The sequence below is a fragment of the Cellulomonas sp. EB106-03-03-XG116 genome (assembly GCF_058792015.1).
The window spans coordinates 40,757-96,982 of the sequence record NZ_JBYTEP010000004.1 but is presented as its reverse complement, the minus strand read 5'-3'; the positions used below and the strand labels follow the sequence as shown (position 1 = coordinate 96,982).

Sequence of the window (56,226 nt, the reverse complement as noted above, 5' to 3'; positions counted from 1 at the left end):
GTCCTCGGGGCCGGTGACGAACGCGGCGACGTTCCCCATCAGTCGGCTCGACCGGTGCGCGAACGCGGTCGCGTCCGCGGGCACCCTTCCGATCGCGCCGCCGAGCGCGCGGAGCTGGACGACGCGCATGCCGTCGAGCTGCCCGAGCCGCTCGACGACCGCCTCCGCCAGCGGCAGGTCGACGTGGTCGAGCAGCAGGGTCCGCGCCACGGCGGTCGGGTGGTACTCGGGGTCGGCCGGCGGGAACAGCTCGGGGTAGGCGACCGGCCGGACCAGGTCCGCGACCGGCTCGGCCAGCGCCCGGATCGGCGCCAGCGCGGCGTCCGCGGCCTCCGGCGGGCCGGACCAGCAGACCAGCGCCATGACGACGAGCGCGCCGTGGTGCTCGGCCGGGACGAACGGCAGCGGCGGGCAGGGCATCACGTTGACGATCGCGGTGAGCTCGTCCGGCCCCGCCTGCAACGCGCCGAGGAACCCCGCGACCACCGGCGCGGACGCGGGCAGCAGCAGCATCCCGCCGGTCACGCCGTCTAGCGGGTGCAGCCGGAACCGGAACCGGGTGACGACGCCGAGGTTGCCGCCGCCCCCGCGCAGCGCCCAGAACAGGTCGGGGTGCTGCTCCGCGTCCGCGCGCACCACCCGGCCGTCGGCGAGCACGACGTCCGCGGCGAGCAGGTTGTCGACCGTGAGCCCGTGCGCCCGGGACAGGAACCCGATCCCGCCGCCCAGCGTGATGCCCGAGACCCCGACCGACCCGGTGTCGCCGAACCCGACCGCGAGCCCGTGCGCCGCCGTCGCGGCCGTCGTCTCGCCGGCGGTCGCGCCCGCCTCGACCCACGCGGTGCGGTCCTCGGGGTCGACGGCGACCGCCCGCATGTCGCGGAGGTCGATCACGACGCCGTCGTCCACGGTGCCGTGGCCCGCGCCGCTGTGCCCGCCGCTGCGGACGGCGAGCGGCAGCCCCGCGTCCCGGGCGAACGCGACCGCGGCGGCCACGTCGGCGTCGTCCAGCGGTCGGACGATCACGGCCGGACGGGGGTCGGCGCCGCCGAGGACGACCACCCGGAGGGCGTCGTACTCGGGGTCGTCCGGCTGCACGACGCGGCCCGAGAACCGGGTCCGGAGGTCGTCGAGGTCCTGGGTGCTCACCGATGCGGTCATGCGGGCGCTCCTTCGCGCGGCGGCTGGTGCGGCGGCGGGGACGCCTCCCAGCGTTCTCCCGGTCGTGGGGCCGCAGCAAGGGGTTTGCGGACGCAGATCGGGGCCGGGGTCTGCCGCGCGGGGGAGGGCGTGCGTACGCTGGCGCGATGGACCTGCGGTTCCGGGGCGAGATCATCCACTGGCGGGGTCCCTCGCCCTACCACTACGTCGCCGTGCCCGAGCCGGAGGCGGGCGAGCTCCGCGCCGCGTCGTCGCTGGTCTCGTACGGCTGGGGTGTGATCCCGGTGGCGGTGACGCTCGGGCGGACCCGGTGGGAGACGTCGCTGTTCCCGAAGGACGGCGGGTACCTGGTGCCGATCAAGGACGCGGTACGGCGGGCCGAGGGCGTCGACCTGGGGGATGAGGTGGACCTGCGCGTCTCCGTCGCGGTGCGCTGACGCCCAGGTACCCGGTACCCGGTGCGCCCCGGCACCGGGCGGACCCGCCACGCGACCGCCGACGCGCACGACGACCCACCGCGGTTCTAGGCTCGGTCCGAGCGCCGCGGCTCCGGCCGGGCCTCGTCGTCACCGCCGACCCGAGGGACCAGCATGAAGACGTTCACCCTGCCCGGAACCGACATCGTCGCGCCGAACGTGATCCTCGGCCTGATGCGCATCCAGCAGAAGTCCGACGACGAGGTCCGCGAGCTCGTCCGCACCGCGCGGGACGCGGGGATCGCGTTCGTCGACCACGCCGCCGTCTACGGCGACGAGAAGCACGGCTGCGAGGCGCGGTTCGCCGAGGCGCTCGACCTGACGCCCTCCCAGCGCGACGAGTTCGTCATCCAGACCAAGGCCGGGATCATCAAGGACGGCCCGTACTTCGACTTCTCGTACGAGGAGATCGTGTCCTCGGTCGAGGGATCGCTGCGCGCGCTGCGCACCGACCACGTCGACATCCTGCTGCTGCACCGCCCGGACGCCCTGGTCGAGCCGGACGAGGTCGCGCGGGCCTTCGACGAGCTCTCCGCGGCCGGCAAGGTGCGCGCGTTCGGCGTCTCCAACCACACGCCGCAGCAGATCGAGCTGCTGAAGAAGTCGGTGCAGCAGCCGCTCGTGGTCAACCAGCTGCAGCTGAGCATCACGCACGCGCCGCTGATCGCGCAGGGCGTGGCCGCGAACATGGCGGCGCTCGACCAGTCGATCTCGCGGGACAACGGCCTGCTGGACTACTGCCGGCTGCACGACATCACCGTGCAGGCGTGGTCGCCGTTCCAGAAGGGGTTCTTCGACGGGGTGTTCCTGGAGGACCGGGAGACCTACGGCGAGCTGAACGCGGCGATCGACCGGCTCGCCGAGAAGTACGGCGTGACGCCGACCGGCATCGCGGTCGCCTGGATCACCCGGCACCCGGCGCAGATGCAGGTCGTGCTCGGGACGACGACGCCGTCCCGGGTGACCGAGTCGGCGGCGGGGTCCGAGGTGCCGCTGACGCGGGCCGAGTGGTACGAGCTGTACCGCGCGGCGGGGCACACGGTGCCGTGATCCACAGACCTCGAAGGTGGGGTGCCGCATGCATCCCGTCGTGAATACCATGGCGGGATGAGCACGCAGATCGCCGTGAGGCTGCCCGACGAGATGGTCCAGGTCGTCGACGCCCTCGTCGCATCCGGGCGGGTGCGGAGTCGCGCGTCGATCGTCGAACGCGCGCTGGCCCGGGAGATCCGGCGCCTGGAGACCGAGCGCGACGTCGCGATCCTGCGCGGCGACCCGGCGCCGGACGACCTGGCCCCACTCGCGGCGTGGGCGGCGCGTCAGCCGCTGGACCTCGACTGATGCGGGCGATCCATCTCGCGGCGCTGGACAAGACGCGGCCCGTCCTCGTGCTCACCCGCGAGCCCGTGCGCCCGTTCCTGCGCCACGTGACCGTGGCTCCGATCACCTCCCGGGTGCGTGGCCTCACGACCGAGGTGCCCGTGGGTCCGGAGAACGGCCTCGATCAGGCGTGCGTGGTGTCCTGCGACAACGTCACGACCATCCCCGTCGAGCTGCTCGGTCGGGAGGTCGGCGCCCTGCTCACCACCCAGGAGCACCTGCTCACCCGGGCTCTGGCGGGCGCGTTCGACCTCCAGCCGGACTGAAGGGCTCGCGTGTCGGCGGGGTGCGGCAGCATCGGGGCATGACCTTCGACTTCGAGGCCCCGCTCTGGCTGTGGGAGGCCCGGCGCGCCGAGCGCTGGACCTTCGTCAGCGTGCCGGAGGACGCGTCCGACGAGATCCTCGAGCGGGCCGGCGCGTTCGCGCGCGGGTTCGGGTCGCTGCGCGTCGAGGTCACCGTCGGCGGCACGACCTGGCGGACGTCGATCTTCCCGGACGGCGGGAAGCGGGCGTACTCGCTGCCGATCAAGAAGGCGGTGCGGTCCGCGGAGGGTCTGGAGGTGGGCGGGCCCGTGCGGGTCCGGCTGCGGGTGCTGGACGTCTGACCGCGCGGGCCCGACCCGGAGGCGTCAGGCCGCGAGGTCCACCACGCGCGCCGGCACCGGCTCGACCGCCACGGCCGGCACCTCGGCGACCTGGGCCGCCGCCCGCTCTGCCGCCTCGCGCTGGCGCTGCCGGCGCGCCTTCAGCACGACGGAGACGGCGTGCGCGCCGACGACGGCCCACACGGCGTTGGTGACCACCGACGGCCACACCCCGCTGCTCGCGGCGACCAGGCCCATGAAGAGCCCCGACACGACGTTGGCGAGCTGGTAGCGCCCCGACGTGGGCGCCCACTTCCCGCGGGTGACGAGGACGTAGGCGACGAGGCACGTGACCGCGCCGACCCAGCCGAGCGCGGTGACGAGAGCGGACACGGGCGTACTCCTGGCAAGGCAGAGGGGTGGGTGGAGGGCCGGCCGCGCGGGGTCCCGCGGTTCGCCGGCAGCAGAATCATGCGGCCAGATCGGGTTCAGCACAATCGAATGATGTTGCGACAGGGGTGCAGCAGAACTGAATTAGGATGAAACGGTGCCGACCGACCCCCGCCGCCTCGCCGTCCTGCTCGCCGTGCACCGCGCCGGCGGGGTGCTCGCCGCCGCCGACCTGCTGCACGTGACGCCCTCCGCGGTGTCTCAGCAGATCGCCCGGCTGGAGTCGGAGGAGGGGGTCGCGGTGCTCGACCGCAACCCCCGCGGCGCGACCCTGACAGCCGCCGGCCGGATCCTCGCGGAGGCCGCGGAGCGCATCGAGTCGGAGCTCGTCGAGGCGCGCAAGTCGCTCGCGGAGCTCGGCGGAGAGCTGTCCGGCCGCGTGACCGTCGCGGCGTTCCAGACCGCCATCCGCGCGGTCATCGCCCCGGCGTTCGCCGTCGTCGCCGAGCACCACCCCGGCATCGAGCTGCTCATCGAGGAGCGCGAGCAGGGCGAGTCGATGCGCCGGCTCCGCGAGGGCGACGCGGACATCGTGCTGCTGGAGCGGGACGAGGACGCGGACACGCACGTGCCGCGCGGGCAGCGTGACGTGGTGCTGCTGGAGGAGCCGTGGCGGCTGGTGCTGCCCGGGTCGGTCGCGACGCCCACGCAGCTGTCCGACCTCACGGGCGTGACCTGGCTGGCGGCCGAGCCCCACACCGCCGCGGCGCGGGCGATGGGCCGGGTCACGGCGGCCCTGGGCCCCGTGACCTCGCGGCACCTCTACTACGACTTCGACGTCGCGCTCGCCCTCGTCGCGGCAGGGCAGGGGGTGGCCCTCCTGCCGGCGCTCGCGCTGCAGGGCGAGCTCCCGGACGGCGTGACGGTGGCGACGGTGCCGGGGCTCGGGTCGCGGCGGCTGGTCGCCCGGCACCGCGCGACGCGGCGCGAGCCGGGCCCTGCGGTGGTGGCGGTGATCGACGAGCTGCTGGCCGTGGCATCCGGCATCGACCCGGTGTGACGCCCGCCGGGCGCCCGGCCGACCCCGCCCCTAGGCTCCGGCGCATGGACTGCGACGTCGTGGTGGTCGGGGCCGGACTGGCCGGGCTGACCTGCGCACGGGCCCTGCACGCGCGCGGGCTGGACGTGCGGGTGCTGGAGGCGGGTCCGGCCGTGGGCGGGCGGGTGCGCAGCGAGCAGGTCGACGGGTTCACCCTCGACCGCGGGTTCCAGGTGATCAACCCGGCCTACCCGGCGCTGCGGGACGCGGTCGACGTCGACGCGCTCCGGCTCCAGCCGTTCCTGCCCGGTGTCGCCGTGCGGCGCGACGACGGGCTGGCGGTGCTGGCGGACCCGCGGCGCGCGCCGGCCCGGCTGCGCGAGACGCTCGGCAGCGGCTACGTCCGGGTCGGGGAGCTCGCGGCCCTCGCGCGCTGGGCGGCCCCGGCGCTCGGACCGGTGCGCGCGCTGGAGGCCGGGCCGGACGCCACGCTCGCGGAGTCGCTGACCGCGGCCGGGGTCGACGGGCGGCTGCGGCACGAGGTGCTGGAGCCGTTCCTCGCGGGAGTGCTGGCCGACGAGTCCGGCGCGACGTCGGCGACCTTCGCCCGGCTGGTGGTGCGGTCGATGCTGCGGGGGACGCCCGGGCTGCCGGTCGGGGGCGCGGGTGCGCTGCCCGCGCTGCTCGCGGAGGGCCTGCCGCACGTGGCGACCGGGGCGCGGGTCGCGGCGGTCGAGCGGGTCGACGGCGGTCGGGCGGTGCGGGTCGAGGGCAGCCGGGTACGGGCGCGGGCGGTGGTCGTCGCGGCGGACCCGGTGACGGCGGCCGGCCTCGCCGGGGTCGAGGCGCCGCCGATGCGCGGCCTCACGACGACCTGGTGGGCGGCCGAGGGGATCCCGCGGGTCGACGCGGTCGTGGTCGACGGGCGGCGGCGCGGGCCGGTGGTGGACGCGGCGCTGATCTCCGCGGCCGCCCCGTCGTACGCGCCGGCGGGCGCGCAGCTGGTGCAGGCGACCTCGGTGCTGCCGTCGGGCCCGTGGGACGCCGCGGCCCGCCCCGACCCGGCCGAGGTGCGGCGCCAGGCGGGGGAGATGCTCGGCGCCGACCCGCGGGGCTGGCGCGAGCTCGCGACCCACGAGATCGCGCACGCGCTCCCCGCGGCGACGCCGCCGCTCCGGGTGCGGCAGCCGGTCGACCTGGGCGACGGGCTGTACGTCTGCGGCGACCACCGGGACACGCCGTCGCAGCAGGGCGCGATCGCGTCGGGCCGGCGCGCGGCGCGGGCGGTGGCGCGGCGGCTGCTCGGCGCGTGACGCGGCCTCATCCCCTCCCCATCCTCGCGCTGCCCCCGGATCGATCAGCCGGCGGTGTGAGAACCGGGTGGGGACCGGGGTCGCGGCGCCCTGGCGCCGGCCTCGGCGACCTCGGCGCGGTGAACACGAACCGGCGCTGGACCTGGAAGCTCACGAGGTACAGCACCGCCTCGGTGACGACCTTCGCCGGCAGCAGGCCGACGCCGAGGCCCGTGAGCGCCGCGAGCAGCAGGTAGCTCGCGCCGAGCAGCAGGACGGCGAGCGTCGCGTACCGCGCGGCGGCCCGGCCCCACGGCACCCGGCGGGTCGCGCCGCGGCCGTGCGGCCCGCCCCGGCCCGTGCGCCCGAACACGACCACCCGGTTGACCGCGAAGTTCACCCCCGCGCTCAACACGCGCGCCCCGAGCACCGACGCCGCCAGCGACCCGGTCGCCGCGTGCAGCGCCAGCAGCGCCACGGTGTCGATCGCGAACGCCGACAGCGACGACAGCGAGAAGAGCAGCAGCGGCGCGAGGACGCGCGCGGAGTCGGCGAGCGGCCGGAAGTGCGACGACGCGTTGCCCTCCAGGTAGATCGTGGCGATCTCGACCTCCTCGACCGGCTGCCCCTCGGCCGCGGCGCGCAGCAGCAGGTTCTGCTCGTACTCGAAGCGCTCGCCGCGCACGCTCCGCAGCCAGGGCAGCAGCGCGGCCGGGTAGCCACGCAGGCCGGTCTGGGTGTCGCGGAGCCGCAGCCCGGTGGCGAGGTGGAACACCCGAGCGGTGACCCGGTTGCCGAGGACCGACCGCGCGGGCACCCGCCCGGTGAACGCGCGCACGCCCAGCACGGTCGCGGGCCGGTCGGCCGGCTGCGCGTCCAGCGCGGCGGCCACCCGGAGCACGTCGGCGACCGAGTGCTGCCCGTCGCTGTCGGCGCACACGACGGGCTCGCCGGGGAGGCGCCGCTCGGCGTGGGCGAACCCGGTCCTGAGCGCGCAGCCCTTCCCGCGGTTGCCGGGGTGGGTCAGCACCGTGCAGCCCTGTGCGCGGACCCGGTCGAACAGGGGTCGGTACGCCGGGCCGGAGCCGTCGTCGACCACCAGGACGCGCACGCCGGGCGCGGAGGCCCGCAGGTCGCCGACCAGCCGCACCAGGCGGTCGTCGGGCTCGTAGGCGGGGACCAGGACGATCACGGCTCAGCCCCCGATGTACAGGATGTCGGAGGTGCCGCGTTCGGTGCCGTTGCCGAGCGGGTCGTTCACGAGCGAGCCGTCGAAGTACATCGTCGAGGAGCCGCCGCCGTCGATGTTGTAGGCCGTGGTGGCGCCGAGCGACTGCATGATCTCGGCCAGCTCGGTCATGTCGACGCCGGCCGAGTACCCGGGCGACCGGCCGTCCACGACGACGAACACCAGGTGGTTGTCGTCGACCACGCCGACCGCGGTGCGCGGCTGGTCGCCCTGGATCGAGTGGTTGCCGACGTTGGTGTCGACCTCCACGTCCTCGATGCCGTCGACGACCTGCCCGTCCTCGACCAGCGCCGGCCCGAACGACAGCGTGTTCCACACCCCGTCCGCGACCAGCGCGTCGGCCGTCGTGGCGGTCTCGTCGTAGACCTCGACGTGGCCGTCCGTGTAGAACGCGAGGCCCTCGCGGGCGCCCTCGTCGCGGTAGACGACGCCGTTCCGGATCACGATGCCGGTGTCCCGGAACCCGTAGTAGTCGCCGTTGATCGCGAACACCGCGTCGTTGTCCTCGGCGATGGCGGAGGTGGTCGCGGTGATGTTGGTGCCGAACTGGTTGTTCGCGAAGGCCGAGCGGAGCACGGTGGCGTCGGACAGGGTCACGTCGGCGACGTAGGAGGTGACCTGGTCGTCGCCGCTGCCGGTCACGACCGTCGAGATGCTGATGCTCGCGTCGTCGGACTCGTAGGTGGTGCCCGTGACGGTCCCGCCGGTGCCGGTCGCGTCGTCGTCGGTGGTCGTCGTGCCGTTCTGCGCGGCCTCGTAGGCCTGGACGTCCGCGATCTCGACGTGGTCGACCACGAACCGGTCGAGGGCCCAGGCCGACCCGCCGCCGACGGCGAGCAGCAGGACGAGCGTCGAGACCAGCAGGGAGCGGCGGAGCCGGCGGCGGCGCGGGGGCCGGCCGGCGGGCTCGCCGTCGGGTCGGGTGCGGGGGTGTCGGGTCATGCGGACAGGTCTACGGAGCCCGCTCAGGGCGGCCCGGTGCGGGCGCTGTGCGCCCCGTGTGAGACGTCGGGCGCGGCGTCACACGCCCGCGCACACGCCGCGGGGGTTCCGTGGTCCGCATCCGGGCACCGGCACGAGGGCCGGGCCCCAGGGCGAGGAGCAGGTGGACGAGATGATGACGATCGTCGGGGGAGCGCGCGCGACGGACGACGCGGCCGTGTCGGCCCTCAAGCAGCGGCACCGGACGATGTGGGCGCTGGGCGACTACCCGGCGCTCGCGGCCGAGGTGGTCGGCGGCCTGGGTCCGGTGCTGGTCGGCGCGGTGGGCGTGCGGCCCGGGGAGCGGGTGCTCGACGTGGCCGCCGGGACGGGGAACGCGGCCGTCCCCGCGGCGCTCGCGGGCGGTCGGGTGGTGGCGTCGGACCTCACGCCCGCGCTGCTCGACGCCGGGCGCCGGGCGGCGGAGGCGCGGGCGATCGCGCTGGACTGGCGGGAGGCGGACGCCGAGGCGCTGCCGTTCCCGGCCGGGTCGTTCGACGTGGTCACGTCGTGCATCGGGGTGATGTTCGCCCCGCGGCACGCCGTCGCCGCCGCGGAGCTGCTCCGGGTCTGCCGGCCCGGTGGGCGGGTCGGGCTGCTCTCGTGGACGCCGACCGGGTTCATCGGGCGGCTGTTCGCGACCATGAAGCCGTACCTGCCGGCGCCGCCGCCCGGCGTGCAGCCGCCGCCGCTGTGGGGCGACGAGGCGCACGTGCGCGACCTGCTCGGCGCCGGGGTCGAGGACGTCCGGGTCGAGCGCCGGTCGCTGCCCGTCGACGCGTTCGGCACGCCGGAGGCGTTCCGCGACTACTTCGCCACCCGGTACGGCCCGACGATCGCCGCGTACCGCGCGGTGGCCGACGACCCGGACCGGACGGCCGCGCTCGACGCGGACCTGGTCGCGCTGGCGAGGGACGCGGCCCGGGTCGGGCCCGGCGGGGGCATGTCCCTCGCGTGGGAGTACCTGCTCGTGACCGCCCGCCGGACGAGCGCCCCCGCGTCTTGACGGCGGCGAGACGACGGCGGCAGTGTGAGCCAGGTCACAGCACTGCGCAGCCCGGCAGAAGGAGTCCGCCATGCCCACGCGCCTCAACCCGTACCTCGGCTTCCGTGACACGGCGCGGGAGGCCATGGAGTTCTACCGGTCCGTGTTCGGCGGCGAGCTCACCGTCAGCACCTTCGGGGACTTCCAGGCCAGCGACGACCCGGCCGAGAAGGACAAGGTCATGCACGCCCAGCTCGAGACGCCCGGCGGCCTCGTCCTGATGGCGTCGGACACCCCGAACGCCATGCCGTACACCCCGGGCGACAACTTCTCGGTCTCGCTCAGCGGCGGCCCTGACTCGGAGGCCGAGCTGCGGGGGTACTGGGACAAGCTGTCCGACGGCGGGAACGTGGTCGAGCCCCTGGCCACGGCGCCGTGGGGCGACGCGTTCGGGATGGTGGCGGACAAGTTCGGCACGATGTGGCTCGTGAACATCGCGGGGAACGCGGGCTGACCCCGGGGGCGGTCGCCCTGCTCGGCCCGCCGGCGATCCGGCGGGCCGAGCAGGGCGCACCCGGGCGCCCGGGACCGCGCGGCAGCAAGGCGTGGCTGCTGCTCGCGTACCTGGTGCTGGCCGGCCGCGCGGTGCCGCGGAGCCGGCTGACCGGGCTGCTGGTCGGCGACGCGGACGACCCCGGGGCGGCGCTGCGGTGGAACCTGTCGCAGCTCCGCCGCGCGCTCGACGGCGTCGCGGACCTGGGCGGGGACCCGCTCGTGCTCGACCTGAGGCCGGGCACGGTCGTCGACGTCCGGGTGCTGGCGTCCGGGGCGTGGGCCGAGGCGCTCGCGCTGCCCGGGTTCGGCGGCGCGCTCCTGGAGGGGGTGACGCCGCGCGGCGGTGCGGCGCTCGAGCTCTGGCTCGCGGCGGAGCGGGAGCGGGTCGCGGGCCTGACCGCGGCGATCCTGCACGAGGCCGCGCACGCCCGGCTCGCCCGCGACGACGCCGCCGGGGCCGTCGACCTCGCGGCGCGGCTGGTCGCGGCCGAGCCGCTGGCGGAGCGCGGGCACGAGCTGTGGGCCCGCGCGCTGGTCGCCGCGGGCGACCGGGCCGGGGCCGCGCGGCGGGTGGCCGAGTGCCGCGCGCTGTTCCGGCGCGAGCTCGGGGTCGAGCCGTCGCCGAGCCTCGCCGCGGCGCTCCGCGCCCCGGGGCCGGCCGCCCCCGGCACGCCCGCCGCGGTCGACGCCGCCGTGGAGGGCGGCGAGGGGGCGGCGCACGTCGGGGCGTACGAGCGCGCGATCGACCTGCTGCGCGCCGGGGTGGACGGCGCGCGGGACCTCGGCGACGACGCCCGGCTCGCGACCGCGCTGGGCGCGCTGGGCCGGGTCCTGGTGCACGGCGTCCGCGGGAGCGACGAGGAGGCGGTCGCGGTCCTGCACCAGGCGCTCGTCGCGGCGCGCCGCAGCGGGTCCGCCGACGTGGCCGCCCGGGCCGCGCTCGAGCTCGGGCACGTCGAGACGCTGCGGGGGCGGTACCCGCGCGCCGGCATGTGGTTCCGCCGGTCGCGCGAGCTGGGCGGCGACGACGCCCGGCTGCGCGCCTGGGTCGGGGTGTTCGACGGCATCGGGCGCAGCGACCAGGCCGACTACGCCGGGGCGGCCGCCGTGCTGGCGGAGGCGACCGAGGACGCGCGGTCGGCCGGTGACCTGCGGGCGGAGGCGTACGCCCTGACCGCCCTCGGCCGCCTGCGGGTGCTGCGCGACGAGCCGGGCCCGGCGCTCGCGGCACTGGACCGCGCGTGCGCCGTCGCGCAGGACCTCGGCTGGACATCGTTCCTCCCGTTCCCGCGGTCCCAGCGCGCCGAGGTGCTGCTCCGGGCGGGCGACCTGGCCGCCGCCGAGGCGGGGTTCGAGGGGGCGTACGCGCTGGCCTGCCAGGTCGGCGACCCGTGCTGGGAGGGCTACGCGCTGCGCGGGCGCGGCCTGCTCGCGGCGGCCCGCGGCGACGACGCCGCCGCGCTCGAGCTGCTGACGGCCGCGCCGGGCGCCTGCCGCCGGCAGCGCGACGCGCACGACTGGGTGGAGGCGCACTGCCTGGACGCGCTGTGCGGGTTCGCGGTGCCGCGCGCGGTGCCGGGGGCGGCGGGCTGGGTCGACGAGCTGGAGGCGTTCGCGGCGCGCCGCGGGATGCGGGAGCTCGTGGCCCGGGCGGGCCGGCACCGGGCGGCCCTCGGGCAGCCGGGGGCGGCGGAGCACGCCGCGGCCCTGGTGGCGGGGATCGACAACCCGGCCCTGACCGCCGCGCCGGCCGGGGGCTGAGCGCCTCGTGCCGGGCGTCCCGGGACGGTCGCGCCGCCGGGGGCGTCGTTCGCCGAGTTCGGTCCTTCCCGCCGAGTTCGGTGCCCCTGGCCACCGAACTCGGCCGGAGCCACCGAACTCACGGTGCCGGGCGGCGCCGGGGTCAGACGCCCGGCGCGCACGCGCCCTGGCCGAGCGCCGCGAGCCCCGCGAGGTCGCCCGCCTGGAACGTCGACACCGTCGCCACGGGGTTCATCAGCTGGGTGGGGTCGTCGACGTGGTCGAGGCCGACGAGGTGCGCGAGCTCGTGCCGCAGCACCGCCGGCCACGGCGTCGCGGTCAGCCCGGGCTGGAGCAGGTCGGTGTCGAGGTAGACCGCGCCGGACACGTGCGACGTCCGGCCGCGGGCGTCGGTCACCGACTGCGGGCCGCCGACCCCGACCACGCCGCCGGCGAGGGACGGCACCGTCGCCGCGTCGGTGAACCGGACGAGGACCGGCGCCCAGCGGTCGCCGTACCGGTCGGGGAGGAACGCGTCCCGGTCGGGCTCGGCGGGCTCCGCCACGACGCCGTCGTCCGTGAACGTCAGACCGGTCGCCGCGGCGATCTCCGCCGTCGCCGCCTGCACCTGCGCCGCGAAGTCCGCGGGCGCCCCGGTCGGGTCCACGACGACGTGGATCGGGCGGCAGGGGGACCACGTCACCGGGACCGTGGCGCCGGTGCTGTCCTGCTGGGTCGCGAGGAACGCGAACGACGTCGCCGGTGCCGCGGGGACGACGGCGGGCGCGAGCCGCTCGTCCGCCTCCTCGACGCCCGGGCGCGGGTGGTCGCGCGCGGCCGCCGGGACGAGCGCCAGCCAGGGGGCCTCGACGCCGAGCGCCGGCAGCCACCGGGTGCCGTAGACGGCCGCGATCGTGAGCACGACCAGCCAGGGCAGCACGGTCGCGGCGCGCCGGCGCCGCCGCACGGGCAGCGGCGCCGGCGACCACGCGCGCGGGTCGGACGACGGGGCCCAGCCCGGCGGGGGTCGGTCGCGGCGACGGAACGGCACACCGTCCCATCGGCCTCCGGGGCGGGCGGGTTGAGCGGCGCCGCCGCGCGGGGCCGACGCCCCTACGCCTTCCGGCCCCGCCCACGGTGATCGTCGTGGGCGGGGCCGGAAGGCGTCGTCGGGGCGGAGGCGGGCCTCAGTCCTCCAGGTCGTCCAGGAGGCCGCCGCCGACCCAGTCGTCGATCGCGACCTCGTCGGCCTCGGTCAGCTCCATCCGCGCGCCCCGGCAGAGCCCGACGACGTTGTCCGCCCAGGCCTCCGCCACGTCGACCGCGGTGACCGTGTCGTCGAGCTCGAGCCCGACGTAGAGCACCCCCGAGATGACGGTGTTGACGGTCGACCGGCCCACGGCGGCGCCCGCCGCCTGGCAGGCGTCGCGGACCCGGCGGGCCGTGGCGGTGCGCTCGAACGGGTGCGCCCGCACGTCGTCCGCGAGGGCGGTCAGCAGGACGCGGTAGTTGTCCTTGCTGAGGCCCGGGGTGTCGGTGACGGCGACGACCTGGCGCTGCAGCGCCGACGCGTCGGTGCCCGCGGGGCCCTCGGCCGCGGCGCCCGGGAGGTCCGCCTCGCCGAACCGCTTCGGGTCCCAGACGTACCCGGGCGACGGCCGCGCGGCCACGCCCAGCTCGGGCACGGCCTCGCCCAGCCAGGGCAGGAAGCCGCCGGTGCCGGCCCAGCGGGTGCTGGGCAGCGTCGGGTCGGCCTTCTGCGCGGCCTGCGCGACGGCGCCGGTCGGCACGGGGCGGTCGGCGGACCGGACGCGCTGCAGCACGGCCCGGCGCGCCGCGAGGGAGCCGGGGGAGCCCGTCGCGGGGTTCGGCTCGTCGCGGCGCGCCCCGCCGCGGGACCCGGGGCCCGCGGGCTCGGGCGCGGGCGCGACCTCCGACGACGACGCCGCCGCCGGCTCCGGCTCGGCCGCGGCGGCGGGCTGCTCGGGCGCCGGCGCCGCGTCCGTGGCCTCGGCGGCACCCCGGCCGGCCGTCACCAGCTCCGCCAGGTCGTCGGCCGTGATGACGGTGTCCGCGACGGCCCGGTACGCGCTGGCGGCCGGGCTCGCGGTGATGATCGTGACCCGCCGGTCGGCCGCCCGGCACCGCTGCACCAGCGGGGTGAAGTCGGCGTCGGCGGACACGATGACGAACTCGTCGTACCGGGTGTCGCCGTCGAGCGCGTCGACGGCGTCCAGCACGAGGTTGATGTCGGCGCTGCTCTTGCCCTGCTGGGTGAGCGACGGGCAGTCGACGACCTGGAACCCGGCGCGCGTGAAGTTCGGGCGGAACCGGCTGAAGACCGAGGGGTTGAGGTAGCAGGCGCGCACGAGGAACCGGCGGGTGAAGTCGCCGTCCGCGTCGCTGCCGCTCTCCAGCTCGGACAGCCAGTGCCCGGGGTCGGTCGCGAACGCCTCGGCGGCGTCGGGGTCCAGGCGGCGCAGGCCGATGTAGACGTTGTCGAAGTCGACGAACATGGCCGTGCGCAGGCGGCGCGGCGTGTCGAGGCGGCTGGGGTCGAGGGCTGACGTCACGTCGCCATCCTGCCGCGAAACCGGCCGGGCCGCCCCGCTCGTACACTGTCCCGGTGCCGAGCGGGACCAGGTGGTGAGCAGTGGACGTCCGTGACCTCCTGGCTGCACCCGACCTCGGGCTGAGCGTCGTGGCCGCCGAGCCGGACGCGCTCGACCGCCCGGTGACCGCGGCGTACATCACCGACCTGCCGGACCCGTCGCGGTTCCTGTCGACCGGCGACGTCGTGCTCACCAGCGGCCTGTGGCTCGACCGGCCGGACGGCGCGGCGACGTTCCTCGGCGCCCTGGCGCAGCAGAACGTGGCGGCGGTCGTCCTCGGGCTGATCGAGATCGGGGTGATCCCCGACGAGGTGATCGCGATCTGCCGGGCCCGCGGGCTCACCCTGCTCACGGTGTCGCCCGGCGTGTCGTTCCGCCGGATCGCCGACGAGATCGCCGCCCGCCAGCCGGGTTCCGCGGCCGGGCTGGCGAACCGCACGATGCGGTTCAGCCGCCGGATCGCCGACACGGTGTCCCGCGGCGGCGGCGTCGCCGAGCTGCTGGCGCAGTTCACCACGGAGTTCGCGGTCGGCTGCTGGGTGATCGACGAGACCGGGATGCTGCTCGCCACCGCGGGCGCGGCCCCGGACCGGGCGCAGGTCGCCGAGCAGTGGAACGCGGTGATCGCCCGCGAGCACGACCGGCGCGTCATCCTGCCCGGGGAGGGCACGGAGCACGGGCCGGCCACGATCGTCCGCACCGGCGCCCGCGACCGGTCCGGGTTCTTCGGCTGCTGGGGCGACCACCGGTCCTTCTCGGACGAGGTGGCCCTCGCGCTGGACGCGGTCGTGGGCGCGCTGCGCGTCGAGATGGAGCTCGCCGCCCGCTGGCGGGAGACCCGGGACGCCCAGGTCGCCGCGCTGATCACGGCGATCCGCGACGCCGAGGCGTCGCCCGGCGCGATCTCGGCGCGGATGCGCCTGGAGGGCATGGCGCCGTCGGACGAGACGACGATCGTCGCGGCGCGGGTCGACGACCCCCGGTTCCCGCGCGCCGCCGTGCTGGAGATGCTGCAGCGCACGCTCACCGCCCGGGGGCACCGGGTGCTCGGCTGCCGGTTCGACGACCAGGCGATCCTGCTGGTCAACGGCGCGGGCGACGACCAGCGGCCGCTCGCCGAGCACCTGGCCGAGGAGTACCTGCTGCTGCTCGACGGCCGGCAGCTGCGGGTCGGCATGAGCGACCCGGTCAGCGGGGTCAGCCGGCTGAACTCGGCCATCGCCACGGCGGTGGAGCGGGTGCAGAACGCCGCCGGCACCGAGCCCGTGGTGGTGTCGACGTCGCTGCACGTCCAGACGCACCGGGCGCTGCTGCGGATGCTCGGCGAGAGCACCCGGTCCGGCTACGCCCGCGAGGTGCTCGCCCCGCTGCTGTCCTACGACGAGCGGCACAACGCGGACCTGGTGGGCACGCTCCGGGCGTTCCTCGACGGCGGCGGCGCGTGGCAGGAGACCGCGAGGCAGCTGCACCTGCACACGAACACGCTCCGCTACCGGATCGCCCGCATCGAGGAGCTGACCAACCGCGACATGAGCACCATGTCCGACCGGGTCGACCTGTTCCTCGCGATGACCTGCCTGGACGAGACGGACTGACTCAGGCGAAGTGCATCGTCGGGATGCCGTACGCGCGCGGGTCCGGCACGCGGAGCAGCGCCGGCGCGACGACCTCCTCGACCAGCACCTCGACGGTGTAGTGCGTCTCGGCGCTCAGCACGTGCCCGGCGAACCCCGCCGCGGCGGCGTTCTTCACCCCGACGGCCAGGTGCAGGTGCGGCGTGGGGGTGCCGGTCTCGGCGTCCCACAGGATCGTGCCGCTGCCGATGCCCTCGGTGTAGGTCACGGTGACCTCGTGGGGGAGCGGCGGCTCCTGGTCGGCGACCGGCACGTCGGCGGCGATGAACCGCGCGGTGCGGAACGCCCCCGAGAACACGGGCACGAAGCCCTGGCGGATGCCGTGCGCGCGGCATGCCTCCGTCAGCGCCGCCAGCACCTCGTCGCCCGGCTCCAGCACGACCGCCACGCGCCGGCCGGTGGTCACCTCGGTGCTCCGCACGCTCAGACCTCCGCGGGGTCGAGGGCGAGGGCGGGCACGGCGGCGCCGATCGCCTCGGCGTGCGCGCGGATCTCGGCGAGCAGGGCGGCCTTGCCGGCGTCGGGCAGGAAGGACGACGCCACGGCGTTGGCGGCGAGCACGCCCACCTGGTCCTCGGTGACCGTCCCGGCGGCGACCAGCGCGCGCACGTTGTCGTCCAGGTACCCGCCGAAGTACGCCGGGTCGTCCGAGTGCACGGACGCGCGCAGCCCCTCGTCGAGCATCACCGCGATCGGGTGGTCCGCCAGGTCGGGCTCGGCGGTGCGCAGCGCGAGGTTGGACAGCGGGCACACGGTCAGCGGGGTGCGGGTGGCGCGCAGGTGGGCGACGAGCTCGACGTCCTCCAGCGCGCGGTTGCCGTGGTCGATCCGCTCCGCGCCGAGGATGTCCAGCGCCTCCCAGACGTAGTCCGGGCCGCCCTCCTCGCCGGCGTGCGCGACGCGGCGCAGGCCCTCGGCGGCGGCGCGCTCGAACACGTCGCGGAACAACGCGGGCGGGAAGCCGACCTCGCTCGAGTCCAGGCCGACCGCGAGCAGCAGGGAGCGGTGGGGGAGCACGGCCTCGAGCGTCGCCATGGCGGCCTCGGGGCCGAGGTGCCGGAGGAAGCAGACGATCAGCCCGCCCGACATGCCGTGGGCGGCGCGGGCGTCGGCGAGCGCCGCGGACAGCCCGAGCAGCACGTCCTCGACCGGGACGCCGCGAGCGGTGTGCGACTGCGGGTCGACGAAGATCTCGGCGTGCCGGACGCCGGCCGCGGCGGCGCGCGCCAGGTACCGCGCGCCGAGGTCCTGGAAGTCCTGCCGGGTGCGCAGCACGTCGAGGTTCGCGTAGTACACGTCCAGGAAGTCCTGCAGGTCGCGGAACGGCGCGCCCCGCCCGGCCCCCGCGGGGACGGGCAGCCCGTTGCGGTCCGCCAGCGCGCGGATGAGGTCGGCGTCCAGCGTGCCCTCGATGTGCACGTGCAGTTCAGCCGTCGGCCACACGTCCTGCTCCCGGTCGTTCGTCGGTCGTCGCGGACAGGTGGTCCACGCTTGCCGGGAAGCCAACCACAGGCCCGTGGCCTGCGGCCTCGTGCGATCCACCAACGACCCGGGCGCGCTCCGGCCCCCCGGGCTGGGCGATCCGCCGGGCCCGGGCGGCGGCGACCCCGTCGTGTGACGCGGACGTGACGCGCTCGGTGGGTCGCACAAGGGACCGCACCGCGGGGGCGCGGTGAGTTCGGAGGATCCCACATGGCGACGGCCGAGCCCGGGCCTGTCGAATGGGGGCAGCCGCCGGGTCGCCCCGGCGCGACCCTCCCCCTGGCACCGCGGCCGCCCGTAGCCGCGGGCGCCGCACGACGTGATCGAGGTTGACGTGACCCGTTCCTTCACCGCGCGCCCCCGGCGCCGGATCGCCGGCCTGGCCGCCGCCGTGGCCGCCGCGGGCCTGCTGCTCTCGGCCTGCTCCTCGGACGACACCGCCGGCTCGACCGGCGACGCGTCCGGCGCCGCCGAGTCGTTCGACGCCGTGAGCGTCCAGCTGTCCTGGCTGAAGAACCAGCAGTTCGCCGGCGAGTACCTCGCGGTGGAGGACGGCCTGTACACCGACGCGGGCTTCGCGGACGTCACGCTGACCGCGGGCGGCTCCTCGGCCACCTCCGCCGAGGCGGCCGTCGCGTCCGGCCAGGCGTTCGTCGGCCTCTCCTCGCCGCTGATCACCGCTCCGGCGATCCAGAGCGGCGCCGCGCTGAAGATCGTCGGCGCGACCTACCAGCAGAACCCGTTCGCGCTGGTGTCGGCCGCCTCCGCGCCGATCGCGGGCCCGGACGACCTGGCGGGCAAGACCATCGCCGTGTCCGACTCGAACACGCTGGTGTGGAACGCGTTCCTCGCCGCCAACGACATCGACGCCTCCGAGGTCACGACGGTGCCGCTGTCCGACACCTCGATGCTCACTACGGGCCAGGTGGACGGCTTCATCGGCTACACCACGACCGGCGCCGCCGCGCTGTCCGCGGCCGGCTTCGAGGCCACCGAGTTCCTGCTCGCCGAGAACGGGCTGCCGATGGTCGGCGAGGTGCTCGTCACCTCCCAGGAGGCCATCGACGAGCGCCCGGAGGAGGTCAAGGCGTTCCTGCTCGCCACGGCCGAGGGCTGGCGCGCGGCGCTGGACGACCCGGAGCGCGCCGTGGACCTGACCGTGAACACCTACGGCAAGGAGCAGCAGTACGACGCCGACGCGATCACGCTGTCCTTCGACCGCCAGGCGACGCTGATCGAGTCCGACGAGACGGCGACGAACGGCCTGCTCACCATCAGCGACGAGCTGCAGGAGGGCACCATCGCCTCGCTCGGCTACGCCGGCGTCGACATCACGGCCGACGAGCTGTTCGACCTCTCGCTCCTCGACGAGGTGTACGCCGAGAACCCGGACCTGCTGTCGTGACCGACCCCCAGTCCACGCCCGCCCCCGTGCTGCCGGCTCCCTCGGCCGCGGGGGCGGGCGTGCCCGCGTCCCCGGGCATCGAGATCACCGGCCTGGGCAAGGAGTTCCGCTCCGGCCGCCGGTCCGTGACCGCGCTCGAGGACGTGAGCCTGTCCACCCCGCGCGGCTCGTTCCTGTCGCTGCTCGGCCCGTCCGGCTGCGGCAAGTCGACGATCCTGCGCATCCTCGCGGGCCTCGAGACGCCGACGTCGGGCACGGTCGCCGTCAACGGCACGCCCGTCGCGACCGGGAAGCGCGCCGACGGCATGGGCATCGCGTTCCAGGACCCCGCCCTGCTGCCGTGGCGGTCGGTGCAGAAGAACATCCGGCTGCCCCTGGAGATCCAGAAGCGGAAGGACGACGGGATCGTCGACGAGCTGATCGAGCTGGTCGGCCTGTCCGGCTTCGAGAAGTCCCGCCCGGCGCACCTCTCCGGCGGCATGCGGCAGCGCGCGTCGATCGCCCGGGCGCTCGCGGTGCGGCCCGACTTCCTGCTGCTGGACGAGCCGTTCGGCGCCCTCGACGACATGACCCGGCAGCGGCTCAACTTCGAGCTGCAGCGGATCTGGACCGAGCGGTCCGCGACGACGCTGATGGTCACGCACGGCATCGCCGAGGCGGCGCTGCTGTCCGACTACGTCGCCGTGATGTCGGCGCGCCCGGGCCGGATCGTCGAGGTCGTCGAGATCCCGTTCGAGCGCCCGCGCACGCCGGAGATGATGCGGACGAAGGAGTTCCACGAGGTGGTCGACCACCTGTCGGGGCTGCTGTTCTCCCCGGGGTCCGCCGGCAAGGGCGACGAGTGAGCGTCGCCGTCGCGCGGTTCCGCGGCGCCCTGGCCCGCCCGTGGGTCGGCGGCACCGTCGGCATCGTGCTGCTGGTCGCGCTGTGGTGGGCCATGACCGCCGGCCTGGAGAACAGCACCTCGTTCCCGTCGCCGGTCGACGTGGCCCGCTCCGCGGTCGCGGACGGCTGGCCGTTCTACGAGGCCAACGTCGTCCCGACGCTCACCCGCGCCGCGCAGGGCTACCTGTGGGGCAACCTGGCGGGCCTGGCGCTGGCGGCGGTCGTGCTCGTGGTGCCGCGGCTGGAGGACGTGATCACGCAGATCGGCGTGATCTCGGCCTGCCTCCCGGTGACCGCGATCGGCCCGATCGTCATGGTGATCTTCGGCGGCCGCGCCTCGGCGATCTTCCTGGGCGCCCTCCTGGTGTTCTTCACGACGCTCGTCGGCGCCATCCTCGGGATGCGCTCCGCGAGCCGCAGCTCGCTGGACCTCGTCGCCGCGTACGGCGGCGGCCGGTGGACGCAGATCCGCAAGGTCCAGCTCATGTCGGCGCTGCCGGCGATCGTCACCGCCCTGCAGGTGGCGGTCCCGGCAGCGCTGCTCGGCGCCGTCGTCGGGGAGTACCTCGGCGGCATCGACGCGGGCATCGGCGTGGCGCTCAACGCGGCGCAGCGCCAGATCCAGCCCGACCGCGTGTGGGCGCTGAGCATCCTGGCCGGTCTGATCGCGCTCGGCGGCTACGCGCTCGTCGGCCTGGTCGGGCGGGTCCTCACCCCCTGGGCGAAGGAGAAGCGCGGATGAGCGGCGGGACGGGGCGGTTCGTCGCCCGCCGGGTCGGCACCCTCGCGGCGGCCGTGGTCGTCGCGCTCGCGCTCTGGGTCGCGGTGCTGGAGGCGTTCGACGTCAGCCCGCTGATCGGGAAGCGGCCGTGGGACGTGTTCGCCTACGTCGTCACCGCCGAGGGCGCGGCGGACCACCGCGCGACCATCGCCGCCGACCTCGCGGTCACCGTGCGGGACGCCGGCATCGGCTACCTCGTCGGCCTGGCCGCCGCGTTCGGCCTCGCGGTCGTGTTCTGCGTGTCGCCGGTGCTGGAGCGGATCGTCATGCCGACCGCGATGGTGCTGCGGTCCATCCCGCTCGTGGTGCTGACGCCCCTGATCACGCTGATCTTCGGCATCGGCCAGGCCGGCGTGACCGCGATCGTCATCCTCGTGGTGTTCCTGCCCGCGCTGGCCAACATCCTGTACGGCCTGCGCAGCGTCTCCGGGGAGCACCGGGACCTGGTGCTCGCGTACGGCGGGTCGTCCTGGACGGTGCTCCGCAAGGTGGCGCTCCCGGCGGCGGTGCCGTCGACGCTGGCCTCCGCGCGGATCGCCGTCCCGTCGGCGGTCACCGGCGCGATGATCGCCGAGTGGCTGTCCACCGGGCAGGGCCTGGGCGGCGCGATCTCCAAGGCCGCGGGCTCGTTCGGCTACGACGCGATGTGGGCCTCGGCGATCACGGTCGCCGCGGTGACGATGCTGGCGTACGCGGTGCTCAGCATCGTGGACACGCTGGTGCAGGAGCGGATCGGGCAGCTGTCGTGACGGCGCCCGGAGCGGCCGGGGCGTCCGAGGCGTCCGTGACGCTCGTGCTGCGCGGCGGGACCGTCGTCGACGGCACCGGCGCCGCGCCCGTCGTCGCGGACGTGCTGGTCGCCGGCGACCGGGTCGCGGCCGTCGGCCCGGGCCTCGCGGCCACGGCGCCGACCGGGGCCCGGGTCGTCGACGCCGCGGGGCTCGTCGTCGCGCCCGGGTTCATCGACGCGCACACCCACTCGGACGTCGTGCCGTTCATGGCCGCGGCCCAGCCGTTCAAGGTGCTGCAGGGCGTGACCACCGAGGTGGTCGGCAACTGCGGCAACTCGGCGGCCCCGCTGGTCGACGACCGAGCGGTCGAGCTGCACCGGCCGATCTCCTCGACGGTGGCCGCCGGGGTGTCCTCCTGGCCGCGGACGTTCGGGGAGTACCTGGACGCCGTCGAGGAGCACGGGCCGACGACGCACGTCGCCTCGCTGGTCGGGCACCACACGCTGCGGATCAGCGCGAACGGCATGGCCGAGCGGCTGGCGCCGGGCGCGCTGGACCGGATGGCGGAGCTCGCGGACCAGGCGTTCGCCGACGGCGCGTTCGGGTTCTCGACCGGGCTGATCTACGCGCCGGGCGTGTACGCCGACACCGACGAGGTCGCCGCGCTGGCCGCCGTCGCCGCCCGCTGGGGCCGGCCCTACGCCACGCACATGCGGGACGAGGGCGACGGCCTGGCCGACTCGCTGGCGGAGACGTTCGACGTCGCCCGGCGCACCGGCGTCCGGGTGCAGGTCTCGCACTGCAAGGCCGCCGGCCGGCGGAACCACGGTCGGGCGGGCGATCTGCTCGCGGCGCTCCGGGCCGCCCGGGCCGCGGGGGTCGACGCGCACGGCGACGCCTACCCGTACACGACGGGGGAGAGCTTCCTCACCGCGCTGCTGCCGGCGGAGGCGCAGGTGGGCGGGCGGTCGGAGCTGGTGCGGCGGCTGTCCGACCCGGCGACCCGCGCGGCCCTGCTGGAGCGGGCACTGGCCGGCGGCCCCGGGGCCGGCTCCTGGATCCAGACCACCCCGGCCGGTGTGCTGCTGTCCATGCACACCGACGCCGCCCTGCTCGGCCGGAGCGTCGCCGACGTCGCCGCCGAGCGCGGCCTCGAGCCGTGGGACGCGCTGTGCGACCTGGTGCTCGCCGACCCCGGCGCGATGATGGTCTACGAGCTGATGGCCGAGGAGGACGTGCGCGCGATCCTCGCGGACCCCCTGATCGCCATCGGCTCGGACAACTCCGTCCCGGTCGGCAACGCGCACCAGCGGGGGTGGGGCTGCTTCCCGACCGTGCTCGGCCGGTACGTGCGGGACCTCGGCGTCCTCGACCTCGCGGAGGCGGTGCGCAAGATGACCTCGCTGACCGCCGACGCGCTCGGGCTGCCCGACCGCGGGCGGCTGGTCCCGGGCGCGATCGCGGACGTCGCGGTGTTCGACCCGGCGATCGTGGGGCACCCCGGGACGCCGCAGCGGCCGTGGGAGCGGCCCACGGGCGTGGTGTGCACGGTGCTGGCCGGGACCGTCGTGGTGGACGGCGGGGAGTTCACCGGGGTGCGCGCCGGGCGCGTGCTGCGGGCGGGGCGGCCGGAGCCGGTCGGCCGCGCGGACGCGGCGGGGGTCGGCGCGTGACGGGCCGGCACGCCGCCGGGTCCGGGGCGCCGCCCGCCGCGGCCGCCGCCGACCTCGAGCTGCCCGTCATGCTGCTGCGCGACGACGCGGTCGAGCACAACGTCCGGACGATGGCCGACTGGTGCCGCGCCGCGGGCGTGCAGCTCGCCCCGCACGCCAAGACCCACCTGTCCCGCGACCTCGTCCGCCGGCAGACCGCCGCGGGCGCGTGGGGCTTCACCGCCGCGACGCCCGCGCAGGTCCGCACGCTCGCGGGCTGGGGCGTCGCCCGGGTGCTGCACGCGAACGTGCTGGTCGACCGCGGGTCGATCGCCTGGGTCGCCGAGCACCTGCTCGCGGCCGGCTCCGCCACCGAGTACCTCTGCTACGTCGACAGCGACGCGGGCCTGGACCTGCTGCTGACCGAGCTCGACCGGCTCCGGCCCGACCGGCCGCTGCCGCTGCTGCTGGAGCTCGGGTTCCCCGGCGGCCGCACGGGCGTGCGGGACGACGTCGCCGCGCTCGCGCTGGCCGCGCGGGTCGCGGGCGCCGAGCGCGTCCGGCTCGCGGGCGTCGCCGCGTTCGAGGGCCTGATGCCCGTGGGCGACGACCCCGGCGCGCCGCCCGGTGCCGCCGACCTGCTGGCCCGGGTCCGGGCGCTGGTCACCGCGATCACCGAGCAGGGCCTCGTCGCCGGCGTGCCGGTCGTCACCGCCGGCGGCTCGTCGTACTTCGACCTGGTCGCGCGCGAGCTCGGGCCGGCGATGTGGGACCGCCCGGTCACGACCGTGCTGCGGTCCGGCTGCTACGTCACGCACGACCACGGCGTCTACCGGCGCACCTCGCCGCTCGGCGCGGACCGGGGGACCGCGGCGCTGCGCCCGGCGTTCGAGCTGCGCGCGTCGGTGCTCTCGGCGCCCGAGGACGGCCTGGTGATCGCCGGGTTCGGGCGGCGCGAGGCGCCGACCGACGACCGGCTGCCGGTGGTGCTGGGGATCGCGGGCGACGCACCCGGCGCGCCCGACGCCCCCGACGTCGCCGGCTGGCAGGTCACCGGCGTCAACGACCACCACGCGTTCCTCCGCGTCCCCCCGGGCACCCGCGTCGCCCCGGGTACCGTGCTCCGGCTGGGCATCAGCCACCCCTGCGGCGCCTTCGACCGCTGGCGGCACCTCCCGCTGGTCGACGCCGAGGACCGCGTCGTCGGCGAGATCACGCCGCGTCTCTAGGGCCCCGCGCCCGCCTCCACCCCGCCGGGGACCAGCCCCGGCCCGCTCCACCCGCGAAGGACCCCGCCATGACCGACAGCACCCACGAGAACGTCCTCGACGGCCTCCCGCTCTGGGACGGCGAGCGCGAGGTCGGCCCCGCGCGGCTGACCTGGTCCGGCGACGAGATCCTCGCGGTGGAGGAGGCGCCCGCCCGGCACGCGGACCTCAGCGTCGTCCCCGGCCTGGTCGACACGCACGTGCACCTCGGCTACCCCGCCGGCGCGCCCGCGCAGGACCCGTCGGCGTGGCCGATCCTCACCCCGCCGGAGGAGCGGTCGCTGCACGTCGCCGCGAACGCGCTGCGCTGCGCCCGCGCCGGCGTCACCACGCTGCGCGACCTCGCCGCCGACTCGATCCAGCTCGCCGTCGGCCGCGCGTTCGACGCCGGCGTGCTCACGGGTCCGCGCCTGCTGTCGCACGGCCAGGTCGGCATGACCGCCGGCCACGGCGACCTGTTCGTCCCGCCGCACTACCCGCACCGCCCGCCGACCGCGGACAGCCCGGACGAGTGCCGCAGGCTGGTCCGCGTCTGGGCCCGGTCCGGCGCCGCGGGCGTCAAGATCTACACCTCCGGCGGCGTGCTCTCGATGGGCGACAAGGTCGGCTGGCGCAACCAGACCACCGAGGAGATCCGCACCACGGTCGACGAGGCGCACGCCCTCGGCATGCTGGTCGCCGCCCACACGCACTCCGTCGAGGGGCTCGACATCGCGCTCGCCGAGGGCGTCGACTCGATCGAGCACGGCACCGCGATCGCGGAGCACCACCTCGCCGCGCTGGTCGAGCGGGACCTGCCGGTCGCCCCCACCCTGCTGATCAACGACATCATCGCGGAGGCCCGCCGGCCTGTCTCGGCCGAAGCGCAGGCGAAGGCCCGCGACGTCGTCGCGCTCCGGGACGCCGGGTTCGCCCGCGCCGCGGAGGCGGGCGTGCGGTTCGTGCTCGGCACGGACGCCTCGGGGCAGTTCGTCGGGTTCGGCGACCAGATGGAGGAGGTCCGCACGATGGCGGCGATGTTCGGCTGGACGCCCGAGCGGGCGCTCGTCGCCGCCACCTCGGACGCCGCCGACGCGATCCGGCTGGGGTCGGTCACCGGCCGGCTCCGTCCGGGGCTCGGCAGCGACTTCGTCGTGCTGCGCGGTCGCCCGTGGGAGGACGTCGACGCGCTGCGGGTGGAGAACATCGTGGCCGTCGTGTCCCGCGGGCGGGTCGTCGCCGGCGCGCTGCCGGCCTGAGCCGCGGGCAGGATGTCCGGCATGCCGACCCGACCCGTCCTCGCGCGCGCCGCCGCCCTCGCCGCCCTGCCCGCCCTGCTGCTCGCGGGGTGCGGGGCGTCGGACGCGCCGGAGCCCGAGGCGCGGGCCGCGACGTCGGCGGCGCCCGCCCCGAGCGCGACGCCGACCCCCGCCCCCAGCCCGACGCCGACCGCCGCGCCCGAGCGGCCGCTGCTCAACGCCGGGACCGTGGCCGAGGGCGCGCCGGCCACCGTCTCCGGGGAGGGTCCGGCGCGGATCGCCGTCGTCCGGGACGGCGACTTCGGCGTGGTCGCCCGGCTCGACTGCGCCGCCTGCACCGGCGACGTCGTGCTGACCTCCGACGGCCGGATGTCGCCGTGGGGCGCCGGGACGGCCCCGCTCACCGGGACGTACCTGGTCGACCTCCTCGAGGGCACCGACGCCAAGCAGGGCTTCCTGCTCGACGCCGCGGGCCCCTGGACGCTCACGTTCTCCAGCTGGAACGAGCTGCCGGTGCTGACCGGCCCGCAGCAGGGCTCCGGCGCCGCGGTGCTGCTGCTCGGCGACACCGCGAGCGGCGCCCGGATCGACTACACCCCGGCCGGCGCGGACGACTCGCTGCTGGCCCGGGTCGTGTCCGCCGTGGACGTCGACCCCGCCACAGGCCCGGCGTCGCTGGTGCTCGGCGGGGACGAGGCGCTGAGCGAGACCGCAGACGTGGCGCTGCCCGGCGTCGTGGCGCTGACCACCAACGGCACCTGGACCGTCACCCCGCTGCCCTGATCCCTCCCCGGGGGTGGCGTGCTGCGACCCGCCGCGCCAGGCTGGGCCGCGAGGACGCGACCCGAGGAGGAGCGGTGCGGGACAGCTACGACTACGTCGTCGTCGGGGCCGGGATGGCGGGCGACGCCGCCGCGCGCGGGATCCGGGAGGTCGACCCCGACGGGACGGTGCTGGTCATCGGCCGCGAGCCGACCGGCCCCGTGACCCGGCCCGCCCTGACCAAGAAGCTCTGGACCGACCCGGAGTTCGCGTTCGACCAGGTCTGGCTCCCGACCGCCGAGGAGACCCGCGCGGAGCTGCTGCTCGGCGAGTCGGTGGTGGCCGTCGACACCGCGGCGCGCACCGTGACGACGGACGCGGACGTCACGGTCGGCTACGGCGCGCTGCTGCTCGCGACCAGCGGGCACCCGCGCCGGCTGCCGGGCGTCGAGGACTCCGGCCGGGTCATCTACTTCCGCACCGTGCGCGACTACGAGCGGCTGCGCGACCTCGCCGGCGGCGGCCGGCACGTCGTCGTGGTCGGCGGCGGCTACATCGGGACCGAGCTGGCCGCGGCCCTGGTGCAGAACGACACCCGCGTCACCCTGGTGTTCCCCCAGGACGTGCTCACCGGGTCGACCTTCCCCGACGCGCTGGCGCGGAGGGTCGAGCGCCGGTACGCCGACGCGGGCGTGACCCTGCTGCGCGGCGCGCGGGTCGCGTCGACGGAGTCCGGGCCCGACGGGGTGGTCGTGACCCTGGACGACGGGCGGACGCTCGAGGCGGACGGCGTGGTCGTCGGCGCGGGCCTGGAGGTCGAGACCGGCCTGGCGCGGGCCGCGGGTCTGGAGGTCGACGACGGCGTGGTGGTCGACGACCGGCTGCGGACGTCCGACCCGCACGTGTGGGCCGCGGGCGACGTCGCGCAGTACCCCGACCGCCTCCTGGGGCGGCGGCGCGTCGAGCACGTCGACAACGCGACCACGATGGGCCGGCAGGCGGGCCGCAACCTGGCGGGCGCCGACGAGCCGTACGCGCACACGCCGTTCTTCTACTCCGACCTGTTCGAGCTCGGCTACGAGGCGGTCGGCCGGCTGGACGCGTCGCTCGAGACCGTCGAGGACTGGCACGCCGACGACCTCGGCGCGGGCGTCGTCTACTACCTCGACGGCGGCCGGGTGGTGGGCGTGCTGCTGTGGGACGTGTGGGACGCGACCGACCGGGCGCGCGAGGTGATCGCGGGGCAGGCCGACGTCCGGCCGGAGGCGCTGCGGGGGCTGATCCGCTGAGGACGGCACCCCGCGGGGTGCTGCCACCCGGGTCGCGCGGCGGGGGGACCACGTCCGGGCGCACCCGGCTGCGGACGTGCGCCCGGACGTGGCATCGTGGGGTCACGAGGTGCCCGATCCCCCTGGAGGTGCCGCAGTGCCGCTCACCCTCGACGCCGCCCTGCGTTCGGTCGCGGGCGAGCACCGGCCGCACAACGAGGACTCGGCCGGCTGCGGTCCGGGGTACGCGTTCGTCGCCGACGGGGTCGGCGGGCACGCGGGCGGCGACGTCGCGTCCTGGACCGTCGCGCACCGGCTGATGGCGGCGCTGGCGGCCTCCGGCGCGGACCGGTTCACCGCCGAGGACCTGCGTGCCGCGGTGGCCACCGCGAACGCCGATCTCGCCGAGCGGGTGCGCGCCGACCCCGCGCTCGAGGGCATGGCGACGACCTTCACCGGCGTGTTCTGCGCCGAGGAGGCGGTCCGGGTGGTGCACATCGGCGACTCGCGGGCCTACCTGTGGCGCGACGGCGAGGGGCGCCGGGTGACGCGGGACGACTCGCTGGTGCAGCTGCTCGTCGAGGCGGGGGTCATCGACGCCGCCGAGGCCGCCCACCACCCCCGGCGCAACGTGATCCTGCACTGCCTGGCCGGCGACGCCGAGGACGCCGCGCACGTCACCGTGCTGGAGGTGGACGCGCGGCCGGGGGACCGGTGGCTGATGTCGACCGACGGGCTCACGGACTACGTGCCGGAGGAGCGGGTGCTGGCCCTGCTCGGCACCCCGGGCGGTCCCGAGGCCGTGGCGGAGGCGCTCGTCGGCGAGGCCCTGGACGCGGACGCGTGGGACAACGTCACCGTCGTGGTGGCGGACGTCGTGGCAGCTGAGTCGACGAGAGTGGACGGCATGAGGCTCGCGGGTTCCGCGGCGGTCCTTTCGGACCACGCACTAGACTCAACCGCCTGATTGTCCGGTCGAAGGCCGGCGCCAACGATCTCGGCCCAATTGCCCCTTTCGTCCTGAATTCCACGGTCCAAAGCGGCCGATGTCAGCCCGCATCGCTAGGTTGCTGGCCATGATGGGAACGCGATCGCTTCGGCGCTGGTACACGTGGCCTGCTCGCAACCGTGGCGTTCGTCAGATCATGAAGACGCTCCGAGACGGTCCGTCCACTGCGGCGCTCAAGCGCAAGACTCTCGTAAAGCGGTCCTGGTACGTGGTCGCTGAAGTGCGCGCTGGTGTCATCGCCGACGAGCGCAAGGAACTCTCCTCGATTCAGCAGTTCCGAGCTGGCATCCTCCCCGTGGTGTCGATGGCCGGTGCAGTCCTCGCGCTGCTGCGCGGAAGCTCGGAGTCGGGTTTGACTCAGAGGTGGTGCCTGGCAGTGGCGCTGGTGCTGGTGTTCGCCAGCGCGTACCTGCTGGGGTGGGCGGCGCGGGGGCGGGGGATCGCTTCACTACCGAGCCTCGGCCGCACCCGTCGCCGGCTCGACGCGCGTGTGTCCAAGCGTGCTGCCCAGAAGGTCGTCCGTGCAGCCGTTGTCCGCGCCGCCAATGAGGCGCTCGGGCAGGGAGTTTCGGCCAGTCCCAGCTCGGTGTGCGCCTTTCCGAGAAGAGGTTCTCGGATTGTGGAGATGGACCCCAGAGAACTGATCGAGATGAAGAGTCATCGCGATCTCACCGAGTTTGTCGAAGAGAATGACTCGTGCACGGTTGGGCTTCACGGATCGCGAGGGATGGGGAAGACCGCGCTGATGCTGCGGCTCCAGAGGCGACATTTCTCGCACGGCGCGTCGCTCCGGATTACTTCTCCGAGTCTCCGGCGACCGGAAGAGTTGTCTCGTATCGTGTTGCTCGAGCTTGCCAAACGGCTGGAGCCTGCGAGGGGGTCCGTGCCCGCCAAATGGGCTCTTTTCCTCGCCGCAGGAGGGATGGCTATCTTTCTCGTCTCCGGGTTGGCGCTTTCGTTTTTGTCCACGCAGCCTGGAGTTCCATTCGTTCAGTGGGTTGGCGCCGCCTTTACGCGGGACCCCGACGTTTGGACCTTCGCCCTCGGGCTGGGAGCCGTGGCTGTCGTCTTCGCGCTCGGCTCGTTCTTGATAGCGGGGATCAGTTCGGTCGCGACCGCGCGTGGACGGTCCGGTCCCATCGCTCAAGAAATCATCGAGCGATACACCAGTGAGGTGCAGGCGAGTAGCGCGGCGGGAGTAGGCATCGCTGCACTCCTGGGTATGTCCTTCAGTGGTACGCGGTCGAAGCGCGCGCTCCCAGCCCGTCATACTGACGTCGTCCACGACTTTGATCGACTTGTCCGCGCTTACAGGGGGTCATCGAAGAAGCGAACGGTGCTGGTGTTGATCGACGAGTTGGACCGGTTGCCGATCGATGTCATCGAGAATCTACTGAACGAGATAAAGGACATCTTCCATATGGACGGTGTGCGAGTGGTTGTGTCGATTTCGGATGAAGCCTTATCGTTATTTCACGGTAGGCGGGCGGTGCCGACCGACGTTTTCGATTCGAGTTTCGACACCGTTTTTGAGATGAAGGCGATGTCTGCGCGCGAGTCTGTGTCGATGGTCAACGATCGTGTGATCGCAGTTCCCATGCGAGTGACGCTCTTGTGTCATGCGATTTCAGGAGGTCGACCAAGGGAGCTGCTTCGCGCATGCCGCACGTTCGTTCAGGCGACATGGGGATCGAGTTCGGGGGAGAGTCAGGGACGTCGCGATCCACTAGGCGTCAGCGTGGTCGAGCGCTCCCAACTCGCAGCCGCTGCGACGGCCACGACCAGCGCCCTTGCTCTGGAGGAGTGTCGTCGGCTGCAAAGGATCTCCGCCCTAGGGTCCTCCGAACGACGCGCGGCCGACGCGTGGGTCAAGGATGCGGCCCTCGGGGTCATCCCTCGGCCGAATCGACGCCTTCGTGCCTCGTGCCCGCGCTCGGCGCGGCTTTTCGTTGCGCTGGGTCTTATAAGGCGGCACCTTGAGCCATACGTGGCTCAGCCGGCACCGAGCGTCGGACCTGATCCTCTGTTGGCAGTCGCTGAGGCACTAGCAAGACTCGTCGCCGCGGTGCAGGCTGACGAGCACGCCTGGCAGTTCGCTCTCTCTGAAGCTCTCGCACTGTCGCCTCTGTCCGAGCGGAATCGGAGCGCTGGAGAAAGGCGTGCCGTCGGACGCTGACCCACGCCGTCTGCTGCCGGCAGACGGCGTCTGCCCGGAGCAGACCCGGGCCCGCGGTGCGCCAGCGCGGCGCGAGCGTGTGAGGACCACCCCGAGAAGGAGGCCCGCATGTCACCCGTCCCCGTCCCGCCCGCCGCCCGCGCCGAGGCCCCGCCTGCCCGCGGGTTCGACGACGACCTCGCGGCCCGTCTGCTGCACCAGCGGATCGTCGTGCTCGGCCAGGAGGTCGACGACGCCGTCGCCAACCGCGTCTGCGCCCAGCTGCTCCTGCTGTCCGCCGAGGACCCGCGGCGCGACATCGCGCTGTACATCAACTCGCCCGGCGGCTCGGTCACGGCCGCCATGGCGATGTACGACACGATGCGGCTGATCCCGAACGACGTCGCCACGCTGGCGATGGGCCTCGCGGCGAGCGCCGGGCAGTTCCTGCTCAGCGCCGGCACCCCGGGCAAGCGGAACGTCATGCGGCACGCCCGCGTGCTCATGCACCAGCCGTCCGGGGGCATCGGCGGCACCGCCGTCGACATCGCGATCCAGGCGCAGAACCTGGCGCACACCAAGCGAACGATGCAGGCGCTCATCGCCGAGCACACCGGCCAGACCGTCGAGACGATCGAGCGCGACTCCGACCGGGACCGCTGGTTCACCGCCGAGGAGGCCCTGGCCTACGGGTTCGTCGACCGCGTGGTCGAGCACCTGGACGACGTGCGCCCGGACGCCGCGCAGCGACGGGCGGGCCTGTGATGGCCGGGACCTACACCGTGCCGGTGGTCGTCGAGCAGCGGCCGAACGGCGAGCGCGCGTCCGACGTGTTCTCCCGGCTGCTCAGCGACCGGATCGTGTTCGTCGGGACCGAGATCGACGACGGCGTGGCGAACGTGGTCGTCGCCCAGCTGCTGCACCTGCAGTCCGAGGACCCGGACCAGCCGATCCACCTGTACCTGAACTCGCCGGGCGGCTCGGTCACGGCGCTGCTCGCGATCTACGACACCATGCGGTACGTCCGGCCCGACGTGCCGACGTACTGCCTCGGGCAGGCGGCGTCCGCGGCGGCGGTGCTGCTCGCGGCCGGGGCGCCCGGTCAGCGGCACGTGCTCGAGCACGCGCGGGTGCTGCTGCACCAGCCGTCGGGCGGGGCGCAGGGGACCGCGGCGGACCTGGAGCTGCAGGCCGCCGAGATCCTCCGGCTGCGCGGGCAGGTCGACGAGATCCTCGCCGCCCACACCGGGCGGTCGCGCGAGCAGCTGCGGGCCGACACCGACCGGGACCTGGTGCTGACCGCCGAGCAGGCGGTCGCGTACGGGATCGCGGACACGGTGATCACCACCCTCAAGCCGCCGCACCCCTCACCGGCCTGACCGCGGCGCCGGCCGAGGTCGAGCGTTTCCGCCGAGGTCGAGGGTTTCCCGCCGCGCGCCGGCCGGAAACCCTCGACCTCGGCGGGATCAGGCGGCGAGGAGGAGCGCCGTGCGCGAGGGAGGGCGGGTGGTGGGGAGCGGGGTGACGGGGGAGCGGGGGGCGTGCCCGGCGATCGGGGCGGTCGCCAGGTCGACGACCACCCGGCCGTCCGCGCGGGCCAGCACGGCGTGCGCGTCGCCCACCAGGTCGACCAGCCGGAGCCCGAGCGCCCGGCAGACGGCGCCCAGCACCTCGGAGGACGCCTCCTTGCGGCCGCGCTCGACCTCGGAGAGGTACGGCACGGAGACGCGGGCGGCGTCCGCGACGTCGCGCAGGGTGCGGCCCTGGCGCTCCCGGTGCCGGCGGAGCACCGCGCCGACCAGGACGCGCAGCGGCGGCTCGGGGCGGGCGGCGCCGGGGTCGGCGGGCCGGGCGGGGCCGGTGCGCCCGCGAGGCGTGGCGGGGGCGGTGGGCGGTGCGGCGGCGACGTGCGGCATGGGCGGACCTCCTCGGTCCCCGCCACGCTAACGCCGCGACCCCCGCCGCGGCCGGGCGCGCCGTTCTGCCCTCAGCAGACGCCGCGGCCCTGGCCCGCGTCCACCCCCGGCGCCGCGCCCACCCCCGGCGCCCGGTCCTCTTGACTTCGAGCGCGCTCCAAGCGGCATCGTCCGAGGGACCGGCGCGGACCGCGCGCCCGGCACGACCCCCCGGAGGAGCCACCATGCGCCTGGGCGCCCACCTCATGCGGTTCGACGCGGTCGAGCCCGCCCGGCTCGGTCCCGAGCTCGCCGACACCGCCGAGGCGGCGGAGGACGCCGGCCTGGCCTGGCTGTCGGTGATGGACCACTTCTTCCAGATGGAGCCCGCCGGCTTCCCCGCGAGCGACCCGATGCTCGAGGCGTACACGACGCTCGGGATGCTGGCCGGCCGCACGGAGACGGTGCAGCTCGGCGCGCTCGTCACCGGGGTGACCTACCGGCACCCGGGCCTGCTGGCGAAGATCGTCGCGACCCTGGACGTGCTGTCCCAGGGCCGCGCGACGCTCGGCATCGGCGCCGCCTGGTACGAGAAGGAGCACGTCGCGCTGGGCGTGCCCTACCCGCCGCTGAAGGAGCGGTTCGAGCGGCTCGAGGAGACGCTGCGCATCTGCCGGCAGATGTGGGACCCCGAGGACGAGGGCCCGTTCGAGGGCGAGCACTACCGGCTCGCCGAGACGCTCTGCCGCCCGCTGCCGCTGAGCCGGCCGGGGCGCGGTCCCGAGATCCTCGTCGGCGGGTCGGGGGAGCGCAAGACGCTCCGGCTCGTCGCGCAGTACGGCGACGCGTGCAACCTGTTCGAGACCGGCCCGGAGGAGGTCGGCCGCAAGCTGGACGTGCTGCGCGGCCACTGCGACGACGTCGGCCGGGACTACGCGGACATCCGGGTGACGCTGCTGATGGGCGGCGACCAGCTGCTGTCCGGGGACGTCGACGGCTTCGTGGCGGCGGCGCGGCCGTACGCCGACCTGGGCGTCGAGACCGTCATCCTGCGCCCGCCGGCCGAGGTGCCGCTGGCGACCTGGGTCCGGGACCACGTGGCGCCGGCGGTGCCGCGGGTGGCGGAGCTCGGCGCGCGCTGAGCCCGGCCGGCCCGCTCCCGACGTGCGGCCGGGCCGGACCTGAGCCCACGATGGGCACATGCAGGGGCGCGCGGACGACGGCTGGTGGGGTGTGGTGCTCGACGCGCCCGAGCCGTGCGCGCTCGCGGCGTTCTACGCGGAGGTGCTGGGCTGGCAGGTCGTCGGCGACGACCCGGACCACGCCGTCGTCGCGGCGCCGTCCGGCGTGGCGTACCTCGCCGTGCAGCGCAGCCCCGACCACCGGCCGCCGGTGTGGCCCGCGGAGCCCGGCGACCAGCAGCGCCAGGTGCACCTGGACGTCGAGGTGCTGGACCTGGAGGAGGCGGTCGCGGGCGCGGTGCGGCTCGGCGCGCGCCTCGCCGCGCACCAGCCGCAGCCGTCGCGCCGGGTGCTGCTGGACCCGGCCGGTCACCCGTTCTGCCTCTACCGGGACGGCTGACCGGCGCCCGCGCCTGCTGTCACCCGGCGGCGGGGGTCGGCGGCGCGTAGGGTCACCAGCGTGCGATCCCCCTGGTTCCTGCGCGTCACCGCCGGCAGCGCGACCGGCGCGCTGGCGCGCGAGGTCGACTGGGCGGCGACGCCGCTGGGCGTGCCGAGCACCTGGCCGACCGCGCTGCGGCTGACGGTCGAGATGTGCTTCAGCACCCGGTTCCCCGTGCTGGTCACCTGGGGGCCCGAGCTCACGATGATCTACAACGACGGCTACCGGGAGATGCTCGGCTCCGACAAGCATCCCGGGGCGATGGGCGCGCCGCTCGCCGAGGTGTGGAAGGAGGTCTGGGACGACCTCCGGCCGTCGGTCGACGCGGTCATGCAGCGCGGCGAGCGGACGTGGGAGGTCGACCGGCACCTGGTGACCAACCGCTCGGGGTACGACGAGGACGTCTACTTCACCTACTCGTACTCGCCGATCCGGGACTCCTCCGACGAGGTCCGCGGGCTGCTGGACATCGTCACCGAGACCACCGAGCGGGTCGTGGAGCAGCGGCGGATGAGGCTGCTCGGCGACCTGTCGGCGGCGGTCACGACCGCGCGGGACGACCTGGAGGCGCTGTCGTCGGCGGCGCTCGCGCTGTTCGAGGACGCGCACGACGTGCTGGCCGCGGCGCTGTACGTCCGGGGCGCCGGGGGCGCGCTCGAGCTGCAGGGCAGCGCCGGCGCCTCGCGCGGCGCCGAGGCCCCCGGCGACGTCGTGGACCGGGTCGCCCGCACCGGCGTGGCGGAGGAGCGGGGCCGCACGGTGGTGGTGCCGCTCGCGGGCGTCGTCGACGCGACGCCCGTCGGGGTGATGGTGCTGACCGGCGCCGGTCGCCGGCCGTGGGACGGCGCCTACCGGTCGTACCTGCACCTGGTCGCGAGCATCGTCGGCGCCGCGGTCGGCGGCACGCTGCGGCACCGGATCGAGGTGGACCACCTGCGCGAGGTCAGCGACACGCTGCAGGCCGCGATCGTGCCCGAGGGGTCGAGCGTCGCCGGCGTGGTCGCCCGCTACCTGCCCGCCGTGGGCGACCTGGCCGTCGGCGGCGACTGGTACGACGTGGTCGAGCTCGGGCCCGGGCGCCGGGCGCTCGTCGTCGGCGACTGCGTGGGCCACGGCCTCGACGCGGCCGCGCGGATGGGCCAGCTGCGCGCCGCCACCCGCGCCCTGCTGCTCGAGGACCGCAGCCCCGCCGACGTGCTGGACGGCCTCGACCGGTTCGCCCGCACCCTGCCCGGGGCGGAGTGCACCACGGTGTTCTGCGGCGTCGTCGACGAGGTGGAGCACACGGTCGTGCACTCGTCGGCCGGGCACCTGCCGCCCGTGCTCCGCCGGGCGGCGGGCGGGGCGGAGATGCTGGTCGGCGGCCGCGGCGCGGCGCTCGGGGTCTCGACCGCCCCACGCCCCGAGGCCGTCGAGCGGCTCACGGACGGCGACCTGCTGGTGGTGTGCACGGACGGTCTGATCGAGCGTCGCAGCGAGACGCTGCGGGAAGGGCTGGACCGGCTGGTCGCGGAGGTGGCGGCGCAGCCCGCCGGCGCGCGGACGGCGTCGGTCGCGGACGACCTGCTCCGGTCGCTCGCCCCGCGCGGCGCGCAGGACGACGTGGCGCTGGTCGTCTACCGGGCCGGCGGGGTCGCCGCCGACGACCTGCCCTGACGGGGCGTCAGCCCGCGCCCAGCCCCTCGAGGAACCCCTCGTAGGCCGGCTTCGCCTGCAGGTCGTCGTCGAAGAGCAGCGGCGCCTCGTACGGGCGCTCCTGGGGCCAGGCCCGCAGCCACGACCGGGTGTCGTAGAGGCCCCACACGCCGACGAACGCCAGGTCCCGCTGCGCGAACACCGCGGCCAGGTCGCGCACCTGCCCGCGCTGCGCCTCGAGCCGGTCCGGCGGCGTCCGGTCCAGGTGCTCGTCCCGCCCGGAGATCGCGACGTCCAGCTCCGTGACGGCCTGCCGCACCCCGAGCGCCGCCACCGCGTCGAGGGTCGTGGCGACCCGGTCGACGTCGGTGCCGAGGTCGACGTGCATCTGGTGCCCGACGCCGTCGACCGGCGCGCCCGCGGCCTGCAGGTCCATCACCAGCCGGACCAGGCCGCGGCGGCGGTCGGGGGCGTCGGTGTCGTAGTCGTTGAGGTAGAGCGCGACGTCCGGGCCCAGCTCCTCGCGGGCGATCCGGAACGCCTCGGCGACGTAGTCCGGGCCGAGCACCTCGTACCACCGGCTGTGCCGGAGCCCGTCGGGCTGCTCCGGGTCCAGCGCCTCGTTCACGACGTCCCACGACGTGACGGGGCTCGCGTCGCCGTACCGCTCCGCCAGGTGGTCGGCGACCGCGCGGGTGTGCGTCCGCAGCCGGTCGAGCAGCAGCGCCCGGTCCTCGGCGCTGTCCGTGAGCGGCCGGCCGTCCGGCGCCTCGAAGAACCAGTCGGGCGTCGACCGGTGCCAGACCAGCGTGTGGCCGTGCACCGTCAGCCCGTGGGCCGCGGCGAAGTCCAGCACCTCGTCCATCGGGCCGAAGTCGAACTCGCCCTCCGCCGGCTGCACCGTGACCGGCTTCATGGCGTTCTCGGGCGTGAGCTGGTCGAAGTGCCGGAGCAGCAGCTCGGCGGGGCGGCCGGTGAGGTCCTGCGGCCCGACCGCGACGCCGAGCGGCACCTCGGTCGCGTCCTTGAGCGCGGTCACGTCGGTCTGCACCTCCGGGGTCGGGCGCTGCACGGTGACGTCGTCGAGCCGCAGGTCGGCCGTCGACTCGGTGGTCTCGACGTAGAGCCGCCACTCGCCGTCGCCCTCGGGGACCTGGGCGGTGCCGGACAGCTCGACCCAGTCGCCCGCCGGCACCGCACCCCGCGCGACGTGCACGTAGAGCGGGTCCGCGCTCCCGGGGTCGCGCTCCAGGGTGAGCTGCACGTCCGCGTCCGGCGCGCCGTCGCCGAGCCGGACCCAGGCCGACACCGTGTGCACCTGGCCGCGGGCCAGCGACCCCGACAGGTCGACGGCGGCGCCGTGCCAGGCCTCCGACCGGCCGGTGACCAGCAGGCTGCCCGCGCCGTCGTGGGTGACGTCCTGCGCGGCGGCGACCTGCACGCCGTCGCCGAGCGGGGCCCAGCCCTCGTCGCCCTCGTCGAAGCTGCTGGACAGCACGGTGGTCATGGCCTCGGCCGGCGGGGTGCTCGCGGACGCGGTCGGCGCGGGCGCGCCGTCGTCGCGGTCGTCGCCGTCGCCCCGGACCAGCAGCACCACCACGAGCAGCGCGAGGACGAGGACGACGGCGCCGGTGCCGATGAGCAGGGCGGGTCGGCGCACGCGGGTGCCTCTCGTCCGGGGTCGGGGGAGGTCCCACGGTAGGCACGCCTACGCCCGGGAGGCCAGCGCCGCAGGTGGGCGAGCGCGTCGGTGCGCCCTGCCCCACCTCGTCCCGCGCCGCCTCGCGCTCGCGCCCGCCCGCCGCTGCCTCCACCCCGCCCGGTCGTCGAACTTGCAGAAGGTGCGGGGTTCCAGGCACCCGAACCCCGCACCTTCTGCAGTCTCGGTGCTGGCGAGCGTGCGGGCGGGGGCGGGGAGGGGATGGCGGGGGGCGGGGAGCCGCCCGCGCGCGGGTGCGCCGGCGTCGGGAACGCCCGCGCGCGCGTCGGCGCGCCGGTCCCTACGCTGGCGGCGTGCGGGCCATGACGTGGAACGTGTGGTGGCGCTTCGGGGGCGCGTGGCGGGAGCGGGAGGCCGCCGTCCTCGGCGTGCTCGCGGACGCCCGCCCCGACGTGCTGGCGCTCGTCGAGACCTGGCGGGACGCCGACGGCACCCAGGCGGACCTCGTGGCGGAGCACCTCGGCCTGCCGGCGGCGGTGTTCGTGCCGACCGGGCTGCCGCCGGTCCCGGACGCCCCCGAGCCCGACCTGGCCGGCGTCGAGATGGGCATCGCCCTGGTCGCCCGGTGGCCGCCGCTCGCGACGCGGACGGTGCCGCTGCCCGCGACCCAGCGCCCCGGACCGCCGGCGCACGTCCTGCACGCCATGCTCGACCACCCCGCCGGGCCGCTGCACGTCCTGGTCGCCACCCTCGAGTGGGAGCCCCGGTACGCGGAGGACCGGATGGCCCAGGCCTGGGCGCTCGCGGACCTCGCGGCGGACGCCGAGCTGGACGGCGACCTGCCGGTGCTGGTGCTGGGCGACCTCAACGCGCGGCCCGACGGCCCGCAGATGGCGGCGCTGACCCGGCAGCTCGCGGACCTGTGGCCGCTGGGCGGCGGCGACCCGGCGGCGGCCACCCTGAGCTCGGTCGTGCCCGAGGCGCCGCGGGAGGCCACCGAGCTGATCGACCGCCGGATCGACCACGTGCTCGCCCGGCCCGGCCGCGCCGGCGGGACGCTGCGCGCGGACGGCGCCCGGCTGGCCGGGACCACGCCGGTCGCGGGGCGGTACCCGTCCGACCACTTCGCGGTGGTGGTGGACGTGGAGCTGACGTCGTGAGGGGGGTGCGGCGGGCGGCGGCGGTCGCCGGGGTGCTGGTGCTGGCCCTCTCCGGGTGCACGCCGGGCGCGGACCCCGCGCCGTCGCCGGGGCGCAGCCCGGGGCTCGCCACGCCCGACCCCGCGCCGGCCGCGGACCCGACGCCGGACCCGACGCCGGGCCCCGCCGCGGCACCGGCCGCCGACCCCGCCGCGGTCCTCGCCCCCGACGCCGCCTGGGCCGACCACGGCGCGGTGGCCGCCGACGCCTACGCCCTCGGCTACGCGGGCACCGTCGGCCCGATCACGCCCGAGCTGGCGGCCCGGATGTCGTCGTCCTGGCGGGCCGGCTGCCCCGTGCCGCTCGCCGACCTGCGGTACGTCACCGTCACCCACCGGGGGTTCGACGGCGGGACCGCGACCGGGGAGCTCGTCGTGCACGCAGACGTCGCCGACAGCGTCGTCGCGGTGTTCGGCGAGCTGTTCGCCCTCGGCTACCCGGTGCGGTCGATGCGGCTGGTCGACGACTTCGGCGGCGACGACGACGCCTCGATGGCGGCCGACAACACGTCGGCGTTCAACTGCCGGCCGATCAGCCGGGGCACCGGCTGGTCCGAGCACGCCTACGGCCGGGCCCTCGACCTGAACCCCGTCGAGAACCCGTACGTGCGCGGGTCGCTGGTGCTCCCGCCCGAGGGGGTCCCGTACGCGTCCCGGCCCGACGCGCCGGGGGTGGTGCTGGCGGGGGACGCGGTCGTGCGGGCGTTCGCCGCGCACGGCTGGCGGTGGGGCGGGGACTGGTCGTCGCCCGTCGACTACCAGCACTTCTCGACCACCGGCCGCTGACCTGCGGACGCGCAGCGGCGGCCGTGCCGCCGGGACCTAGGGCCTGGCGTGTCCACCGGGTCGAGGCGCATGGTGGACGCATCCGACGTCAGTCATCCGGACGGAGGTGCGGGGATGGACGACAGGGTGGTCGTCGGCTACGACACGTCGGTCGAGTCGGCCGCGGCGGTCCGGTGGGCCGCGACGCAGGCCGCGAGCCGCGGCTGGGAGCTCGACGTGGTGCACGTCTGGGGCTTCGCGGGCCGCGAGGGCGGCGGGGCCGGCGAGTCGTGGCTGGGCCGCGAGGTCCAGGAGCAGGTGCGGCAGGTCGCGGAGGAGGGCGCGCGGATCGCGGTCGAGGCCGCCCCGGGTGTGGTCGCCCGGCCCGAGGTGCGGCACGGCCCGCCCGCGCGGGTGCTGGTCGAGCGCGCCGCCGACGCCCGGCTGGTCGTGGTCGGCCGGCGCGGCGCGGGCGTGGTGAACGCCCTGATCGGGTCGGCCGCGACCGGCGTGCTGCACCGGGCCCGCTGCCCGGTGGTGGTGGTCCCGGCGTCGGCGCACCCGGGCGCGGGCCGCGACCCGGTGCTGGTCGGCTTCGACGGGTCCCCGGGGTCGTTCCGCGCGCTCGAGGCGGGGTGCGACCAGGCGGCCCACCTCGGGACCGGCGTGAGCGTCGTGACGGCGTGGACCACCGCGGTCGAGACGACCAGCCCCGCGTACTGGGCCTTCACGTACCCGCAGCGCTCGCCCGGCGAGGTGGCGCTCGAGGAGGCGGAGCGCGTGCTGGAGCGCGGTCGGTCGTGGGCGGCGTCCCGGCGGGACGTCGAGGTGTCGTTCGACCTCGCCGAGGGCCGGCCGGCGCAGGCGCTCGTGCGGCGCTCGCGGCACGCGAGCCTGCTGGTGGTGGGCACGCGCGGGCGGGGCGGCTTCGCCAGCCTGGTGCTGGGCTCGACCAGCCGGCCGGTCGTGCAGCGCGCCGAGTGCCCGGTGCTGGTCACGCGCAGCGCGGAGGCGGTGCCCGAGGGCGGGCCGCCGCGGCCGGAGCGCGCGACGGCGTCGGCCTGAGGGCGGGACCGCACCGCCCAGGCGCGGGCCGGGCGACGACCGGCCCCGGCGGCTCAGCCCCGCGGCGCCGCCGTGCTCGCGCGCACCACGAGCCGCGTCGGCACCACGATCCGCGAGTCGGTCAGCGTCTCGTGGTCCCGGATCTGGCGGAGCAGCAGGTCCACCAGCCGGCTGCCGATCAGGTGGAAGTCCTGCTGCACGGTCGTGAGCGGGGGCCAGAGGAACTCGGTGAGCGGGATGTCGTCGAACCCGACCACGGAGATGTCGTCCGGCACCCGACGGCCGTGCTCGTACAGCGCCCGGACGAGCCCGGCCGCCATCTCGTCGTTCGCGCAGAACACCGCCGTCACGTCGGGGTCTGCGGCGAGGAGCCGGCCCTGCTCGTAGCCGGACCGGGCGCTCCAGTCGCCGCGCACCACGGCGGGGACCTCGCGCGCGGAGCCCACGAGGTGCTCGCGCCAGGTGTCGACGCGGATCTCGGCGGGCGCCGAGTCCACCGGCCCCGCGAGGTGGTGCACGGTGCGGTGGCCGAGGTCCAGCAGGTGCTGCACCGCGAGGTGGGTCCCGGTGACCTGGTCCGCGGCGACCGCGGGGTGGTGGCCGACGAACCGGGAGTCCGACACGACGACGGGCATCCGCGGCGGTACGGCCAGGCTCGCGGGGGTGGCGGTCTCCGCCCGGATGATGACGAGGCCGTCGATCGACTGGTGCGAGAGCCGCGCCGCGGCGGCGGTCATGTCGTCCGACGAGGGGCTCTGCACGTCCACGAGGCTGACCGTGTAGCCCTCCGCGCGGGCCGCCTCCACGACGGCCTCCACCGTCCGGGACTCGCCGGTGCGCGCGAGGCGGTGGGCGATCACGCCGATCGTGCCGAAGCTGCCGTACCGGAGCGCCCGCGCCGCGTGGTTGGGGGAGTAGCCCAGCTGCTCCATCGCGGCGAGCACGCGCTCGCGGGTCGCGGGCCGGACGTTGTCCGCGCCGGTCGACACCCGGGACACCGTCTGCGACGAGACGCCGGCCAGCTGGGCGACGTCGGCGATCGACGGGCCGGAGCGGCTGCGGCCCGGCGCCGGGACGGTGTCAGTCATGCCGCGATGATAGCCGAGTGGTGACGTCACCATCCGGCGCTCGCCCGACGATCGGGCGGCGTCCCGGTCGCGCCGACGCGCGTCGCCCCGCGGCGTGGTCCCCACCCCGCGCCGCCGCGTCGTCGCGCGGATGGTGACGTCGCCATGGCGGAGGCGCGCTCTGGTTGACACCGTTCCTGACCGCATGGCAACCTGGCGCCCGCGCCGCCGGATGTTGACGTCAACATCAACCGACGCCCCGACCCCGAAGGAGTGGCTCGCTGTGACGACCCAGAACGTCCCGGTGCCGGCGACCGCGGTGCCGCGCGCCGCCACCCGCCGGCGCACGCGACGCGGCCGGTGGGCCGGCTGGGGCTTCGTCGGCCCGTTCATGGCCGTGTTCGCCCTCGTCTTCCTCGCCCCGATCGCGTACTCGATCTACCTCAGCCTGTTCCGCAAGCAGCTGGTCGGCGGCAACTCGTTCGTCGGCCTGGAGAACTACCAGCGGGCGTTCACCGACCCGCAGTTCTGGGCGGCGGTCGGCCGCGTCGGCGGGTTCCTCGTCGTGCAGGTGCCGATCATGCTCGGCCTCGCGCTGCTGGTGGCCCTGGCGGTCGACAGCGGCCGGCTCTACGGCAAGAGCTTCTTCCGGATCTCGATCTTCCTGCCGTACGCCGTGCCCGCCGTGGTCGCCGCGCTGATGTGGGGCTTCATGTACGGCACCCGGTTCGGCCTGGTCGGCAACATCAACGACCTGCTCGGGGTGCAGCTGCCGAACCCGCTGTCGCCCGACCTGGTGCTGGCGTCGATCGGCAACATCGTGACCTGGAGCTTCGTCGGCTACAACATGCTGATCTTCTACTCGGCGCTGCGGGTCGTCCCCGCCTCGCTCTACGAGGCCGCCGAGCTCGACGGGGCCAGCCAGTGGCAGGTCGTCCGGTCGATCAAGATCCCCGCCATCCGCGGCGCCCTCGTGATCGCCACGATCTTCTCGATCATCGGCAGCTTCCAGCTCTTCAACGAGCCGAGCATCCTGCAGAGCCTCGCGCCGAACGCGATCACGACGTCCTTCACCCCGAACCTGTACGCCTACTCGCTGTCCTTCTCCGGCCAGCAGTACAACTACTCGGCGACGGTCGCGATCATCATGGGCGTCCTCACGATGATCGTCGCCTACGTCGTCCAGCTGCGCGGCATGCGCAAGGAGGCGTGAGCCCGATGACGACCACCTCCGCCCCGGCCTCCGCGCCGGCCGCGTCCCCCCGTCGCCCGGCGGGCCCCCGGCTGCGCACGCCGCGCCGCCGGTACAGCGCGGACAAGCCGCGCCGCAGCGTGCTGCTGACCGTGCTGACCGCGGTCGTCGGGATCTACGCGCTGATCCCGCTCGCCTGGCTGCTGATCAACGCGAGCAAGACCCAGTCGGACCTGTTCGACTCGTTCGGGCTGTGGTTCAGCGGCGACTTCGCCCTGTTCTCGAACATCGCGGACACGCTCACGTACGACGACGGCATCTTCCTGCGCTGGCTCGGCAACACGCTGCTGTACGTGGTCGTGGGTGCCGGCGGCGCGACGGCCCTCGCGGTGCTCGGCGGCTACGGCCTGGCCAAGTTCCAGTTCCCCGGCAAGCGCGGCGTGTTCGCGGTCGTGATCGGGGCGGTCGCCGTCCCGGGGACCGCGCTGGCCGTGCCGACGTTCCTCATGTTCAGCCAGATGGGCCTGACCAACACCCCGTGGTCGGTGATCATCCCGTCGCTGATCTCGCCGTTCGGGCTCTACCTCATGTGGACGTTCGCCGCCGAGGCCATCCCGACGGAGCTGCTCGAGGCGGCGCGCATGGACGGCGCCGGCGAGCTGCGCACCTTCGGCCGCATCTGCCTGCCGCTGCTCGGCCCCGGCATCGTCACGGTGCTGCTGTTCACGATGGTCGCGACCTGGAACAACTACTTCCTGCCGCTGATCATGCTGAAGAACCCCGACTGGTACCCGCTGACGCTCGGGCTCAACGCCTGGAACGCGCAGGCCGCCACCGCCGGGGGCCAGGCGATCTTCAACCTGGTGCTCACGGGCGCGCTGCTCACGATCATCCCGCTCGTCGCCGCCTTCCTGCTGCTGCAGCGGTTCTGGCAGTCCGGCCTGTCGGCCGGCTCCGTCAAGGAGTGACCGGCCCCCGGCCGCGCCCCGCCACCACCCGTCCGTCCCGTTCTGACAACGAAGTGAGAGGACCCCGCATGACCACCACCCCCTCCCGGCTCTGGCGCGGCGCAGCCGTCGCCGGCGCCCTGGCCCTGGCCCTGACCGCCTGCTCCTCCGGCGGCTCCGGCGGCTCCGGCTCCGACGCGGCCGACGGCGGCTCGCTGACGGTCTGGGCCTGGGACAACACGGTCGAGCCCATCGCCGAGGCGTACATGGACGAGCACCCGGACGTGACGATCGACGTCGTCAACGCCGGCACCAACACCGACGAGTACACCGCGCTGCAGAACGCGGTCGCGGCGGGCTCCGGCGTGCCGGACCTCGCGCAGATCGAGTACTACGCGGTGCCGCAGTTCGCGATCGGCGAGGCGCTGGCGGACCTGAGCGACCTCGGCGCGGCCGACCTGGACGGGACCTACAGCCCCGGCCCGTGGAGCGCGGTGCACCAGGGCGACGGCATCTACGGCCTGCCGATGGACTCGGGCCCGATGGCGCTGTTCTACAACACCACGGTGTTCGAGAAGTACGGCGTGCAGGTCCCCACCACCTGGGACGAGTACCTGACCGCCGCGCGGGCGCTGCACGCGGCCGACCCGAACGTCTACATCACCAACGACACCGGCGACGCGGGCTTCGCGACGTCGATGATCTGGCAGGCCGGCGGCCACCCGTACCAGGTGGACGGCACCGACGTGACGATCGACTTCACCGATGAGGGCTCGACGAAGTTCGCGGAGCTGTGGCAGCAGCTGCTCGACGAGGACCTGGTCGCCCCGACCTCCTCGTGGAGCGACGAGTGGTACCAGGGCCTGGGCAACGGCACGATCGCCTCGCTCGCCATCGGCGCCTGGATGCCCGGCAACCTCGAGGCCAGCGTCACCCAGGCCGCGGGCCAGTGGCGGGTCGCCCCGTTGCCGCAGTGGGAGGCGGGCCAGACCGCGTCGTCGGAGAACGGCGGCTCGGCGCTGTCCATCACCGAGGCCAGCACGAACAAGGAGCTCGCCTACGACTTCCTGACCTACCTGTCGAACGGCGACGGCACGAAGATCCGGATCGATGCCGGGGGCTTCCCCGCGACCACGGCGGACCTGGAGTCCGACGAGTTCCTGGGCAAGGAGTCCGAGTACTTCGGCGGCCAGAAGATCAACGAGGTGCTCTCGCAGTCCGCGGCCGACGTCGTCGAGGGCTGGCAGTACCTGCCCTACCAGGTCTACGCGAACAGCATCTTCAACGACACCGTGGGGCAGGCGTACGTCGGCTCCACCACGCTGACCGAGGGCCTCGCGGACTGGCAGGAGCAGTCCGTGGCCTACGGGAACGAGCAGGGCTTCACCACGAAGTGACACCGGCCGGCCGGCGGCGGACCCCGCCGCCGGCCGGCACCCGCCGGGCTGGAGCAGCGCCGGCCCCGCACCCCCACCGACCGACACCCCGGGAGCACCACCCAGCATGCCCACGTTCGAGATCGGCGACACCGACTTCCTGCTCGACGGCCGCCCGCACCAGGTGGTCTCCGGCGCGCTGCACTACTTCCGGGTGCACCCCGAGCAGTGGGCGGACCGCATCCGCAAGGCCCGGCTCATGGGGCTCAACACCATCGAGACCTACGTGGCGTGGAACTTCCACGCCCCCGAGCGCGGGCGGTTCGACCTGGACGGCCCGCGGGACCTGGGCCGGTTCCTCGACCTCGTCGCCGCCGAGGGGATGCACGCGATCGTGCGTCCCGGCCCGTACATCTGCGCCGAGTGGGACAACGGCGGTCTGCCGGCCTGGCTGCTCGCCGACCCGGAGGTCGGCGTGCGTCGGCACGAGCCGCGCTACCTCGCCGCCATCGCGCAGTACTACGACCAGCTGCTCCCGCTGGTCGCCGAGCGGCAGGTCACCCGCGGCGGCCCGGTGATCGCGGTGCAGGTGGAGAACGAGTACGGCGCCTACGGCGACGACCACGACTACCTGCGCGCGCTGATCGCGATGAACCGCGAGCGGGGGATCGAGGTCCCGCTGCTCAGCTGCGACCAGGCCGACGACGAGATGCAGGCCCGCGGCAGCGTCCCCGAGCTGCACCGCACGGTCACGTTCGGCGCCCGCGCCAAGGAGCGCCTCGAGCTGCTCCGGCGGCACCAGCCGACCGGCCCGCTCATGTGCATGGAGTTCTGGGACGGCTGGTTCGACTGGTGGGGCCAGCCGCACCACGTCGCCCCGGCCGAGATGAACGCGCAGGACCTGGACGACCTGCTGGCGCTGGGCGCGTCCGTGAACCTCTACATGTTCCACGGCGGCACCAACTTCGGGTTCACCAACGGCGCCAACGACAAGCACACGTACCAGCCGATCACCACCTCCTACGACTACGACGCCCCCCTCGCGGAGCACGGCGCGGTCACCGCCAAGTGGCACGCGATGCGCGACGTCATCTCCCGGTACGCGCCCGTGCCGGACGAGGTGCCCGCCGCCCCGGCGCCGGCGCCGGAGCTCGCCGTCGACCTGGACCGCCGGGTCCCGTTCGCCGCCGCGCTGCCCGTGCTCGGCGAGCCCGCGGCGTGGGACCACCTGCCCACCACCGACGAGCTCGGCCACTGGACCGGGTTCACGCTGTACCGCACCCGGGTCGCCGAGGACGACCGCGCCCTGACGCTCGCCGAGGTCCGGGACCGCGCGCTGGTGGCGCTCGACGGCGAGCCGGTCGGCGTGCTGAGCCGGACGGAGCACAGCCGCACGCTCGCGCTGCCCGCCCGGGCCGGCGAGCTCACCCTGCTCGTCGAGGACCAGGGGCGCGTGAACTACGGCCCGCGGATCGGGGAGCCCAAGGGGCTGATCGGGCCCGCGCGCACGGCGACCCGCGAGCTGACGGACTGGTCGGTGACGCCGCTGCGCCTGGACGGCGTCGAGCCCGGGCTGGCCGACCTGCTGGCCGCGGCGCCCGCCGCCGACCCCGCGGTCCCGGTCGCCGGCCCGGCGTTCCTCCGCGGCACCTTCGACACCGTCGCGGGCTCCGACCACTTCCTGCGCACCGACGGCTGGGGCAAGGGCCTGGTCTGGGTGAACGGCTTCCTGCTCGGCCGGTACTGGAGCGCGGGCCCGACGGCGACGCTGTACGTGCCCGGACCTCTGTTGCGGGCCGAGGGCAACGAGCTGGTCGTCCTCGAGCTGCACGGCGCGGCGGAGGCGCGGGTGGCGTTCGTCCCCGGCCCCGACCTCGGCTCCTCGGAGGTCTGAGAAGTCACCCGCCCGCCAACCCGGTCCACCCGGTCGGCGCCTCAGATGACCTGCGAGGACGCCGATGACACGTGCAGGTCCCCGGCACGCTCGCCGGGGCGGCGCGTGCAACAGCGAGGATCGGGACGTGGACGGCGCAGGGTCGCAGGAGTGGGAGGCCGACGAGGGCGCCCGGGTGCTGCGCGGGGCCCTGGCGGCGCTGACCCGGGACGGCTCGTTCCCGCTCGACGGCCTCACGCCCCGGTCGCCCGCGTCGGCGGCCGAGGGCGCCGGGCGGGTCCCGGGGCTGCCGCGCCGCCGGCGCCGCGTGGAGGCGGGCGGCGCCCCGGCCGCCGAGGACCTGCCGGCGCTGATGGCCCGGCAGTCCCAGCGGCTGCGGCAGCTCGAGACGCTCATCGAGGCGGCGCCGGTCGGCATCGGCCTGGTGCAGCTCGACGGCCGCACCCCGCTGACGAACGACACGCTGCGCCAGCTGCTCGGCTACTCGACCGAGGAGTTCGCGACGATGCCGTTCGCGGACTACACCGTGCCCGAGGACCAGGCCGAGAACGACCGGCTGTTCCGCGCGATGGTCGAGGGCGACGGCGAGGCCGACAGCTTCGCGATGCAGAAGCGGTTCGTGCGCAAGGACGGCACGACGCTGTGGGTCGACCTGACCGTCTCCCTGGTGCGGGACGCCGACGGGCGGCCCGACTACGCGATCGGCATGGTCCAGGACATCACCGAGCGCAAGCGGCTGGCCGACGAGCTCGCCGCCGCGGAGCTGCACTACCGGCTGCTGGTGGAGCACGTCCCGGCGGTCGTCTACATCGCCGAGCCCGGGCCCGGTGGCCGGTTCGAGTACGTCAGCCCGCGCCTGGAGTGGATGCTCGGCCGCGCGCCGCAGGAGTGGCTGGACGACGCGGGGGAGTGGACCCGCGCGATCCACCCGTCGGACCGCGCGATGCGGTTCCACGAGGAGGCGCTGCGCGAGGGTCTCGGCGAGGGCGGCCAGCTGCCGTCGATCACCTACCGGCTCCGGCACCGCGACGGCTACGACGTGTGGGTGCGCGACGACGCCGTCCTGCGCCGGGACAGCGACGGCAGCCCGCGGCTGCACGGCGTGCTCGTCGACGTGACCCAGGAGAAGACGCTCGAGGAGCGCCTGGCGCACATGGTCGACCACGACGCGCTCACGGGGCTGGTCAACCGGTCGCACTTCCACCGCCTGGTGGACGAGGCGCTGGCCGGGCGGGTCGACGGGCGCCGCGGCGTCGCGGTGATGTACGTCGACCTGGACGACTTCAAGGCCGTGAACGACAGCTTCGGGCACGCCGTGGGCGACCGGGTGCTGGTGGCGGTGGCCGACCGGCTGCGCGAGCTCGTGCCGCCGTCCGGCGCCGTCGCACGGCTGGGCGGGGACGAGTTCGCCGTGCTGGTCACCGGCACGCCCGCCGCGGTGCGGCGCGCCGTGGCGGCGGTGCAGGAGATGGGCCAGGTGTCCGTGCCCGTGGGCGGGGCGTGGGCGCGGGTCAGCGCCAGCGTCGGGTCCGCGGTGGCGGACCGGGCGCACACCACCGAGAAGCTGCTGCACGACGCCGACCAGGTGATGTACGACGCGAAGCTCGGCGGCGACCGGCCCGGTCGCGGCGGCGCGCGCCGGGGTGCGGCGGTGCGCCGGACCGTCGCGGAGCGCCGCGGGGCCGTGGGTGCCCCGGCGGCGGCCGGGCGCCGGGCGGGCGACCGCGGGGCCGGCGACGAGGGCGGCCGGCGCGCCGGGGGCTGAGGCGGATCCTCGAGTCCCCGGCGCGCCGGTCGTCGTCGTCAGGCGGGCGCGCCCACCCGGGCGAGCATGGCCAGCACGACCGCCGCGGAGCGGTCGGCCGCGTCGTCCACGTGCGTCAGGAAGTCGTCCGCGCCGGCGGGGCCGCACAGGTCCGAGATCCCGCGCACGGCGAGGAACGGCACGCCGTGGACGTGGGCGACCTGCGCGAGCGCCGTCGTCTCCATGTCCGTCGACAGCCCCCCGGGGAACTGCTCGCGCACCGGGCCGACCAGGCTGGCGTCGACGAACGCGTCGCTGGACAGCATCAGGCCCGCGCGCACCGTGAGGTCGCCGGCGTCGGCACCCAGGGCGGCGCCGCGCAGCGCCTGGTCGCCGTGGTACGTCGCCGGCATGCCCGGCACCTGGCCGAGCGCGTAGCCGAACGCCCGGGCGTCGGCGTTCGTGTAGACGTGCTCCGAGCCGACGACGACGTCGCCGACGTGCACGCCCGCCTGGACGCCGCCCGCGCTGCCGGCGCTGATCAGCGCCGCCGGGGCCGTGCCGCCGCGGGCCGCCGCGACCAGCACCAGCGCCGCGGACGCCGCGGAGGCGGCGTTCACCAGGCCGATGCCGGACCGGACCAGCAGCACGTCGCGGCCGGCGACGGTCAGGACGTGGTGCTCCGCGCCGCCGACCGTGGCGGGCTCGCCGACGGCGTCGGCGCGCGCCAGGAACGGCGCCGCCTCGTCCGGCATGGCGACCGAGACGACGACGTCGACGCCCGCGAGGGCGCTCGCCGCCGTCACGCGGTCACCTGGCTCCACTCGGCGCGGTGCGCGAGGAACTCCCGCGCCGCGCCCTGCGCGCCCTCCAGGGTGTGGTTGGCGCCCCAGCCGCACTGCACCTCGTTGGCGGCGGGCACCTCGCCGGCGGTGGTGATGTCCTGCAGCGTGTCGGCGACCAGGGCCTGGACGTCGTCCTCGGCCCACTCGCCCTGCAGGATCAGGTAGAACCCGGTCTGGCAGCCCATGGGGGAGAAGTCGATCACCCGGTCGCTGTGGTTGCGCGAGTGCTCGGCGAACAGGTGCTCCAGCGAGTGCACGACCGGCATCTCCAGGTGCGCCTTGTTCGGCTGGGCGAACCGGATGTCGTACTTGCTGATCACGTCGCCCGCCGGGAGCACCTTCGTGTCGGCCAGCCGGATGTACGGCGCGGCGACCGTCCGGTGGTCGAGGTTGAACGACTCGACGTTCATGCGGGGCTGGTTCACGGGACTCCCTCGTGGTGCGGCGGTCGGACGGGAACATTGTGCAGCGGTCGCGGGGCGCGCGGTATTCCGGGCGCGGCGGGCGGACGGAGGTGTCGGACCGTCAGGCCGGGCGGACGGCGCGCCGGGGCCGCGGCCGGGTGCGCGGGGACCGGGACCGGTCGGTGAGCTCGAGCAGCCGCACGACCCGGCCGCGGTGCGGCGCCCAGGGCGCGAGCACGTCGAGCACCTCCTCCTGCTCGACCCGCCGCCCCGCGATCGCGGTGCCGACGAGGCGGGGCAGGTGCAGGTCGCCGACCGACACGGCGTCCGGGTCGCCGAGCGCGCGCCGGGTGGTCTCGGCGACGGTCCACACGCCGATCCCGGGCACCGTGGCGAGCCGCCGCCGGACCTCCGCGGCGGCGCCCGGGGCGTCCGGGGCGACGTCCAGCACCTCCTGCAGCCGCCTGGCCACCGCGGCGGCGCGCAGGATCGTCGAGGACCGCTGGTCGTCGACGCCGGCCCGCCGCCAGTCCCACACCGGCACCCGGCGCCAGCCGAGCGCGTCCGGCGGCACCCGCATCCCCGCGGGCGCCGGCCCGGGCGGGACCTCGCCGTGCCGCAGGAGCAGCCAGCGCCAGGCGTGGTGCGCGTCGACGGTCACGACGCGCTGCTCCAGCACCGCGGGCACCAGGGCGCCCAGCACGTCGCCGGTGCGGGGTATGCGCAGGCCGCGCAGCCGGTGGTGCGCGGCGGCGAGCGCGAGGTGGCCGACGGGGTCGAACGTGCGCGGGTCGTCGCGGGCGCCGAGCAGGTCCGGCAGCCCGGCGAGCGCCCGGGCAGCGCCGGGCCCCCAGGCGGCCGCGGCGACGCCACCCGGTCCGGGGCGCAGGTGCAGCGTGGCGGGACCGTCCGCGGTCCGCAGGGCGTGCCAGACGGTGCCGTCGCGCTCGATCCGGAGCGCGGGGTCGAGGCCGCCGCGGCGGACCAGCATCAGCGTGAGCCGGACGTCGAGCGGGCCGTCCGGGACGTACCCGCGGGTCTCGGGGCCGCCGGGGTGCTGCACCCCTCCAGCATGCCGGACGGCGCCGACACGGGCCTCGTGGGCCCGGTCGGCGCCGTCGCGGGTGCGCGGGGTCAGCGCTTCAGGAAGTCCAGCAGGACCTCGGTCACCTCGGCGGCGTGCGTCCAGAGCATCCCGTGCGGGGCGCCCTCGATCTCGACGTACTCGGCCTGCGGCAGCGCCGCGTGGAACGGGCGGCCGGTGGCGTCGATCGGCAGGATCCGGTCCGCGGTGCCGTGCACGATCAGCGCCGGCACGTCGATCTTCGGGAGGTCGCCGCGGAAGTCGGTCAGCCACGCGGGCACGACGGCGCTGGACGCGAACCAGGACGACCCGGCGGCGACGTCCCAGGAGTGCCGGAGCGCCTCCTCCGACAGCCGCGACCCCAGGTTCTCGTCGGTGTTGTAGAAGTCGGCGTAGAAGCTGGTGAAGTACGCGTACCGGTCGGCGGTCACCGCCTCGACGATGCCGTCGAACACCTCGCCCGGGACGCCCGTCGGGTTGTCGTCGGTCCGGAGCAGGAACGGCTCGAGCGACGCCAGGAACACGGCCTTCGCGACCCGCTCCGAGCCGTACGTGCCCAGGTACCGGCCGACCTCGCCGGTGCCCATCGAGAACCCGACGAGGACCGCGTCGCGCAGGTCCAGGGTGTCGAGCACCGTCTTCAGGTCGGCGGCGAACGTGTCGTAGTCGTAGCCCGTGGTGGGCTGGCTCGACTGCCCGAACCCGCGGCGGTCGTACGTGATGACGCGGTAGCCGGCGTCCAGCAGGGCGGCCGACTGCTTCTCCCAGGAGTGCCCGTCGAGCGGGTAGCCGTGGATCAGGACGACGGGCTGCCCCGTCCCGTGGTCCTCGTAGTAGAGGTCGATCGACGTGGTGTTCTCGGTACCCACGGTGATGTACGGCATGGTCAGCCCTCTCCCTGACGTCGGAGAACGGTCGTTCTCCGCGATGTCGCCTACACTAGAGAACGAGCGTTTTCCGCGCAACCCCCAGGAGGCGGCCATGGGCCAGGTGCAGGAGGCGGGCCGTCCGGCCCCGTCCGCCGACGAGCTGCGCGAGCGGGTGCTGGCCGCGGCCGACGGGCTCTACTACTCCCGGGGCATCCAGGCCGTCGGCATGGACGAGCTGCGCGCCGAGGCCGGCGTCCCGATGAAGCGGCTCTACGCCCTGTTCGGCGGGAAGGACGCGATCGTCGCCGAGGTGCTGCGCCGCCGCAGCGCGCAGTGGGAGCGCGGCGTGCGGGCCGCCGTGGACGCGGCGCCGAGCCCGCGCGAGCGGCTGCTGGCCGTCTACGACCACCTGGCCGGGTGGTTCGGCGAGACCGACTTCCACGGCTGCATCTTCATCAACTCGTTCGGCGAGCTCGGCGGGTGCTCGCCCGAGGTCGCCGAGATCGTCCGCGCGCACAAGGCGCGGTTCCAGGAGTACGTCGCGGGCCTCGTCGCCGACGTCGGCGGCCCTCCCGCGCTCGCGGCGCAGCTCGCGATCCTCGCGGAGGGCGCCCAGACCACCGCGGCGATCGCCGGAACAGCCGAGGCGGCGGTCCAGGCGCGCTCGGCTGCGGCGACGCTGATCGACGCGGCGGGGCTGCGGGGCTGACTCCGGGCGTCAGGCCGCGCGGTCGCCCTGCACCCGCGCGAGGAACTCCGTGACCGTGCTCAGGTACTCCGCCCGCGGCCCGTCGGCCGACAGGGCGAGGTCGTGGATGCCGCCCGGGATCGTCACGAGCGTGACGTCGTCGCCGAGCCGGGGCGCGCGCGCCCAGATCTGCTGCACGTCGAGCACGGTGTCCTGGGCGTCGAGCAGCGGGTTCGACCGGGAGTTCGGCCCGGACTCCGCCGCGGTGGCGACCAGGACGGGGGCGTCGATCCGCAGCCCGCGGCCCAGCCGTGCCTGGCCCCGGCGCACCGCGCGCAGCCAGCCCGCCCGCACCGGGAACCCCTCGGCGGGCTTGAGCGACCGGTCGTACTCCCAGCGGCCGCCGTGGTCGGCGTGCAGGTGCCACGAGTACGCGGACGGCCCGTCGGCCAGCACCCGCATCCGGTCCACCGGCCCCAGGCTGTCCAGCACCCAGGTCGACACCACGCGGTGGAACCACCGGGAGTTCAGGTCGAACCACGGGCTGTTCAGCACCAGCGCGTCCACCGCGGCGCGGCCGCCCGGACTGTCCGCCCACAGCGCCGCCGTCAGCCCGCCCGTCGAGTGGCCGTGCACGGTCAGCCGGTCGTGGCCCAGCTCGTCGCGCAGCAGCCGCGCGGCCAGGCCCAGGTCGGCGCGGTACTCGGCCAGGTCGTCGACGTAGTGCGGCACCTGGCCCTCGCGCCACGACCGGCCGCACCGGCGCAGGTCGAGGGCGTAGAACGTGTGGCCCGCCGCGGCGAACGCGTCCGCCAGGTGGGTCTGGAAGAAGTAGTCGTTGAACCCGTGCACGTGCAGCACGGCGCTGCCGGCGGGGGCCGACCCGGGCTCCGGGGTCCGGCGGACGACCGTCGCCACCAGGTCGGGGTCCGTCCCCGACAGCGCGAGGGTGCGCTGCTCCCAGCCGGGGCCGAGCGGGTCGGGGCGCCAGCCGGTCACTCCCGGCCCCCGTCGGTCGACGCGCGCGCCCCGGGCCGGGCCGCGGCCAGGTGCAGCGGCAGGAGCGCGGCCAGGCCGATCGCGATGACGAGCACGGTGCCCAGGATGCCCCACCGCTGCGAGCCCGCGACGGCCACCGCGGTCGAGAACGCGAACGGCGCGAGGAAGCTCGCCGCGCGGCCGGTGGTCGCGTACAGGCCGAAGATCTGGCTCTCCCGCCCCGGCGGCGCGATCCGGGTCAGCAGGGAGCGGCTCGCCGACTGCGCCGGCCCGACGAACACGCACAGCAGCAGCCCGCACACCCAGAACGCGGAGGTGCCGGCGCCCGCGAGCGCGAACGTGGCGACGCCCGCCACCACGAGCCCGGCCAGCGAGACGACGATGAGCACCCGGGGCCCGACGCGGTCGTCCAGGGCGCCGGCCGCGAGCGTCGAGACGCCGGCGACCACGTTGGCGGCGATCGCGAACACCACGACCTCGCTCGCCGAGAACCCGAACGTGCCGGACGCGATGACCGCGCCGAAGGTGAACACGCCCGCGAGCCCGTCGCGGTACACGGCGCTCGCGAGCAGGAACCACACGGTGCTGCGGGACGTCCGCCACAGGTCGCGCACGTCGGCGACGATCCGGCGGTACGCCTCGAGGACGCCGGGCCGGCGACGCGCCGCGGCGGCCTCCGCGGGGTCGTCCGGCACCGCCACGAGCACCGGGATCGCGAACACGCCGAACCACAGCGCGGACACCAGCACCGCGACGCGGATGTTCACGCCGTCCTCGCCCGTCACCCCGAACCAGCCGACCTCCGGGTTGATGAACCCGACGAACAGCACCAGCAGCAGCACGATGCCGCCCAGGTAGCCCGCGCCCCAGCCGAGCCCGCTGACCCGGCCGAGCGTCGCCGGCGTCGCGACCCGGGGGAGCAGCGCGTTGTAGTGCACGCTCGCCAGCTCGAACGTGAGGTTCGCGGTCGCGAGCAGCGCGATGCCCAGCAGCAGGTTCGCGGTGAGCGAGTCCGGGTCGGGCCGGACCAGCGCCATCGCGGCGCACAGCGCCACCGTCACCGCGGTCTGCACCGCGAGGTTCCGCCGCCGGCGCCCCGAGCCGTCCGCGCGGGTGCCGGTCAGCGGGGCGAGCAGCGCGATGAGCACCCCGGCGGCGGTCAGCCCCCAGCCGAGCCAGGTCGAGTGCCGGGCCAGCGCGGCGTCCAGCGCGGCGCCGCCCTCCGCGACGACGGCCGGGTCGACGAACGCGTCGCTGGTCAGCCAGCGCGTGAACACGAACGTCGTGATGACGGCGTTGAACGCGGCCGAGCCCCAGTCCCAGAGGGACCAGGCGACGATGCGGCCGCGCGCGCCGGGCGCGGGGGCGGGTGTCGCGGGGCCGGCGGGCGTCGGGGGCCCGGCCGGCGTCGGCGGCAGCGGGGCGGGATCGGCGTGCACCCGCCAGGCATACCGTCATCGGGCGTCCCGCGCGTGTCGAACGCCTGAACACGCGGCGACGCGGGCCGGGGCGTCACCCGTCCGGAGCGGTTGCCGGGCGCGCGGGGCCTGCCTACGGTCCGGCCATGACCGCGACCGTCCGCATCGGCATCTCCGGGTGGCGGTACGCGCCGTGGCGCGGGGTGTTCTACCCCCAGGGCCTGCCGCAGCGCCGCGAGCTCGAGCACGCCAGCCGCCACCTCGGCACCATCGAGATCAACGGCTCCTTCTACGCGCTGCAGCGCCCCGAGTCGTACCAGGCGTGGCGCGCCGAGGTCCCGGAGGGCTTCGTGTTCTCCGTCAAAGGCGGCCGGTTCGTCACGCACATGAAGAAGCTCGCCGACGTCGAGGTGCCGCTGGCCAACTTCTTCGCCTCCGGGGTGCTCGCGCTGGGCCCGGCGCTCGGGCCGGTGCTGTGGCAGCTCCCGCCGACGCTCGGCTACGACCCGGACCGGCTGGCGCGGTTCTTCGACCTGCTGCCGCGGACGACGGCCGCCGCGGCCGAGCTGGCCGGGCGGCACGACGAGCGGCTCGACGACCGGGCGTTCGCCACCACCGACGCCGACCGGCCGCTGCGGCACGTGCTGGAGGTGCGGCACGCGTCCTACGAGACGCCCGAGTTCCCGGCGCTGCTGCGCGAGCACGGGATCGGGCTGGTGGTGGCCGACACCGCCGGGCGCTGGCCGTACCTGGAGGACGTCACGTCCGACCTCGTCTACGTGCGGCTGCACGGCGACTCCGAGCTCTACGTCTCGGGCTACGACGACCCGGCGCTCGACCGGTGGGCCGCGCGGGTGCGGGCGTGGGCGGCGGGCGGGGAGCCGGCCGACGCGCGCCGGCTGGGTCCGCCGGCCCCCGCGGCGCCGGAGGGGCGGGACGTGTTCGTGTACTTCGACAACGACGCGAAGGTGCGGGCCCCGGTCGACGCGATGGCCCTGGCCGCGCGCCTGGGCGTGGGGCCGCTGGCAGCGCGGGCCTGACCGCGTCCGACCCGAGGTCGCCCGGCCCGCGGGTCGGCCCTGTCGGGCACCCGACAGTCTGTCTCTTCTACCCATCTGACGCTGCCGACGAAGGACGTGGAG

Annotated in this window: 54 protein-coding genes (1 of these 54 running past the window's edge); 37 read left to right on the top strand and 17 right to left on the bottom strand. The window is 75.5% G+C overall.

The genetic code is table 11. The annotated features are described in order from the left end of the window. Window positions 1–1,161, bottom strand: partial view of an FAD-binding oxidoreductase gene (locus AC3WUG_RS03185; RefSeq protein ID WP_492326322.1) — the 5' portion only. It extends 213 nt beyond the left edge of the window; only the first 1,161 of its 1,374 coding nucleotides appear in the window; the start codon lies at window positions 1,159–1,161; its stop codon lies off the left edge, out of view. 146 nt (window positions 1,162–1,307) lie between these two features. Here AC3WUG_RS03185 and AC3WUG_RS03180 point away from each other — a divergent pair, with 146 nt between their 5' ends. The 5 genes from AC3WUG_RS03180 to AC3WUG_RS03160 all read left to right on the top strand — a co-directional run bounded on the left by AC3WUG_RS03180 (window position 1,308) and on the right by AC3WUG_RS03160 (window position 3,624). Beyond that, window positions 1,308–1,598, top strand: coding sequence for a DUF1905 domain-containing protein (locus AC3WUG_RS03180; RefSeq protein WP_492326321.1), 291 nt, complete (start codon window positions 1,308–1,310; stop codon window positions 1,596–1,598). Between the two features lie 153 nt (window positions 1,599–1,751). Further along, the gene (locus AC3WUG_RS03175; protein ID WP_492326320.1) at window positions 1,752–2,687 is read left to right on the top strand and encodes an aldo/keto reductase; all 936 of its coding nucleotides are present in this window, start codon (window positions 1,752–1,754) and stop codon (window positions 2,685–2,687) included. A gap of 57 nt (window positions 2,688–2,744) precedes the next feature. Continuing rightward, entirely contained in the window at window positions 2,745–2,978 is a 234-nt protein-coding gene (locus tag AC3WUG_RS03170) for a YlcI/YnfO family protein (protein ID WP_492326319.1), read from the top strand. Then, window positions 2,978–3,283, top strand: coding sequence for a type II toxin-antitoxin system PemK/MazF family toxin (locus AC3WUG_RS03165; protein WP_492326318.1), 306 nt, complete (start codon window positions 2,978–2,980; stop codon window positions 3,281–3,283). The genes AC3WUG_RS03170 and AC3WUG_RS03165 overlap by 1 nt, the downstream gene beginning before the upstream one ends. 38 nt (window positions 3,284–3,321) lie before the next feature. Further along, the gene (locus tag AC3WUG_RS03160) at window positions 3,322–3,624 is read left to right on the top strand and encodes a DUF1905 domain-containing protein (protein WP_492326317.1); all 303 of its coding nucleotides are present in this window, start codon (window positions 3,322–3,324) and stop codon (window positions 3,622–3,624) included. 24 nt (window positions 3,625–3,648) lie between these two features. Here AC3WUG_RS03160 and AC3WUG_RS03155 read toward each other — a convergent pair whose 3' ends face one another. Continuing rightward, window positions 3,649–3,996, bottom strand: a complete 348-nt coding sequence (locus AC3WUG_RS03155; protein WP_187365193.1) for a CBU_0592 family membrane protein — start codon at window positions 3,994–3,996, stop codon at window positions 3,649–3,651. A gap of 154 nt (window positions 3,997–4,150) precedes the next feature. Here AC3WUG_RS03155 and AC3WUG_RS03150 point away from each other — a divergent pair, with 154 nt between their 5' ends. Together AC3WUG_RS03150 and AC3WUG_RS03145 are read left to right on the top strand one after the other, a co-directional pair. Then, entirely contained in the window at window positions 4,151–5,053 is a 903-nt protein-coding gene (locus tag AC3WUG_RS03150) for a LysR family transcriptional regulator (protein WP_492326316.1), read from the top strand. 44 nt (window positions 5,054–5,097) lie between these two features. Next, window positions 5,098–6,345, top strand: a complete 1,248-nt coding sequence (locus AC3WUG_RS03145) for a flavin monoamine oxidase family protein (RefSeq protein ID WP_492326315.1) — start codon at window positions 5,098–5,100, stop codon at window positions 6,343–6,345. A 7-nt stretch (window positions 6,346–6,352) separates the two neighbouring features. Here the strand turns inward: AC3WUG_RS03145 and AC3WUG_RS03140 are convergent, their stop codons facing one another. Together AC3WUG_RS03140 and AC3WUG_RS03135 are read right to left on the bottom strand one after the other, a co-directional pair. Beyond that, entirely contained in the window at window positions 6,353–7,516 is a 1,164-nt protein-coding gene (locus tag AC3WUG_RS03140) for a glycosyltransferase (protein ID WP_492326314.1), read from the bottom strand. Window positions 7,517–7,519: 3 nt separating this feature from the next. Beyond that, the gene (locus tag AC3WUG_RS03135; RefSeq protein ID WP_492326313.1) at window positions 7,520–8,515 is read right to left on the bottom strand and encodes a phosphodiester glycosidase family protein; all 996 of its coding nucleotides are present in this window, start codon (window positions 8,513–8,515) and stop codon (window positions 7,520–7,522) included. Window positions 8,516–8,687: 172 nt separating this feature from the next. Between AC3WUG_RS03135 and AC3WUG_RS03130 the strand changes: the two genes are divergently transcribed. The 3 genes from AC3WUG_RS03130 (at window position 8,688) to AC3WUG_RS03120 (ending at window position 11,855) form a co-directional block, all read left to right on the top strand. Further along, window positions 8,688–9,560, top strand: coding sequence for a class I SAM-dependent methyltransferase (locus AC3WUG_RS03130; RefSeq protein WP_492326368.1), 873 nt, complete (start codon window positions 8,688–8,690; stop codon window positions 9,558–9,560). A 70-nt stretch (window positions 9,561–9,630) separates the two neighbouring features. Next, the gene (locus tag AC3WUG_RS03125) at window positions 9,631–10,053 is read left to right on the top strand and encodes a VOC family protein (protein WP_492326312.1); all 423 of its coding nucleotides are present in this window, start codon (window positions 9,631–9,633) and stop codon (window positions 10,051–10,053) included. After that, complete coding sequence (locus tag AC3WUG_RS03120) at window positions 10,020–11,855, top strand: AfsR/SARP family transcriptional regulator (RefSeq protein WP_492326311.1); 1,836 nt, start codon at window positions 10,020–10,022, stop codon at window positions 11,853–11,855. The genes AC3WUG_RS03125 and AC3WUG_RS03120 overlap by 34 nt, the downstream gene beginning before the upstream one ends. 142 nt (window positions 11,856–11,997) lie before the next feature. Here the strand turns inward: AC3WUG_RS03120 and AC3WUG_RS03115 are convergent, their stop codons facing one another. Next, window positions 11,998–12,885, bottom strand: coding sequence for a matrixin family metalloprotease (locus AC3WUG_RS03115; protein ID WP_492326310.1), 888 nt, complete (start codon window positions 12,883–12,885; stop codon window positions 11,998–12,000). Between the two features lie 136 nt (window positions 12,886–13,021). Next, window positions 13,022–14,407 (bottom strand): NYN domain-containing protein, encoded by a 1,386-nt coding sequence (locus AC3WUG_RS03110; protein ID WP_492326309.1) that lies wholly within the window; start codon window positions 14,405–14,407, stop codon window positions 13,022–13,024. Between the two features lie 80 nt (window positions 14,408–14,487). Between AC3WUG_RS03110 and AC3WUG_RS03105 the strand changes: the two genes are divergently transcribed. Then, window positions 14,488–16,041, top strand: coding sequence for a PucR family transcriptional regulator (locus AC3WUG_RS03105; protein ID WP_492326308.1), 1,554 nt, complete (start codon window positions 14,488–14,490; stop codon window positions 16,039–16,041). 1 nt (window position 16,042) lies between these two features. Here AC3WUG_RS03105 and AC3WUG_RS03100 read toward each other — a convergent pair whose 3' ends face one another. Together AC3WUG_RS03100 and add are read right to left on the bottom strand one after the other, a co-directional pair. Continuing rightward, a complete protein-coding gene (locus AC3WUG_RS03100; RefSeq protein WP_492326307.1) occupies window positions 16,043–16,501 on the bottom strand; it encodes a PPC domain-containing DNA-binding protein in 459 nt (152 codons plus the stop codon). Window positions 16,502–16,503: 2 nt separating this feature from the next. Next, window positions 16,504–17,523, bottom strand: a complete 1,020-nt coding sequence (gene add, locus AC3WUG_RS03095) for an adenosine deaminase (RefSeq protein WP_492326306.1) — start codon at window positions 17,521–17,523, stop codon at window positions 16,504–16,506. 373 nt (window positions 17,524–17,896) lie between these two features. Here add and AC3WUG_RS03090 point away from each other — a divergent pair, with 373 nt between their 5' ends. The 13 genes from AC3WUG_RS03090 (at window position 17,897) to AC3WUG_RS03030 (ending at window position 32,095) form a co-directional block, all read left to right on the top strand. Further along, complete coding sequence (locus tag AC3WUG_RS03090) at window positions 17,897–18,967, top strand: ABC transporter substrate-binding protein (protein WP_492326305.1); 1,071 nt, start codon at window positions 17,897–17,899, stop codon at window positions 18,965–18,967. Then, window positions 18,964–19,812, top strand: coding sequence for an ABC transporter ATP-binding protein (locus tag AC3WUG_RS03085; protein WP_492326304.1), 849 nt, complete (start codon window positions 18,964–18,966; stop codon window positions 19,810–19,812). Before AC3WUG_RS03090 ends, AC3WUG_RS03085 begins: the two co-directional genes overlap by 4 nt. Further along, on the top strand, window positions 19,809–20,594 hold the full coding sequence (locus AC3WUG_RS03080) for an ABC transporter permease (protein WP_492326303.1): 786 nt from the start codon (window positions 19,809–19,811) through the stop codon (window positions 20,592–20,594). Before AC3WUG_RS03085 ends, AC3WUG_RS03080 begins: the two co-directional genes overlap by 4 nt. Then, on the top strand, window positions 20,591–21,382 hold the full coding sequence (locus AC3WUG_RS03075) for an ABC transporter permease (RefSeq protein WP_492326302.1): 792 nt from the start codon (window positions 20,591–20,593) through the stop codon (window positions 21,380–21,382). The genes AC3WUG_RS03080 and AC3WUG_RS03075 overlap by 4 nt, the downstream gene beginning before the upstream one ends. Beyond that, a complete protein-coding gene (locus tag AC3WUG_RS03070; protein ID WP_492326301.1) occupies window positions 21,379–23,037 on the top strand; it encodes an N-acyl-D-amino-acid deacylase family protein in 1,659 nt (552 codons plus the stop codon). Before AC3WUG_RS03075 ends, AC3WUG_RS03070 begins: the two co-directional genes overlap by 4 nt. Then, window positions 23,034–24,245: a type III PLP-dependent enzyme domain-containing protein gene (locus AC3WUG_RS03065; RefSeq protein ID WP_492326300.1), complete on the top strand. Its 1,212-nt coding sequence runs from the start codon at window positions 23,034–23,036 to the stop codon at window positions 24,243–24,245. The genes AC3WUG_RS03070 and AC3WUG_RS03065 overlap by 4 nt, the downstream gene beginning before the upstream one ends. A 68-nt stretch (window positions 24,246–24,313) precedes the next feature. Then, window positions 24,314–25,522 (top strand): amidohydrolase family protein, encoded by a 1,209-nt coding sequence (locus tag AC3WUG_RS03060; RefSeq protein ID WP_492326299.1) that lies wholly within the window; start codon window positions 24,314–24,316, stop codon window positions 25,520–25,522. A 21-nt stretch (window positions 25,523–25,543) separates the two neighbouring features. Beyond that, on the top strand, window positions 25,544–26,305 hold the full coding sequence (locus AC3WUG_RS03055) for a hypothetical protein (protein WP_492326298.1): 762 nt from the start codon (window positions 25,544–25,546) through the stop codon (window positions 26,303–26,305). Between the two features lie 74 nt (window positions 26,306–26,379). After that, window positions 26,380–27,573 (top strand): NAD(P)/FAD-dependent oxidoreductase, encoded by a 1,194-nt coding sequence (locus AC3WUG_RS03050; RefSeq protein ID WP_492326297.1) that lies wholly within the window; start codon window positions 26,380–26,382, stop codon window positions 27,571–27,573. 136 nt (window positions 27,574–27,709) lie between these two features. Then, a complete protein-coding gene (locus AC3WUG_RS03045; protein WP_492326296.1) occupies window positions 27,710–28,519 on the top strand; it encodes a PP2C family protein-serine/threonine phosphatase in 810 nt (269 codons plus the stop codon). A 178-nt stretch (window positions 28,520–28,697) separates the two neighbouring features. Further along, window positions 28,698–30,737, top strand: coding sequence for a P-loop NTPase fold protein (locus tag AC3WUG_RS03040; RefSeq protein ID WP_492326295.1), 2,040 nt, complete (start codon window positions 28,698–28,700; stop codon window positions 30,735–30,737). A gap of 108 nt (window positions 30,738–30,845) precedes the next feature. Continuing rightward, complete coding sequence (locus AC3WUG_RS03035) at window positions 30,846–31,481, top strand: ClpP family protease (RefSeq protein WP_492326294.1); 636 nt, start codon at window positions 30,846–30,848, stop codon at window positions 31,479–31,481. Further along, window positions 31,481–32,095, top strand: a complete 615-nt coding sequence (locus tag AC3WUG_RS03030; protein WP_492326293.1) for a ClpP family protease — start codon at window positions 31,481–31,483, stop codon at window positions 32,093–32,095. The genes AC3WUG_RS03035 and AC3WUG_RS03030 overlap by 1 nt, the downstream gene beginning before the upstream one ends. Before the next feature lie 87 nt (window positions 32,096–32,182). Here AC3WUG_RS03030 and AC3WUG_RS03025 read toward each other — a convergent pair whose 3' ends face one another. Further along, the gene (locus AC3WUG_RS03025) at window positions 32,183–32,632 is read right to left on the bottom strand and encodes a helix-turn-helix domain-containing protein (protein ID WP_492326292.1); all 450 of its coding nucleotides are present in this window, start codon (window positions 32,630–32,632) and stop codon (window positions 32,183–32,185) included. Between the two features lie 224 nt (window positions 32,633–32,856). Here AC3WUG_RS03025 and AC3WUG_RS03020 point away from each other — a divergent pair, with 224 nt between their 5' ends. From AC3WUG_RS03020 to AC3WUG_RS03010, 3 genes are read left to right on the top strand one after another with little or no spacing between them, the layout of a single operon-like run. Further along, window positions 32,857–33,753 carry an LLM class F420-dependent oxidoreductase gene (locus AC3WUG_RS03020; protein WP_217615609.1) on the top strand — a complete coding sequence of 299 codons (897 nt, stop codon included), beginning with the start codon at window positions 32,857–32,859 and terminating at the stop codon, window positions 33,751–33,753. 58 nt (window positions 33,754–33,811) lie between these two features. Beyond that, a complete protein-coding gene (locus AC3WUG_RS03015) occupies window positions 33,812–34,192 on the top strand; it encodes a VOC family protein (RefSeq protein WP_492326291.1) in 381 nt (126 codons plus the stop codon). Window positions 34,193–34,252: 60 nt separating this feature from the next. Next, window positions 34,253–35,890, top strand: coding sequence for a SpoIIE family protein phosphatase (locus AC3WUG_RS03010; RefSeq protein WP_492326290.1), 1,638 nt, complete (start codon window positions 34,253–34,255; stop codon window positions 35,888–35,890). 7 nt (window positions 35,891–35,897) lie between these two features. Here the strand turns inward: AC3WUG_RS03010 and AC3WUG_RS03005 are convergent, their stop codons facing one another. Beyond that, window positions 35,898–37,529, bottom strand: coding sequence for an endo-1,4-beta-xylanase (locus AC3WUG_RS03005; protein ID WP_492326289.1), 1,632 nt, complete (start codon window positions 37,527–37,529; stop codon window positions 35,898–35,900). A 362-nt stretch (window positions 37,530–37,891) separates the two neighbouring features. Between AC3WUG_RS03005 and AC3WUG_RS03000 the strand changes: the two genes are divergently transcribed. From AC3WUG_RS03000 to AC3WUG_RS02990, 3 genes are all read left to right on the top strand, one after another. Further along, complete coding sequence (locus AC3WUG_RS03000; protein ID WP_492326367.1) at window positions 37,892–38,689, top strand: endonuclease/exonuclease/phosphatase family protein; 798 nt, start codon at window positions 37,892–37,894, stop codon at window positions 38,687–38,689. Next, entirely contained in the window at window positions 38,686–39,513 is an 828-nt protein-coding gene (locus tag AC3WUG_RS02995; RefSeq protein ID WP_492326288.1) for a M15 family metallopeptidase, read from the top strand. Before AC3WUG_RS03000 ends, AC3WUG_RS02995 begins: the two co-directional genes overlap by 4 nt. A 114-nt stretch (window positions 39,514–39,627) precedes the next feature. Beyond that, window positions 39,628–40,557 (top strand): universal stress protein, encoded by a 930-nt coding sequence (locus AC3WUG_RS02990; protein WP_492326287.1) that lies wholly within the window; start codon window positions 39,628–39,630, stop codon window positions 40,555–40,557. A 53-nt stretch (window positions 40,558–40,610) separates the two neighbouring features. Here the strand turns inward: AC3WUG_RS02990 and AC3WUG_RS02985 are convergent, their stop codons facing one another. Beyond that, entirely contained in the window at window positions 40,611–41,645 is a 1,035-nt protein-coding gene (locus AC3WUG_RS02985; RefSeq protein ID WP_492326286.1) for a LacI family DNA-binding transcriptional regulator, read from the bottom strand. A 262-nt stretch (window positions 41,646–41,907) separates the two neighbouring features. Between AC3WUG_RS02985 and AC3WUG_RS02980 the strand changes: the two genes are divergently transcribed. The 5 genes from AC3WUG_RS02980 to AC3WUG_RS02960 all read left to right on the top strand — a co-directional run bounded on the left by AC3WUG_RS02980 (window position 41,908) and on the right by AC3WUG_RS02960 (window position 48,798). Further along, window positions 41,908–42,837 (top strand): carbohydrate ABC transporter permease, encoded by a 930-nt coding sequence (locus AC3WUG_RS02980; RefSeq protein WP_324846011.1) that lies wholly within the window; start codon window positions 41,908–41,910, stop codon window positions 42,835–42,837. 5 nt (window positions 42,838–42,842) lie between these two features. Then, window positions 42,843–43,784 carry a carbohydrate ABC transporter permease gene (locus AC3WUG_RS02975; protein ID WP_492326285.1) on the top strand — a complete coding sequence of 314 codons (942 nt, stop codon included), beginning with the start codon at window positions 42,843–42,845 and terminating at the stop codon, window positions 43,782–43,784. Window positions 43,785–43,852: 68 nt separating this feature from the next. Beyond that, window positions 43,853–45,160, top strand: a complete 1,308-nt coding sequence (locus tag AC3WUG_RS02970; protein ID WP_492326284.1) for an ABC transporter substrate-binding protein — start codon at window positions 43,853–43,855, stop codon at window positions 45,158–45,160. 106 nt (window positions 45,161–45,266) lie between these two features. Then, window positions 45,267–47,033: a glycoside hydrolase family 35 protein gene (locus AC3WUG_RS02965; protein WP_492326283.1), complete on the top strand. Its 1,767-nt coding sequence runs from the start codon at window positions 45,267–45,269 to the stop codon at window positions 47,031–47,033. A 127-nt stretch (window positions 47,034–47,160) separates the two neighbouring features. Continuing rightward, entirely contained in the window at window positions 47,161–48,798 is a 1,638-nt protein-coding gene (locus tag AC3WUG_RS02960) for a diguanylate cyclase domain-containing protein (protein ID WP_492326282.1), read from the top strand. A gap of 38 nt (window positions 48,799–48,836) precedes the next feature. Here AC3WUG_RS02960 and mtnN read toward each other — a convergent pair whose 3' ends face one another. The 4 genes from mtnN to AC3WUG_RS02940 form a co-directional block, all read right to left on the bottom strand. Then, entirely contained in the window at window positions 48,837–49,583 is a 747-nt protein-coding gene (gene mtnN / locus AC3WUG_RS02955; protein ID WP_492326281.1) for a 5'-methylthioadenosine/S-adenosylhomocysteine nucleosidase, read from the bottom strand. Continuing rightward, a complete protein-coding gene (locus AC3WUG_RS02950; protein ID WP_147796879.1) occupies window positions 49,580–50,032 on the bottom strand; it encodes an S-ribosylhomocysteine lyase in 453 nt (150 codons plus the stop codon). The genes mtnN and AC3WUG_RS02950 overlap by 4 nt, the downstream gene beginning before the upstream one ends. 115 nt (window positions 50,033–50,147) lie before the next feature. Next, window positions 50,148–51,089, bottom strand: a complete 942-nt coding sequence (locus AC3WUG_RS02945) for a DNA-3-methyladenine glycosylase family protein (RefSeq protein WP_492326280.1) — start codon at window positions 51,087–51,089, stop codon at window positions 50,148–50,150. 71 nt (window positions 51,090–51,160) lie between these two features. Then, window positions 51,161–51,994: an alpha/beta fold hydrolase gene (locus AC3WUG_RS02940; RefSeq protein ID WP_492326279.1), complete on the bottom strand. Its 834-nt coding sequence runs from the start codon at window positions 51,992–51,994 to the stop codon at window positions 51,161–51,163. Window positions 51,995–52,091: 97 nt separating this feature from the next. Between AC3WUG_RS02940 and AC3WUG_RS02935 the strand changes: the two genes are divergently transcribed. Then, the gene (locus AC3WUG_RS02935) at window positions 52,092–52,688 is read left to right on the top strand and encodes a TetR/AcrR family transcriptional regulator (RefSeq protein ID WP_492326278.1); all 597 of its coding nucleotides are present in this window, start codon (window positions 52,092–52,094) and stop codon (window positions 52,686–52,688) included. Between the two features lie 9 nt (window positions 52,689–52,697). On the opposite strand, the gene AC3WUG_RS02930 is transcribed toward AC3WUG_RS02935, so the two are convergent. Beyond that, window positions 52,698–53,666 carry an alpha/beta hydrolase gene (locus AC3WUG_RS02930; protein WP_492326277.1) on the bottom strand — a complete coding sequence of 323 codons (969 nt, stop codon included), beginning with the start codon at window positions 53,664–53,666 and terminating at the stop codon, window positions 52,698–52,700. Then, complete coding sequence (locus tag AC3WUG_RS02925; protein WP_492326276.1) at window positions 53,663–55,105, bottom strand: MFS transporter; 1,443 nt, start codon at window positions 55,103–55,105, stop codon at window positions 53,663–53,665. The genes AC3WUG_RS02930 and AC3WUG_RS02925 overlap by 4 nt, the downstream gene beginning before the upstream one ends. Before the next feature lie 125 nt (window positions 55,106–55,230). Here AC3WUG_RS02925 and AC3WUG_RS02920 point away from each other — a divergent pair, with 125 nt between their 5' ends. Further along, complete coding sequence (locus AC3WUG_RS02920; RefSeq protein ID WP_492326275.1) at window positions 55,231–56,124, top strand: DUF72 domain-containing protein; 894 nt, start codon at window positions 55,231–55,233, stop codon at window positions 56,122–56,124. Window positions 56,125–56,226 lie beyond the last annotated feature (102 nt).

Excerpts from the sequence above, each read along its gene's own strand:
- AC3WUG_RS03180 (WP_492326321.1), top strand. The coding sequence starts at position 1,308 with ATGGACCTGCGGTTCCGGGGCGAGATCATCCACTGGCGGGGTCCCTCG.
- AC3WUG_RS03175 (WP_492326320.1), top strand. The coding sequence starts at position 1,752 with ATGAAGACGTTCACCCTGCCCGGAACCGACATCGTCGCGCCGAACGTG.
- AC3WUG_RS03170 (WP_492326319.1), top strand. The coding sequence starts at position 2,745 with ATGAGCACGCAGATCGCCGTGAGGCTGCCCGACGAGATGGTCCAGGTC.
- AC3WUG_RS03165 (WP_492326318.1), top strand. The coding sequence starts at position 2,978 with ATGCGGGCGATCCATCTCGCGGCGCTGGACAAGACGCGGCCCGTCCTC.
- AC3WUG_RS03160 (WP_492326317.1), top strand. The coding sequence starts at position 3,322 with ATGACCTTCGACTTCGAGGCCCCGCTCTGGCTGTGGGAGGCCCGGCGC.
- AC3WUG_RS03145 (WP_492326315.1), top strand. The coding sequence starts at position 5,098 with ATGGACTGCGACGTCGTGGTGGTCGGGGCCGGACTGGCCGGGCTGACC.
- AC3WUG_RS03135 (WP_492326313.1), bottom strand. The coding sequence starts at position 8,515 with ATGACCCGACACCCCCGCACCCGACCCGACGGCGAGCCCGCCGGCCGG.
- AC3WUG_RS03130 (WP_492326368.1), top strand. The coding sequence starts at position 8,688 with ATGATGACGATCGTCGGGGGAGCGCGCGCGACGGACGACGCGGCCGTG.
- AC3WUG_RS03125 (WP_492326312.1), top strand. The coding sequence starts at position 9,631 with ATGCCCACGCGCCTCAACCCGTACCTCGGCTTCCGTGACACGGCGCGG.
- AC3WUG_RS03075 (WP_492326302.1), top strand. The coding sequence starts at position 20,591 with ATGAGCGGCGGGACGGGGCGGTTCGTCGCCCGCCGGGTCGGCACCCTC.
- AC3WUG_RS03060 (WP_492326299.1), top strand. The coding sequence starts at position 24,314 with ATGACCGACAGCACCCACGAGAACGTCCTCGACGGCCTCCCGCTCTGG.
- AC3WUG_RS03055 (WP_492326298.1), top strand. The coding sequence starts at position 25,544 with ATGCCGACCCGACCCGTCCTCGCGCGCGCCGCCGCCCTCGCCGCCCTG.
- AC3WUG_RS03040 (WP_492326295.1), top strand. The coding sequence starts at position 28,698 with ATGAAGACGCTCCGAGACGGTCCGTCCACTGCGGCGCTCAAGCGCAAG.
- AC3WUG_RS03035 (WP_492326294.1), top strand. The coding sequence starts at position 30,846 with ATGTCACCCGTCCCCGTCCCGCCCGCCGCCCGCGCCGAGGCCCCGCCT.
- AC3WUG_RS03030 (WP_492326293.1), top strand. The coding sequence starts at position 31,481 with ATGGCCGGGACCTACACCGTGCCGGTGGTCGTCGAGCAGCGGCCGAAC.
- AC3WUG_RS03025 (WP_492326292.1), bottom strand. The coding sequence starts at position 32,632 with ATGCCGCACGTCGCCGCCGCACCGCCCACCGCCCCCGCCACGCCTCGC.
- AC3WUG_RS03020 (WP_217615609.1), top strand. The coding sequence starts at position 32,857 with ATGCGCCTGGGCGCCCACCTCATGCGGTTCGACGCGGTCGAGCCCGCC.
- AC3WUG_RS03015 (WP_492326291.1), top strand. The coding sequence starts at position 33,812 with ATGCAGGGGCGCGCGGACGACGGCTGGTGGGGTGTGGTGCTCGACGCG.
- AC3WUG_RS03000 (WP_492326367.1), top strand. The coding sequence starts at position 37,892 with ATGACGTGGAACGTGTGGTGGCGCTTCGGGGGCGCGTGGCGGGAGCGG.
- AC3WUG_RS02990 (WP_492326287.1), top strand. The coding sequence starts at position 39,628 with ATGGACGACAGGGTGGTCGTCGGCTACGACACGTCGGTCGAGTCGGCC.
- AC3WUG_RS02985 (WP_492326286.1), bottom strand. The coding sequence starts at position 41,645 with ATGACTGACACCGTCCCGGCGCCGGGCCGCAGCCGCTCCGGCCCGTCG.
- AC3WUG_RS02975 (WP_492326285.1), top strand. The coding sequence starts at position 42,843 with ATGACGACCACCTCCGCCCCGGCCTCCGCGCCGGCCGCGTCCCCCCGT.
- AC3WUG_RS02970 (WP_492326284.1), top strand. The coding sequence starts at position 43,853 with ATGACCACCACCCCCTCCCGGCTCTGGCGCGGCGCAGCCGTCGCCGGC.
- AC3WUG_RS02965 (WP_492326283.1), top strand. The coding sequence starts at position 45,267 with ATGCCCACGTTCGAGATCGGCGACACCGACTTCCTGCTCGACGGCCGC.
- AC3WUG_RS02950 (WP_147796879.1), bottom strand. The coding sequence starts at position 50,032 with ATGAACGTCGAGTCGTTCAACCTCGACCACCGGACGGTCGCCGCGCCG.
- AC3WUG_RS02940 (WP_492326279.1), bottom strand. The coding sequence starts at position 51,994 with ATGCCGTACATCACCGTGGGTACCGAGAACACCACGTCGATCGACCTC.
- AC3WUG_RS02935 (WP_492326278.1), top strand. The coding sequence starts at position 52,092 with ATGGGCCAGGTGCAGGAGGCGGGCCGTCCGGCCCCGTCCGCCGACGAG.
- AC3WUG_RS02920 (WP_492326275.1), top strand. The coding sequence starts at position 55,231 with ATGACCGCGACCGTCCGCATCGGCATCTCCGGGTGGCGGTACGCGCCG.